The sequence below is a fragment of the Gemmatimonas sp. UBA7669 genome (assembly GCF_002483225.1).
In the GTDB taxonomy this organism is placed as follows: Bacteria; Gemmatimonadota; Gemmatimonadetes; order Gemmatimonadales; family Gemmatimonadaceae; genus Gemmatimonas.
Map to the genome: position 1 here is coordinate 43,216 of NZ_DLHL01000063.1, position 57,415 is coordinate 100,630.

A 57,415-nucleotide genomic window follows, 5' to 3' on the forward strand; every position below is an offset into this window, starting at 1 on the left:
CCCCCCCCCCGTAACATGTCGGCGTGTGTGTCATGAGAAAATTCAAAGCGATCGAGGCTGATTATGAACGTGTCGGAAAAAGTTGTGAATTTCGCGCTGTTGGCTTCCGCCGCTTGCGCACTGGTCGTGACCGGCTTGCTGGTGCAGCAACGGTTCGAGCAAAAGAGGCAGAACGAGGAACTCAGACCTCGCCACGTTTCTGGTTGGCCAGAATTGCAGGCGGGTCCGTTGGTTACCGGTGACCCCAACGGAACGGTAACGTTGGTGGAGTTCTCAGACTACCAGTGTCCGTTTTGCGCCCGCTTCGCTCTCGACGTGCTGCCTGAACTCAAGCAGAAGTTCGGAAGCCAGCTCAAGGTTGTGCATCGCCAGTGGCCATTGAGCAACCATCCTCACGCATACGCTGCGGCTCGCGCTGCGACTTGCGCGGCTTCGCAGCAACGATTCGAGCAGATTCATGCAGCGTTGTTCAAACGGCAAACTGAAATAGGGAAGGCGGCGTTCGTGGATTTTGCGAAGGAGGCCGGAGTGAAAGACCTCGAAGTGTTCGCAAAATGCGCCGCAGATACAGTGCCAGTCGCGAGTATCGACTATGACATTCGACTGGCGGAGCGTATCGGCGCACTTGGGACTCCGACGATCCTCGTCGATGGGTGGATGTTCTTCGGAGTGACTGCTCAGCAGCTTGACTCCGCAATCACTGCTGCCATTCAAAAGTAGAGGTGGCGTATGAATCGATCGACGAAGTCCGCTCCCCGAGGCAAGCACGAGGCTGCTGGAATGACTCTAGGAAGGATCCAACACGTCATCAGAGCTCGACGGATGCTCGCTGTCACTGGTTTCGTGGCCCTCACGGCGTGCTCAGAGTCGCGCGTTGGCGAAGCTAGCGGCGCTTCCGACAGTGCGAGATCGAGCACTTCTGGCTCAGATACACGGAGCTCTGCCATGGCAACGAACGACTCATCGAGCAGTCGCTTGTCATTGTCAATGGATACTCTGTGGTCGCGCGGATCGCTTTCGGGAGCTGACGATGCCTTTGGCTCGCTGGTCGATGCTGCACTTGGCGATCACGGTAGCGTTTTCCTACTCGATAAGGCTACGCTCAGCATCCACGTATTCGACTCAACTGGCCAGTTTGTCCAGGACATCGGCCGCTCAGGGCGAGGGCCCGGAGAGCTGTCGAAACCGCGCAGTCTCTTGTGGTTGCCCGGCGACACACTCATGGTTCTCGACGAAGTAAATGGAATCGTCTTGTTCGCACAAAGCCAGCTACAAGAAATACCACGCGCCAGAAACATTCCACTACCGCTTGAAGGTCAAGACGCCTGTCGGTTCAGATCCAACTATATCGTGACTGCTGTACATGACGGGAAGCTACTCCACGTGTTCTCAGATAGAGGCGAACTAATCAGATCTTTCGGTGAATTCCTCGGCCCCACTCAGTATCCTCATCATCGGCCGGCGTTCAACGACAGGGGAAAGGTTGCTTGCTTTCCAGAGTCCGATGTGGTCGTAACCTCATCCTTTTACTTCTCCGAGATCCGTGCCTATCGTGTGTCTGACGGTCGGCTGCTTTGGACCGATTCGATCCCAGGGTCCGTGCCCTACACCATACTCACCACGCAACAGATGTACAGTATCGGTCAGCCTCGTTCAGGTTCTGACCACCAGTACGTGCTTCGGCCGTATTCGGAGAATCAGGTGATCGCACAATCCCGCCGCACGAAGGATTCCGTTGAAGTGATCAAGACGTGCGTACTGCGCATTCACGCGCCTGGATGCATGTACGTGTCTCAATCGCTGCCGGCGATTCCTTCGAAGCAAAATCAATGGGCCCTCTTGCTACAGGAGCACGATTTTTGGCGCGCGAGTTTGGTTCACCTTCGTCAATCGACCACACTCGGTTCCGGGCGACCGTCCCAACAATGGGAAGCCGTCCAACCCACCGCTCTTAGAGAGACCAGAGAATACCGATGACAATCCGACAGCGTCTCATCGTAACTGCGCTTGCCGCCTTCACTTCGCTGGCAGGCTCCACCATGCTTGCAACTCGAAGCATTGCCCAAGATGAACTTCCGGGTGACGGGGGCGGCTGCAACTCGAAAAAGTGCGACGGCGACTCTTGTGAATCAGCCGCGCGCTTCAATTGCGTTGGAGGCAAAGCCTACTACTCCATCTCGACAGGCGAGTACCTAGGCTGTAGCTCCAGCGGCACCGGCACCCAGTGTTGTTCCGGCACGAGCTGCTAGCGTCCATCCTGGACGGGGGGCTGGGCTGGCCTTCCGTCCAGCCTCCTTAGCACCCAGTTTACTGCAGTCGGGGATAGTCCGTTGGCTCACGTTAACCGTGCCTGCGCATTGGCTGCGCGCATCTTGCGCATCAGCGGCATTCTTGGATTCCTAATCTCTTACGCGGGGTGCGAAGTCCAACAAAGTGCGGACGGATCGAATGGGCAAAACGAAACTGTAGCGCAAGCCATCGCCGCGATCCGAGCTGCTGATGTCACGTTGGTGTACGTAGGCGCGTCAGACTGCGCCTTCGCCCGATCGCCCTCGGCTCAGCAAGCCCTGCGCGTCGCACTCGCCCACTTTGATAGCCTCGCAGCGTTCACAGGCAAGCGCATCGTGAAGATTGGGATCTCACTCGATCAGATAGACTCGCTGGGCGTGCTGCACCTGCGTGGAGTCGGTCGATTCGACCATCTTTTCCCGAGTGGTACGCTTGACAACCCTGGTCAGCTCTATGTGGCTAACGCATACCTAGGGCTTCCGAGTGTTATGCCTCAACTCGCGTTGGTCGCGTTTGATTCTTCGGCAATCGAGCGCTCGAAGGTCGCCCCTCGGGTACTTTTTCGGGCGGAAGGTCTTCAGGAACTGCTTCGCTGGAAGGATCGCGGCTGGATGGTGCCGAGCGGCGCCTTGGTCCAATAGACCGGGTGCCTTCCAGGCGCCCAGTTTGCTATCTTTCAGGACTCGGTGGTACTGGTGTCGCGCGCGGGACCCTCGCGCGGCACCGGACCCAGGTCCTCATCCTTCATCCGTTGGCTACCCGCATGGCGCAGGCGCCCCGTACCGCAGGCTCTTCGGCCTCCCTGAGCGACGATCCGATCGAGTCGCTCACCACCTGGCTGCAGGTGAACAGCAAGCCGATCGCCATGGTGGTTGGCGGAGTGGCCGTGGCGGCAGCGGCCGTGTTCCTGTACCGGAGCACCACGGCCTCCACCCGCGAAAAGGCGTCGGCCGCGCTGTACACCGCGCAGCAGCCGTTCGTGGAGGGCAAGTACGCCGAGGCCGAGACGGCGCTGAAGAAAGTGGCCGACGGGTTCGGCAGCACGGCTTCGGGTCAGCAGGCCCTTCTCATGCTGGCGCAGGTGTACTACGAGCAGAAGAAGTACGACGAGGGCATCAAGGCCGTGGAGCAGGCGGTGGGCTCGGCCAGCGCCGAGTTCAAGCCCAGCCTCCAGGCCATGGCGGCTTCGGGGTACGAGCTCAAGGGTGATATGGCCAAGGCGGCCGAAGCCTATGGCAAGGCGGCGGCGGCTTCGCGGTTTGAGACCGAGAAGCAGACCTTCCAGGCAGCGCAGGCGCGCAGCCTGATGGCGGCCGGCAAGTTGGCGGACGCCAAGCCCATCTGGGAGTCGCTGGCGCAGCTCGATGGCACGCAGGTCCAGCAGGAAGCGCAGGTTCGACTGGGCGAAATTGCGGGCAAGCAGCCCTGACATTCCGTTGGTTCGTGCGTGTGAATTGCGGCCCGATCGACATGCGATCGGGCCGCTTTTTTGTGCCCGACATCGGGTCTGCAGGGGAGTGTTCAGTATGGCTACACCAAGGCGTCATTAATGGGACAATGGTAGTTGTCTTTCGAAGCAATAAATGCGTATAATACATGTTATGTAAACCAAACATGGTGGATAACTGTGGGAAAAGTCCACGTGGAAATCTCCGGGAAATCCCTCCTGATGGCGTATGTGTATGCCAATGAAAGACTTAGTGTCTCTCAACGGATGTCCGTGAGGAGCCGACGCTCACACAGTGTTCGGACTGTCCACCTGTCCACATTCCGAACGGCACATTTCGCCGGACCCTTTTTCGGTCCTTATTGCACAGGACCAAGCCTGTGAGCCACAACGGCATTTCGCCGCCATTTCGGCGCCCGTTTTCCCATCGGGCGCGACCTGCGATCTCAGGCCAGAACGGGCCCCAGTGAGCCGATCGTGCCGCGGAAAACCTCGCGACCTTCCCCGCTCAAGGTGGGGTGGTAACCGGCTCCCTCGCCGCCAGCCTCGGTCAGCGTCACCCGGACATCGAGCCCGCTGCGAGTCTCGAGCACCACGTCGGGGACCTGGGCCAGGCCCCAACGGGCCAGCAGTACCGCGGTGGCCACGGCGCCGGTACCACAGGCCAGTGTTTCCCCCTCCACCCCGCGCTCAAAGGTGCGGTAGCGCCAGCGGCCCCCCGGGAGCGGCGACACCCAATTCACGTTGGCGCCGGCGGGTCCGGTGCTGGGGTGCCAGCGGAGTCCCGGGCCGCGGGCCGGTAGGTCGATGAGATCGACGTTGCTGGTGAGCAGCACCAGGTGCGGGATGCCTGCCACCGCGAACCCCACACGCTGCTCGTTCGGGCCAAGGTCAATGGCCATGCTGCTGCGGATGTCCGTGACCGGCTGCAGGTCGATGGCTGGCCGGATGGGCCCCGCGCCCGAAGCCGAGAGGCGGCTGGTAATGGCACCGGCTCCGGTCTCGAGCGCCATGCCGGACGGGCTGGTCATGCCCCAGGTTGCCGACAGCGCCGTTGAGCAAAGCGTAGCGTTTCCGCAAAGATCGGCGGGCGACCCGTCGCTGTTGTAGTAGTGCACGCGGACGTCGGTGGTGCCGCCCGTGGGCTCAAGAACCACCACGCCGTCAGCCCCTATCCCGTTCTGGCGATGGCAGATACGGCGTATCGCCTCAGGTGCTGTGACAAGTGCCAGCGGCACCTCGCGGGCATCGAAGAACACGAAGTCGTTGCCGGACCCCGTCATCTTGACGAAGGGCAAACCCGAGAGCGGATCGGCGCTGGACATGCGAGACGGGATCAGACCTGACCGGTGAGTGCCCACCAGCGAAGCCGCCAGACCATCCACACGGCTTCGCGCACGATGCGCTTGGACATCTTGGACTCGCCCTCGGTTCGGTCGTGGAAGACAATGGGAATTTCCGCGATACGGAACCCTTTCTTCCAAGCCCGAAAGCTCATCTCGATCTGGAACGCATAACCATTGGAGCGCACCTGATCGAGCGGGATGGCCGCCAGGACTTCCCGGCGGAAGCACTTGAACCCGCCGGTGCCGTCGCCCAGCCGCAGACCCGTCACAGCGCGCGCATAGATGTTGGCGCCATAGGACAACATGAGCCGGGTCATGGGCCAGTTGACCACCGTCACCTTGCCGTCCCGGTAGCGTGAGCCCAGCACGAGGTCGGCATCGCGGACCGCCGCGAGGAACTCGGGCAGGTGCCGCGGGTCATGCGAGAAGTCGGCGTCCATTTCAAAGATGAACGCGTAGTCGCGCTCGAGCGCCCAGCGGAACCCGGCCAGATAGGCGCGGCCCAGCCCTTCCTTGCCCGGCCGGTGCAGCACGTGCACCCGCGGATTGTCCGCCGCCATTTCGTCGGCGAGCTGGCCGGTGCCATCGGGCGAGTTGTCGTCAACCACCAGCACTTCGAGCCGCGAATCCTGATCGAGGATCTGCGGCACGATGCGTGTGATGTTCTCGCTTTCGTTGTACGTGGGCACGATGACGATGCCCCGTTCACCCAACGCCAGCGCACCGCGCGCTGGGGTCTGCATTCGTGTCACGCGATAGTCTCTGAGGTCTCGGGCGCCGGACCGACCGACCGCCGCCGGTCCATCGCCGCTCCGAGAACCCACCAAAGCAGCGCGGCGCCAAGTGCCAGCAAGGTAACGAGTTTGCCCGTGTGATATGGAGCGCTGTCGAAGCGCAGCTGCACCTGTTTGGCACCCGTGGGCAGTTCGACGCCGATGAGCGTGAAGTCTGCCCGCGCCGTGGTGGCCGGCTGCCCGTCCACAGTAGCCGTCCAGCCCGGGTAGTAGTTCTCCGACACCACGAGGGCACTGCCCGTCGGCGCCGGGCCATCGAGTGTGATGTCGATGGCCCCCGGTTCGAAGCGGGTGACGTTGGCGCGGAACGGCACGGGTTCGGGCAGCGGCGAATTGACGGGCTGGGCCTCGATGGTCGCGCTGGTATCGAAGATGGCCACGCGCTTCACGTCAAAGAGCGGGTTGAGCACCGTGGCCTTGGCGGTGGGGTCGTCGAGCTTGACCCGCATGGGCGCGACCCAGGCGGCGGGGTGATCGCCCGGCAATTCGTACAAGAACGTCATGGTGCCGGCGGCATTGCGCACCGGGCCTGCCACCAGCTTGGCGCCCTGGAAGGGCAAGCCGGGGGCGTTGGTGAGGAAGTAGCGGGCATTGGTGAGCGACCAGAAGTTGGGATTGGCCAGCGAGGCGAAGCCTTCGTTCTTGCCGTAGAGCTCCTGGAAGCGCCCAAGCTCGTTTCCGTGGTAACCCAACACGCCACGCACGCCGTGCGCCATGAGCGCATCACCCAGAATGAAGGGGTCGTGCGACGCGAGGTTTTCACCCAGCGGGATGGCGATAACTCGGGACGGCTCCGGCGCATTCTTGAGGAAGCGCACGATGTCGTCTTCGGCGTACAGCACCGAGGCCGGCTCAGAAAAACTCCAGTAGTGCCGCTCAATGCTCCAGAGGTCGAGCGCCACCACGGCCGTGAGTGCCCAGCCAGCGAGGGTGGCCGTCAGCTTGCCGCGTGAGGCCAGCACCAGCACGACCAGGGCGGCCAATACCGCCAGCGCCGAACGCCAGGCGCCGAGCACTACGTTGGATGCGTTGGCCTGAATGGCGTCGCCCCGCACATCGCCCAACATGGAAAAGGCCAGGTTGGTGAAGGCGCCTGCCGAGGCCAGTCCGGCCACCAGCACGGCAAAGACCGACCAGCCAATGGCGTAGCGCAGGGTCCCCTTCCCTGCCAGCACCCGCTCGGCGCCAAAGGCAGCCAGAACGGCAATGGAGAAGGACACCACGTACAGAATGGTGCTGGGGGCCCGGAAGAACTTGGAGCCCGGCACGATGGCGTAGACCAGCTGATAGAACGGGGTGTTGCCGCCCCAGGCCCAGAACAGCGAGACGATCAGCGCGCCGAGCCAGAACCAGGCGTGGCGACGATGACGATTGAGCAGACCGCCACCCAAGGCGAATACGGCCAGTACCAGCACGCTGGCGCCCACGTATTCGCTATGGAAGTGAATGCCATTGCGGCCCCAGTAGCTGTCGAGGATACCGGAGAACTGGGGCAGGTAGAGGTTGATGGTCTCTTCGAGTGGGAACGAGAACGACGTGGCGTAGTCGTAGCCCTTTCCACCGGCACGCGGCGACCAGGGCACGTACTCGCGCACCGGCAGATACTGAATGGCACCCATGGCGCCGCCAAGCAGCACAGCGCCAAGGGCCAGTCCGAGGCGCGGCCACTGGCTCGCGGCGGCGGGCGTGGCGGCTGGGGCGGTCGCCGGCTTGGCACTCGCATCGCCATTGAGCGCAGTGGGCGAAAGGGCCAACCAGAGGGCAAAGGCTCCGGATGTCAGCAGCATGTACTGCAACAACTGCGGATGCGGCGACAGCACGGCCAGACCGACAATGACGGCCAACGCCCCCCACGCGGTCTGACGTCCGTCACGCATGCCGCGCACCAGCGCCCAGAGGGCGGCCGGCAGCAGCGCACTGACAAACAGCTTGCCGTCGTGGCCCGGTGAGGGGTACGAGGCGACGGCCCCACTCAGCAGGTACGCCACGCCACCAATGATGGCGGCCTGCGTCCGCACGCCGGCCGCACGCAGAAAGCCCGCCGTGAAGAACCCGGCCAGCACCGTGTGAATGATGAAGCCCCACGTCATGGCGACGTCGGTGGGCAGCATCATGCGCAGCAGGAAGGTGGGATAGAAGATGTCGCCGTGCATGGCGGCGACGTACGGCATGCCACCGAACTGGTAGGGGTTCCAGAGCGGAAAGCCGTTACCTGCGCGCAGCGACTGCGCGGCGAACTCGCGGAAGGAGTAGCCGGCGATGTACTGGTCGCTATTGGGATTGACCAGAAACGCGCCGCCGAGTGCGGGCCACGCCAGCAGCAGCGTGGCGAGGACGCATACGCCGGCCGCCAACCAGAGCGACTGGCGGGAGTCGGGCGAAGACGTTGGCGACGGGTTGGATCGAGCCATGAAGCGCAGTGTCAGAAGAAAGAAGCGGGAGTCACGAGTTCTGTCGCAGGGCGGCGCGCTGCCCCGGGCTCAGGGTGAGCAGGGCCAACAGCCCTGGCAACACTTCGAGCACGGTGAGCCAGATGCGCGAGGTCGCACTCAGAACCGCCGCGTCGCCCTGCCCCGCCATGCCCAGTCCCACCAGCAAGCTGCCCAGCGCGAGCTCCCTCACGCCGAGCCCGCCGGGCGCAAAGAGCGCCAGGAAGCCCGCCAGATACGAAGCCGAGTAAACTGCGATGAACACCAGCGGATCGCCACTGATACGTGGGGTTACCGCGCGCGAAAACATCCAGAACGCCACGCCGTAGGCCACCCAGGACAGCAGGTTGATCCCTGTGGCCATCCATAATTGGCCGGCACTGAGGTGCTGGCTGGTGAGCGGCAGCCCGCGTCGTGTTGCAAAGGCTGCCAGGACACGAGGCAAGAGTCGCGGGAGTGCTGCGACCCCCACCACAAACCCGATGGCCGCAGCAATCGACACAACGCGGAAGCCAGGAGCGACATACTCGAGGCCATCGGCGCCAAGAACGACCGCCATGGCCAGTCCGGCGCCAAGGTTGAGCAGCGTCCCCAAGACGGAGGAACCCGCGGCGGCGACGCCCGACACACCTTCCTTGGAGGCCATGTACCCCAGCGCGCCAATGGACCACACCTTGCCCGGCAGCCAGCGCCCGAGATTGGCGATGGCCCAGATGCGGGTGGCTGAGCCAAAGGCCAGATGACCGCCCCAGCCGCGCAGCAGGATGCGCCAGCTGTGAATGAGCATGGCGTAGGTACCCAGCACCACGGCGGTGGCCATGGCCACCCAACGCCACGCGATATCGAGCGACTGCCAGGAGGCCGCGACGTCTTCCCACTGCTTGGCCAGCGCCACCACGATGAACCCGATGGTGATGAGCAGCAGCACCGTGCGCACCGCCGGTTGACGCAGCATGCGCGTCATAGACTGCAGAAGCGAGGACATCAGGCGACGCCCTTTGCCAGATGGCCAGTCCTCGCCTGCTCGTAGAGTGCGAGGTAGCGTGTGGCCACTGCCGCGGGGGCGAAACGCTGCAACATGAGGTGCCGAGCCTGCGCGCCGTGGGTCTGTGCCAGAGCTTCGAGTTCGGCGTTGGCCCCGGCAAACTGCGACAGCGCAGCGGCCAATGCCGGGATGTCCCCCACCGGCACCAGCGTGCCACCATGCGCCGGGTCCACCACGTCCAGCAGACCGGCATCGGCGTACGCGACGACTGGCGTGCCGGCCAACTGCGCTTCCACGCCCACCAGACCAAGGCCTTCTCCGCGTGACGGCATGGCGACTACGCGCGCCCGTGCGTACCGAGGCAGCAGGTCCTGTTGCGCGAGTTGTCCGTGCCAAGTGACGCGTTCGGCCACACCCAGCGCACTCGCACGCTCGCGGAGCGCCGAGGCATCGGGGCCATCGCCCACGACATCCAGGGTCAGTGTGTGCGCCGGTGGCAGTGCCAGCGCCTCGAGCAGATCGGCCAGGCCCTTTTGTGCGTTCAGTCGACCGACGAAGAGTACGCCATTTCGCTCCGGATGCCCTTCGGCGTCTGAAGAGGCACTCGCGGACCTGGGGCCAAGAAGTGGGCTGACATCAACGGGCATCGGCGCGACTTCCACCGGCACCCCGGCAAGGCGGCTGGCCGTTTGTGCCAGCCAACTGGACACGGCGGTTCGCACCGCCGCACGCTGCAACACGGCACGCATGAGCGGATGGGCCGCCGGCTTCTTTGCCGCCAGACGCACATCGCTGCCGTGCATGGTGACAACGACCGGTGGCCACCACGGGCGTATCGCACCAAGCAGCGCCAGTCCCGACGGGAACCACCAGTGGACATGCAGCGCGTCGTACGGTGCACCTTCGCGGCGGGCGCATTGCACCGCCTCACGTACGGCGCCACGCATGGCCCAGAGCAACTGGAGCAGCGCGAATCGTCCACTCCACGAGCCGGCCACGGCTTCGGCCATGGTGCCGGTGTACGCCAAGGTCATGCGGGCGTCGCTGGCGTAGCGCACTCGCGTAATGGACACGCCTTCGATATGGCCGTGTGGCGCAAGCCCGCTCGCGCCTGGCGCAAGAACATCCACGCGCGCGCCGGCCGCCTGCAATGCCACCGCCAAGCGCAGAACAAACGATCCGGCGGCGTCCCCGGAAAAGCGGGGTACGTTGTGTGTGACAAAGAGCAGGCGCGGCGAACCGCTCACCTGCCGGCCGCGTCGCTGTTGTGGTGGCTGGCCATACCGGTGGCGCTCGACGCATCCGTCGACTGACTGGCGTCGATCGCTTCCTGTTGGGTAGTCGCGACGTCGTCGAGTTCACGGCGGAGCTCCCGCACTTCGGCGCGCTGCTGCGCGATTTGTTCGCCGAGCAGACCGGTGGCAAAAAACACCGAGCCGAGAATGAGTGTGGTCTGAATGACGGTCCACACCCAGCGCTGTCCCTGGCCACTGATCAGCAACCACACCAGTGCACCCACACCAGCCAGCACACCCACCGCAAAGAGCGCGGCGCCGAGCATGCCGAAGGCCAGCAGCGGCTTCTGGCCGAACCGCAGTTCGAACCACACAGCCAGCATGTCGAGCACGCCCACCGGTATGCGCGACAGGCCAAACTTGGAGCGACCGGAATGACGCGGATACAGCGGGATGGGCACTTCGGTGACGGTGAAGCCCTGCGCCGCCGCCATCACGATCATGTAGCGATGAAAATCCGGCCGCATGGGCAGCGAGGCCATGATCTCGCGCCGGTAGGCTTTCACGTTGTTGAGGTCGCGCACCGGGATGTGAAAGAGCGTGCGACTGAGCCCGTTGTAGATGCGCGACACAAACGCCTTCTCGTACTTGCCCTGCTTGAACCCGGTGACCATGTCGGAGTCGCCGGCCAGAATGGGCCCCACCAGCGACGGGATGTCTTCCGGCTTGAATTGCAGGTCGGCGGGATAGAACACCAGCACCTGACCCTGCGCGTGCAGATAGCCGGTGCGCAGGGCCTCGGCGATGCCGCGCTGTGCACGATGCCGCACGGGACGCAGAAACGGATAGCGCGTGGCGAGTTCCTGCAGCAACGCCCAGCTCCCGTCCGCCGAGCCATCGTCCACCACCAGGACCTCGTAGCGCGCAGACTGCGCGCGAATCATCGCATCGCAGAGCTCCACAAAGAGCGCGAGGTTGCCGGCTTCGTCCTTGGCGGGAACGAGCACACTCACGTCGACGGGCGCGGTGAGCGCGCGACGCGGTGTGGGACGGGCGGGTCGGGTACTGACAGCCATGAATGAGTTGATGCGGGGAGACGGCGACGAGCGTTGCGACGCCGGCGCTACACGCGCTTGCGCATGCGCGCGGGCAACACGCCGAGCTGGTCGCGATACTTGGCCACGGTGCGTCTGGCGATTTGCACACCGGTTTCCTGGAGAATCTCCACGATGGCCTGATCGGTGAGCGGGTTCCGGGGATCTTCACCGGACACGAGTTTCTCGATCTGGTCCTTGATGCCACGGGCCGATACGTCGTCACCGTCCGCGGTGGCAAGGCCAGACGAAAAGAAGAACTTGAGTGGCAGCACGCCGCGCGGCGTCTGCACGAACTTCTCGTTGGTCACGCGGCTGACCGTGGACTCGTGCATGCCCACGGCCTCGGCCACTTCGCGCAACGTGAGTGGCCGCAGGGCCTGCACGCCCTTCTCGAAGAAGTCGCGCTGACGGTCCACGATGTAGTGCATGACCTTGAGCATGGTCTGACGCCGCTGCTCAATGGCCTGGATCATCCAGTTGGCCGAATTGAGCTTGGAGGCGATGAAGTCCTTGCTCTCGGCATCGAAGCGCTTCTTGTCTCGCGCAAGATCCTGGTAGGTGCGCGAGAGCTTGAGTCGCGGCAGGTTGCCGTCGTTGAGGAAGATGTGGTAGTGGCCGTCGATCTTCTCGACGACGAGATCGGGAATGATGTAGTTGTCGCTTCCCGCGCTGTAGCGCAGGCCCGGCTTGGGATCGAGCTTGGCGATTTCGTCTGCCGCGCCCTGCACGTCCTGCGCACTGATGCCATAGCGCTTGGCCAGTTCGCTCCAGCGATGGCCGATGAGTTCCTCGAAGGCCTCCTCCACCAGGCGATGCGCGAGCGAAGCTTGCTGCCCCGCGGCGCGCAACTGCAGCAGCAGGCACTCCCGGAGATCCCGCGCGCCCACACCCGGTGGGTCGAGATCCTGCAGCACCCGCAGCATGGCCAGCACTTCGTCTTCGCCGAAGAGCGGAATGTCGCCCTGGATGTCGCGGGACTCGGCCTCGCTCAGCAAGCGTTCGTTGACCGCCGAGCGGATTTCTTCGAGTGGACAGGCGAGGTAGCCATCGTCGTTGATGTTGCCGACGAATTCCTCGGCGAGAAACTGCTGCCGTGGCGAGAGGTCAAGCAGCGCGAGTTGCTCGCCGAGATAGTCGGCGAGATCGGTGGTGGCGACGGTAACCGGCTCGATGTAGTCGCGCTGCTCAGTCTCTTCGCGCGCGCCACCGGTCTCGAAGCCGTCGAGCAGCACGGCCTCCCAATCCACGTCGTCGTCACCGGTCTTCTCCGGCTCGGCCTCGGCCGAGGCCTCCGGTTCGGTGAGATCCTGCGGTTCGGGCGAGTCTTCGTTGTCCGCCGAGTCGTCGTCCTCGTCCTCGGGTTCCACCAGCTCGAGGAAGGGATTGGTCAAGAGTTCCTGCTTGAGATGCTGCTGCAAATCCAGCAAGGGCATGTACAGCAGATCCATCGCCTGATACAGGCGTGGATTGACCTTGAGCTCCTGGCGGAGCCCGGTCGTCTGCTGCAGGCCGGTTCGCATCAGACGGCGACCTCGGCTTCGTCATCGGCGAAGCGCTCACGCAGTCGGGCCGTGAGCGTGGGGCCAAGGTAGATGCGCGCCACCTCGTCGTCGAACACGAGCTCGCGCACGGTGCCCGACACTTTCACCTGGCCGTCGAACATGATGTAGGCGCGGTCCACGATGTCGAGCGTCTGCTCGACGTTGTGGTCGGAGATGAGCACGCCGATGCCACGATGCCGCAGGTCGGCCACGATGGACTGGATGTCGTGCACCGCGATGGGGTCGACGCCCGCAAACGGTTCGTCGAGCATCATGAACTTGGGCTCGGTGACGAGCGCGCGCGTGATCTCGAGCCGGCGCCGTTCACCGCCCGACAGCTGGAAGGCCTTGCTGTTGCGCAGGTGCTTGATCTTCAGCTCGTCGAGCAACGACTCGAGACGTGTCCGACGGGCCGCTTCGTCGAGTGGCAGCGTCTCGAGGATGGCGAGAATGTTCTGCTCGACCGTGAGCTTGCGGAAGATCGACGGTTCCTGCGAGAGGTAGCCAATGCCCTGCCGTGCCCGCTGGTACATGGGCATGCTCGTGATGTCCTTGCCATCGAGCCGAATGGTGCCGGCCTGCGGGGCAATGAGTCCCACGAGCATGTAGAACGTGGTCGTCTTGCCCGCGCCATTGGGACCCAGCAAGCCAACGATCTCCCCCTGCTGCACACGAACGGCCACGTCGTTTACGACGCGTCGCCCACGATAGACTTTGACGAGGCCATCGGCGCTGAGGATGGAACCGTCCGGTACGATGGCGGACGGACGGCCGGTTTGCCCTTCGACACCGCGGCGCGGCTCTTGGGCGGACACGGGCTCCGTGTCCGGCTCAGGCGCGTCCATTGGTGGGGTGGAAGGATCGGGAGGGTTCGTCATATCCGGCGTCGGAGGGCGAATGTCGAATAGTATGCATCAAGCCACGCTGGCGCGCGGTGCGGAGCAAAAGGCCGCGGCCCCGGCTCGGGAGCCGATCCAGGGCGAGCGGCCAGTCTGTCCGCCCCTCGTAGCGCCATTTCGGCTCCCAACAAGGTATCCGGTCTCGGGCGGCGGGCGGTCGTATCCCGTCGTCCGAGGCTGTCGCGCGAGGTGCTGTCAGACAGACTATCGGGGGCGGGTTCGAGATACAGGCCGCTGGCCGCGGAGTCCACGCGCACGTCGCGGACCGACCCGGTATCGAAATTCACGTAGATGCGGACCCCCCGAACGTAGTTGATGCCCGGCGGAGCCGACGGCCCCTTGGAGTTGGCCATGTGAAAAAGCGAGCTGGCGTTGCCAAGGGCACGGATTTCCCGCAAGCGTGTCCGGGTTCCGGCCTTGGTGGGGCCGCCTGGCCGGGGCTTGGCGCTGTCCGCCGCGGCCGCTGTGGTATCGAAGAACGCCAGCACGCTGTCACCACGCAGCACATCCTTGCCCGTGGTCTTCATGCGCAGCGTATCAGGCGTGCCGATCGCGACGGCGCGTCCAATGGCCCGGACCTCCTGCACCTGGCGGTCCGCGAGCTTGATGCGCAGTGAATCGGCCTCGACATCCTGCTGGGGCGTGGTGGCCCGCGCCCGGCCTTCGCCAAAGGCGAAGGCCTCATCGAGTTCCTGATTCTTGAGACGCATGTCGATGCGCTCGGCGTTCAGCACCAGTTGTTCGTTGGTGGCCGTTGCCTTGTGCAGCGCAAAGACCCGATCGAGCTGCCGATCGGTGCTGTACAGGTTGATGGTGTCGCCCGTCAGCACGAAGCGCTGCGCCGTATCGGTGTTGGTGATGCGCGCGCCGCGGATGAGCCGGGCCATTTGCGTGATCTTGTCGAATGAGGCACTGTCGCTGCGGCCATCAATGCGCTCACGCTCGATGGTCACGTCACCCCAGGCCATGAGCACGGAGTCCCCGGCGTCTTCGAACCGATTGGCGCTCACCACGACCGGCGGCTGCAGACGTCCGGTGCTGTCCTTCTCGATCATGCGCGCGGTGGACCGCTGCGGCGCAATCATGCGGGCATACGGGCGCTCTTCATTGGCCCGGTAGTACTCCATGGCCGGTCCCGAGAAGGTGCTACCGGTAGCCAGTTGGGTAACCACCACATTGCCATCGGCGTAGAGTCGGCCTTCCCGCGTGAAATACGTGGCGCGGGCCGCGGTCAGCTGCATCTTGCCGATCTCTTCGTAGACCACGTTGCCGTACAGATTCACCACGCCGGCTTGCTGGAATTGCTCGGCACTGTCGGCGCGCAAGCGATTCTTTTCACCCTGACAGCGCCCGACAAATCCACCGCCGATGAAGGTGTTGGAGACCGAATCGGAGATGCGGCTATACAACATGCGCGTTTCCGGCGGCGACTCGGCAAAATCGAGCACGCACTCCCGGGTGGCTGTGCGCTTCTTGCGTCGCGCCTTCTCCACCGAGTCGCGCGAGACGGAATCGCGTCGCACGGAATCGCGGGCGAGTGAGTCACGCCGCGCGGTGACGCGCGCCACGGAGTCCTTGCGCAGTGAATCGCGGGTGAGCAGGGCCAGCCCGGCACCCGCCCGCACGGCGGAATCGCGCGCCAGACTGTCGCGGCGGATGGAATCCCGCGTGGCGCTGTCGAGGGGCGCGCCCGGTACCACGGTGGGTCGCTGACTGTCCGCTCCCGGCACGGCAGCGCTCGGGCCGACAGGTCGCGTGCGGCCGGCGCCGCGGCAACCCGCAATGACCACCAGCACGGCGATCACCGTGAGACGCCACCAGGCATGGCGCGTGGCAAGCCCGCGATCACTCACTGCGCCGGAACCTTCACCGGTGCGACACCCTTGCAGGCCCGCAGACAGCGGAAGTTGGTAAGCGCCGGGTCGGACTCGAAGCCGATACCGGAGATTTCGCGCTTGGGCTCGGTGAGCACGAACGCCGAATCGGTGAAGAACTGATTGCGGACCTGATCGTACACCAGCTGCTGTGTGGACAGACGCTTGCCGTCTTCACGCACCACGACCACATCGCCACGTGCCTCAATGCGCGAGAGGCGCGCGTTGTACGTGGCCTCGCGCGAGGTCATCACGCCGTCCTTCACCCCAAGCGACGTGAAGAACGTGAGGTTGACGCGCCGCAGTTCGAGTCGTGTCCCATCGTCGTAGGTGAACGTGGTGTCGGCCAGCAACTCGCCCTTGTTGACGCCCTTGTCGGTGAGAATGGTGCTCACGCCAAACCCCAGCTGTTCGGCTGAGTCGGGCAGCAGGGCCTTGGCCGCGCGGGGCGGCGTCTTCTTGGCTGGCTTGGACGGACAGGCCGCGGCGCCCAACGTGACCATGGTCACGAGGGTAAGGGCGACCAGTCGCGCGCCATGGTGCAGCACAGAGGCGGCCCTCATGCGGCGCCAGCGCGGAGGAGATCGTGCAAGTGCACCACGCCCACCAGCCGTTCGTGACTGTCCAGCACCGGCATCGCCATGATGCCGTGAGTTTCCATCCGATGCACCACCGCACTCCCCAATTCATGATCGTAGGCCACGCGGGGCGACGTGCTCATCACGTTGGCCACCGGTTCCGACAGCACGTCGGCCTCACGCTGCATGAGCCGCGTGAGGTCTCCTGCCGTGACCACCCCCAACACGCGCTCCTGTTCCGTGACGATGGCCAGGCCACGACGTTTTGCCAGCAGCACCACCGCGTCGCGCATGATGGCGTCGCGCTGCAGCACGGGCAGATCGTTGCGCTCCATGACGTCCTGCACCCGTGTGAGCAGCCGACGTCCGAGCGCACCGCCCGGATGGAGTCGCGCGAAGTCTTCGGGTCGGAACCCCTTCTCCAGCAGCACGGCCACGGCCAGCGCGTCACCCAGCGCCATGGTGACCGTGGTGCTGGTGGTGGGCGCGAGGTCATGCGGACAGGCTTCTTCGCGCACCAGCAAGTCCAGCGTCACGTCCGCATGCCGCGCGAGTCGCGAGCCCGCAACGGCCGTCATGGCGATCATGCGCACGCCCATGCGCGCCAGGGCCTCAATGAGGCCGAGCAGTTCGTCGCTCTCGCCACTCTTGGATATCAGAATGGCGACGTCATCAGGGCCCACGATGCCGAGGTCCCCGTGCACACTCTCGACGGGATGCAGGAAGAGCGCCGGCGTGCCGGTGCTGGTAAACGTCGCGGCCATCTTGCGGGCGACGTTGCCGGACTTGCCCACGCCGGCAATGATGACGCGGCCGCGGCAGTCAGTGAGCAGTGCCACGGCGCGGGCAAACGGCTCGCCCAGTTGGCGTTCCTGCTGCAGCAACGCCTGGGCTTCCTGCTCGAGCACCCGGCGTCCGCGTGCAATGATGTCACCGCTGCGGGACGCGAGGTCGGTGGCGGCGTTGGCGGCGCGATCACTCATTGGGCGTGCTCCATCTGTGTTTGGCCCTGCCGCTCGTTCACCACACTTCGGCTTTGCACGTAGCGCTCCACGGCGTCGTCCCAGGTTCCGCGGGCAGTAAGCAGCCACTCGGCAAACTCGCGCACGGCGCCGTGTCCGCCCCGAGCGTTGAGGTGCAGCGCGGCCACACGACGGATTTCCGGGACCGCGTTGCCCACCGCAACCGGCAGTCCCACTTCCCGCATGACGCCGAGATCCGGCAGGTCGTCTCCCACAAACGCCACGTCAGCGAGTGTGAGACCCAGCTCGGCGCAGAGACGCTGGAGCGCGGGCAGCTTGCGTGCTTCCGGGTCCTGAATGCAATGCGGGATGCGCAGTTCACGCGCACGCATGGCCACACTTTCCGACACCCGACCCGTGATGATGGCGAGGGTCAGTCCACTCTCGCGCAGCATGGCCATGCCCAGGCCATCCTGGATGTCGTAGCGCTTGAACTCAAACGGCCGCGTCGTTTCGCCGTCCGGCGAACGCGTGGCGCCGAGGTACACGCCACCGTCGGTGAGGACGCCGTCCACGTCAAAGCATACCAGGCGCACGCGCTCGGCCGCGCGACGCATGGCGTCACTCAATTGGGCGATGCGCGAGAGCGGCGGTAGTACGCCACCGCTGCCCGCGTCACCCGGGGCAAGATCAGCAGACGGCGAGGAGGTCATCGACGCGCGCGATCCCAGATGTCGACGGCGCGCATGACGAGGTCCGGCAGTTCATGCAGCGGAATCATGTTGGGACCGTCGCTCGGCGCGTTGTCCGGATCGGGGTGCGTCTCGAGGAAGAGTCCCTGCGCACCGGCGGCCACGGCCGCATAGGTGAGCGGCGCGATGAACTCGCGCGCCCCGCCACTCGTGCCGCCGGCGCCAAGGCCGGGCTTCTGCACCGAGTGCGTGCCGTCAAAGATGGCGGGTACCTGGCAGGCCTCGCGCATGCGGGCGAAGGCGCGCATGTCCACCACGAGATCACCATAGCCAAAGAACGTGCCGCGCTCGGTGACCGCCATCGGACCCACCGTGCGTCCGGCAAGAGTGGCGCCGGCCTCCACCTTGCGCACGGCCCCCTTCATGCCCTCCGGGTGCATCCACTGGCCCTTCTTCACGTTCACCGACTTGCCCGTGGCACCTGCGGCCAACAGCAGGTCGGTTTGGCGGCAGAGGAAGGCCGGGATCTGCAGCACGTCCACCACCTGGCCGGCCGCCGCACACTGTGCGGGCTCATGCACGTCGGTGAGGATGGGCAGCCCCGTGGCCGCACGCACACGATCGAGCGCCGCGAGACCGGCTTCGAGGCCGGGACCGCGCACGCCATCGACGTTGGAGCGATTGGCCTTATCGAAGCTGGCCTTGAACACGATGCCGCCGGGCACCTGTTCGGCGAGACGTGCCAGCGCCTCGCCGACGCGCAGGTTGAGCGCGTCGTCTTCGAGCTGACAGGGACCGGCGAGGAGAAAGAGCCGATCGGACGGAAAGTGGGCAGCGGACACCGACATCACTGATTGACGTGTTCAAGAGCCGGCGCCGGCGCGCTGCCCCCTTCGAGGTGCTTGCGGCGCGTAGCTGCCGCCACGAACCCGGCAAACAGCGGATGCGGACGCAGCGGTCGCGACTGCAGTTCCGGATGGAACTGGCACCCCACGAACCACGGATGGGCCGGCAGTTCGATCATCTCCACGAGCGTGTCGTCGGGCGACAGGCCGCTGAGACGCAGGCCGTGCTCAATGAACCGCTCGCGGTAGCGATTGGACACTTCGTAGCGATGACGATGCCGTTCGCTCACCTCGTCCTGCCCGTAGATCTCGGCGGCCTTCGAGCCGCGCTGCAGGCGGCAGGGATAGGCACCGAGGCGCATGGTCCCACCCTTGTCGGTGACTTCCCGCTGCGAGTCCATGAGCGAGACCACGGCGTCGCTGCATTCGGGCGCAAACTCGCTGGAGTGACTGTCACCGAGGCCAAGCACATGGCGCGAGAACTCGATGATGGCCACCTGCATGCCGAGGCAGATGCCGAAGAACGGCAACTGCATTTCGCGTGCGGCGCGAATGGCCTCGACCATGCCTTCCACCCCGCGCACACCAAAGCCGCCCGGCACCAGCAGGCCGTGGTGCTGCGAGAGAATTTCGCGGGCCTTTTCCGGCGACGTGAAGTGATCGCTCGATGTCCACGCCAGTTCCACACCCACTTCGTTGGCAATGCCGCCGTGGATGAGGGCTTCCTGCACGCTCTTGTAACTGTCCACGTAGTCGGTGTACTTGCCCACCACGCAGATGCGCACCTTCTCGCGCGGCTGCGTGATGCGCTGCACCATGGCGCGCCAGGCCGTGAGGTCGGGCGTGGGCGCCTGCAGACGCAAGCGCTCCATGACGCGTTCGGCAAAGCCCTGCTGCTCGAAGACCAGCGGGATCTGGTAGATGGTGGGCACGTCGGGGCTTTCAATGACCGCGCCGAAGTCCACGTTGCAGAAGAGCGCGATCTTGCGCTTTACATCGTCCTGCAGTGGCTTCTCGCTGCGGCAAATGAGGAAGTCGGGCTGGATACCGATTTCCATGAGCTCGCGCACCGAATGCTGCGTGGGCTTGGTCTTCACCTCGCCGGCGGCCGCGATGTACGGCACCAGGGTGAGGTGCACAAAAATCGCGTTCTCCTTGCCCACTTCGCGGCGGAACTGACGGATGGCTTCGAGGAACGGCAGCGACTCGATGTCACCCACCGTGCCGCCGATTTCCACCAGCACCACATCATTGCCCGGTGCGATGCGCTTGACGGCGTTCTTGATCTCGTCGGTGATGTGCGGGATGACCTGAACCGTCGAACCCAGATACTCGCCGCGGCGTTCCTTGGTGATGACGTTCGAGTAGATGCGGCCGGTGGTGATGTTGTTGGCCTGCGAGAGCGGCCGATCGAGGAAGCGCTCGTAGTGGCCGAGATCAAGGTCGGTTTCCGCGCCGTCGTCGGTGACGAACACCTCGCCGTGCTGGAATGGCGACATGGTGCCCGGATCCACGTTGAGGTAGGGATCGAGCTTCATCATGGTCACGCGCAGGCCGCGCTCAACCAGCAGGCGGCCGAGCGACGCTGCCGCAATGCCCTTCCCGAGGGAGGAGACGACGCCACCGGTCACGAAGATGTACTTCGGGGTGGTGGCTCCCTGATTGGTCAACATGGAGGACATGGGTGCGGGGCTCGGAGCGGACGAGGGGGTGGTGGAGGTCACGATGTATGGGCAGCCCAGCGCGCGTTGGCGCGCACCAGGTCGTCTTCAGTGTCGATGCCGCCTTCGGCCGAGGGCACATGCGCCACGCCAATGGCGAGACCGTGAGCCAGCGGCCGGAGTTGTTCGAGGCGCTCGACCAACTCCAGCGGATGAGGAGCCCAGGCCACCCATTGCTGCAGGGCGGACCGGGTATAGGCATAGACGCCGACGTGCTGGTGCACGAGTGGTGCCAGCATGGCGGCGTCCTGGGGTTCCCGCAAACAGGGGATGGCAGCCCGTGAAAAATAGAGGGCCCGGCCATCATCCGTGCAGACGACTTTGACCACGTCGCGGCGCTCGAGCGCGTCAACGGGTACCGGTACCGCCGCGGTGCCGATGGGGGCCCGACCCTGCTGCACGATGTCCACCGCGCCGCGCAGCGCGGCGTGAGACACAAAGGGCTCGTCCCCTTGTACATTGAGCAGGACATCGAACGCCCCAAATTCCGGACGATTGGCCACTTCGGCCACGCGGTCGGTGCCACTGGGGTGATCGCTGCGGGTGAGGACCACGGGGATGCCGCGCGCCTGACAGGCGTCTGCAACTTCGGCATGGTCGGTGGCCACCACACAGGCGTCAGCCACGGCGAGCGCCGCTACGCGCTCGTGGACCCGGACGACGAGGGGTTCGCCTCCGAGGAGGCGAAGTGGTTTGCGGGGAAGTCGGGTCGCGCCAAGGCGCGCCGGAATCACCGCGAGGACCGGCATTGTCCTGTCCGTCGGGTCGTAGTTGCAGCAAAATTCACGCCAGTTAAGATACCCGTTTCGGCGCGACAAGGCAAACGGGCCGACTTTCCCCTCTTAGCGGTTCGGGATGCCTCTTTCGTGGTGGATCGGTTTCAACGCGCTGGTGCTGTTTCTGCTGGCGCTTGACCTCGGGATATTCAATCGCAAGGCCCACACGGTTTCGGTGCGCGAAGCCCTGGGCTGGAGCGCCTTGTGGGTGTCGCTGGCCATCGCCTTTGGTATCTGGGTGGGCCAGGCACTGGGGCGTCAGGCCATGCTGGAGTTCTACGCCGGCTATCTGGTGGAACAGGCCCTGTCGGTCGACAACCTGTTCGTTTTCATCCTGATTTTCGGCTACTTCCGCATTCCGCCCGAACTGCAGCACCGGGTGCTGTTCTGGGGCATCCTGGGCGCGCTGCTCATGCGCGGCGCCATGATCGGGGCGGGCGCGGTGCTCATCGCCCGCTTCCACTGGATCATCTACGTGTTCGGCGTCTTCCTCGTCTACACGGGGTTCAAGATGGCCTTCAGCGGCGGTTCACACGTGGAGCCCGAGCAGAATCCCGTCATTCGGCTGGTGCGCCGCTTCGTCCCGCTCACCACCCGCTTCCACGGCGAGCATTTCTTCATCCGGGAGCCACTCTCGCCAGGTGGGGTGGCGCGGCTTGTGGCCACGCCGCTGTTCGTGGTGCTCGTCCTGGTGGAGACCACTGACGTGGTGTTTGCGGTCGATTCCATCCCCGCCATTTTCGGTGTGACGCGCAATCCCTTCCTCGTCTACACCTCAAACGTTTTCGCCATTCTGGGCCTGCGCTCACTCTACTTCGTGCTGGCCAACATCATCGGCAAGTTCCACCTGCTCAAGTACGGTCTGTCCGTCGTGCTGGCCTTCGTGGGTGTCAAGATGCTGCTCAGCGAGATCCGTCCCATTCCCATCGGGATCTCGCTTGGTGTCGTGGCCGCGGTGCTGATTGGCAGCGTGCTTCTGTCCCTCGTTATCCCGCCGAAGGAAGAGTCGACGCCCGCCTGAGGCGGGCCATGCCCAGGAAGTTCTGCAGCAGGGCACGGCCGTGCTCGGTGAGAATCGACTCCGGATGGAATTGCACGCCCCACACCGGGTGCACGCGGTGCTGCAGTGCGTGGATTTCCGTGGGGTCATCGACCGCCGTGGCCGTGACGACGAGGTCTGCGGGCAGCGTGTCGTGCTCCACCACCAGTGAGTGATAGCGCATGACGCCCAGCGGTGACGGCACGCCGGCAAACAGCCCCGTGCCGTCGTGTGTTATGTGCGACATCTTGCCGTGCATCACGCGCCCCGCGCGCGTGACCACGCCACCGTAGGCCTCACCGATGGCCTGGTGGCCGAGACAGACACCCAGCAGCGGAATCTCGGCGCCGTAGCGACGGATGACGTCCACCGAGATGCCCGCGTCTTTCGGCGCGCAGGGGCCCGGTGATACCACGATGGCCTCGGGCTGCATGGCGCCAACCTCGTCCACGCTCAGGGCATCGTTCCGGTGCACCTCCAGCGTTTCACCCAGCTCGCCGAAGTACTGCACCAGGTTGTAGGTGAACGAGTCGTAGTTGTCGATGACGAGCAGCATGGGACGGCGGATGCGGGACGTGTGCGATGCGTGGGACCGACGGGGTCAGCCGCGCGGATGGTATTGCTTGTGCACACTCCGAAGATACTCACGATCGACGTGCGTGTAGATCTGCGTGGTGGCAATATCGGCGTGGCCGAGCATCTCCTGGACCGCTCGCAGGTCGGCGCCCCCTTCGAGCAGATGCGTGGCAAAGGAGTGCCGCAGCGTATGGGGCGACACGTGTTTTTCGATGCCGGCCAGCGCCACGTACTTCTGCAGAATCTTCCAGGCGCCCATGCGCGTGAGCGGCTTGCCCTGTCCATTGAGAAAGAGCAGCCCCTTGCCCTGCCCACGCTCGAGTACCGGACGGAGTTCGCGCAGGTACACGGCCACGGCGCCGATGGCCGAGCGGCCAATGGGCACCAGTCGCTCCTTGCTGCCCTTGCCAAACACGCGCACCAGGCCGTCCTCAAGCAGCACGTCCTTCTGCTGCAGGCCGATCCACTCGGAAACGCGCAAGCCGGCACCATAGGCCAGCTCCAGCATCGCGCGGTCGCGGAACGCGAGGCGCTCATCGAGACTGGGGGCGGACAACAGGCGCGTGATGTCGTCCACCGTCAGCACGTCGGGCAGGCTGCGCCAGCGCTGTGGGGCATCGAGGCGTTCGGTGGGATCCACCGTGACCAACCCCTCGGCAACCAGTGTGCGGAACCAGGACCGCAACGCAGAGAGCCGGCGGCGCACCGTACTGTTCTCACGCGGTTCAATGCCACGTTCCGGATCGGCGTCCTTGAGCGAGTAGAGGTACTCACGCAGGTGCGCCGGGCGCACGTCCTCGATGCGCTCCACGCCCTGGGCGCGCAGAAAACGTGCGCAGTCGATGACGTCGCGGCGGTAGGCATCGATGGTGCGCGGCGACGCAACGCGTTCCGTGGCGTACACGTCCAGAAACGTCTGGACATGCAGCCCCGGATACTGCGCCGGGTCGCGTTCCGGATCTGCCGCTGCGCGCGGACGTCCCATGGCTCAGGGCTCCCCGTCGAGCGTGTCGGTGTTGGCACGGGCATTGGCATCGACCCTGGCATTGGCGGCGCGACGACGACGCCACCACCAGATGCCAGCGGCTACGGCTACGATGCCCAGCGCCACGAGGCCGATGCTGCGTTGCTGCGTGGCAATCTGCGCCAGCAACACGTCGGCGTTGCTTCCGGCCCGGAAGGCCAGCACACACACGATGCCATACCACAGCGCGGAGGCGGCCGACATGGCGAGCAGTGCCCGACCTGCCCCGATGCCCAGGGCGCCGGCAACGGGCGGGACCACCGCGCGCACGGCCGGAAGAAAGCGACTCACCAGCACAGCCAGCACACCCTGCGTGGCAAAACGCTCAGAGAATCGTTCGGCCGCGTCCGCCGGAAACGCACGTGGGAAACGCTGCTGCAGACGCGGAAGGCCGAAGCGATGGCCCACCCAATACATGAGCATCGCACCGCCGATATTTCCGACCATGGTGGCGGCCCACACCCCGAACTCCGTCCCGTTGCCACGCGCCGCGACAAAAGCCCCCAACGCGATAACCGTGTCGGCCGGCAGCGGCGGGAATACGTTCTCCGCAAACGCGGCCACCACGATGATGCCGTAGAGCACCGGCTCGGGCAATCCGACTAGCCACGCCAGAAGGTCGGCCATCATGGGCGGCGCGGCGTCAGGCGCAGCACGTCAACACGAAGCCGCGCGCCTATCAGGCCGCCGCTCAGCGCGGCAGCAGCGATGCTGTGCAGAGCACCGCCAGACCTTCTTCGCGCCCTATCCACCCCATGCCTTCGTTGGTCTTGCCCTTGATGAACACCATGTCGGTACCCACCTGCAGGGCGGTCGCCAGCGCTGCACGCATGGCCTCACGATTGGGGCCAATCTTTGGCGCCTGCGCCACGACGGTCACGTCCACGTTGTGCACGCGCCATCCCGCCTCGTGCACACGCGCGACGGCCGCTTCCAGCATCATGACCGAGTCTTTGCCCTTGTTGGCGGCGTCGGTATCGGGAAACATCTGACCGATGTCCCCAAGGGCCGCCGCACCGAGAATGGCATCGGTCACGGCATGACACACGGCATCGCCATCGGAATGACCCGCGCAATGCACCGCGGACGGGACATCCACGCCGCCGAGGCGCATGGGGCCACCCGGCGCAAAGCGGTGCGAGTCATACCCGATGCCCACACGCATGGCGGGCGCCGTACTGGATACCGTGCCGCCGGTGCTGCTCATGCCGCCACCGTGGCGGCCGCGGCCGGCAATGCCTCGCCGCTGATGATGGAGTAGTCCTGTCGGCGACGGGCGGGCGTGAAGCCCGCGTCGCGAATGAGACGATCGAGTTCGTCGGTGGTGGTGCGATACGTGGTGTTGGCAGCCGAGACCACGTTTTCCTCGATCATGAGCGAGCCGAAGTCGTTGCAGCCGTAGCGCAGCGCCAACTGCCCCACCTTCATGCCCATCGTCACCCAGCTCGACTGCAGATTGGGCACGTTGTCGAGCACGATGCGCGAAATGGCCACCGTACGCAGATAGGTCGTGGCGTCGGTCTTGGGCATATGCGAGAGTGTGGGCGTGTTCTCGGGCTGCAGCGGCCAGGTGATGAACGCCGTGAAGCCATTGGTGCGCGCCTGCAGCTCCCGCACGCGCTGCAGGTGCTCGATGCGCTCGGCCAGGGTCTCGCCGATGCCGTACATCATGGTCACCGAGGTCTTCATGCCCTCGTTGTGCGCCAGCTCCATGATTTCAAGCCAGCGATCGGCGCCCGCCTTCTTGGGCGCCACCAGATCCCGCACGCGCTGCACGAGAATCTCGCCGCCGCCGCCGGGGATGGAGTCGAGTCCGGCCGCCTTCAGTTCCCGCACGACGTCCCGCGCGTCCAGCCGGAAGCGCGTGGCGAAGAAGTCCACTTCACTGGGCGAAAAGCCGTGGATGTGGATGGGGTGGTTGCGCTTGATATAGCGCAGCAGATCGAGGTACCACTCGAACGGGATGTACGGATTGTGCCCGCCCTGGATCAGGATCTGCACGCCACCCAGCGCCTTGGTCTCCTCGATCTTCTCGCCGATCTGCTCGTACGACAGCGTGTAGCCTTCGCCGTGCTTGGGACGCCGATAGAAGGCGCAGAACCCGCAATCGGCCACACACACGTTGGTGTAGTTGATGTTGCGGTCGACGATATAGGTGACCACGCCGTGCGGGTGCTTCTGCTCGCGCACACGGTCAGCTTCATGACCGAGTTCGAGCAGCGGGGCGTTGGTGTAGAAATCGAGCAGGTCGCGCATGGTGGCGTTCCGTTCAGGGCACTCAGGCGGCTGGCAGAAAGGCCAGTGTGCCGTCGGGCACACGACCGGCCAGCACCAGACGCCGGAAGAATTCTGTCAGTCCCGCAAGGTGCGGGTAGGACAAACGGTAGTCGAGGCCCGCGAAGTATTCGCGGCAGGTACGCACCGGCACACCACTGGCTTCTGCAGCCTGTGCCGACAACACATCAAGATGGGCCAGTCCCCAGTCCCGCGACGCGATGAGCGATGCATGCGCCGACAGCGACTCGTGCACCGGCGTGCCGCGCTGTGCCACCCACACGGCAAAGACGAATGGCAGGCCGGTCCACGCTTTCCACGCCGCACCGAGATCTTCCTGCCACGGGTAGCGTTCGGCCCAGGCGCCACCGCCCTGCGACTCATGAAACAACTTGAGCGCGGCATCCCCGATGACCAGACGCGCATCATGGTCATCGTTGGCGAAGTGCGCGATGTCGGCCAGCTCGGCATCACCTGGCACGAACTCCGGTCGGCACTTCCACACGTGCTCAAAGAGCAATTCGAGCAGCGCCACCGACGTCATGCTGCTGCGACTCACCAGCACACGGCGACCGCCCAGGTCCTGCGGCGCGCGCGCGCTGAACAGCATGACGCTGCGCACCGGACCATCGCTGGTAATGCCAAGCTCGGGCAGCAGCAGGAAACGATGGGCGTCGCGTGCATACTCCACCGCCGACACCACGCTCACATCGAGCTGCCCGTCGGCCATGAGCTGATTGAGCTGCGTCGGCACGCCATCCACCAGTTCTCCGGCCAGCGGCACCAGGCCACGCTCGATGGCCCCGTACACCGGGTAGCAGTTGATGTAGCGGATACGGCCCACGCGCAGCATGCTCAGGCCACCGCCAGTGCGGTGTCGGCCTGCTGGCTTTCGCCTGTTTCGCCGGGGCCGAACTCGCGCAACACGCGATAGAAGGAGTCGCGCTCTGCCGGCTGCTTCCCTGCCCCGCGAATGAGCTGCAGCAACTGCGGCAGCGTCATGCCCTGCGGCGTGTGGGCGCCAACCGCGTGATAGATCTTCTCGCGCACCACGGTGCCCTCGATGTCGTTCACGCCGAAGTGCAGCGCGACTTGCGTGAGCGAGGGGGTCACCATGATCCAATGCGACTTGATGTGCTCGAAGTTGTCGAGGAACAGGCGACCCACGGCCAGATTGCGCAGGTCGTCGAAGCCGGTGGTGCTGGTACCGGTGCGGCCCAGCGTGGCGCCGAGTTCGTTGTCGTCGGGATGGTAGGCCAACGGGATGTACGCGAGAAAACCACCCGTTTCGTCCTGCAGATCGCGCAACATGGCCAGGTGCTGCATGCGATCGTCAATGGTCTCGACGTGGCCATAAAGCATGGTGCAGTTGGAGCGAATCCCCAACTGATGCGCCGTGCGGTGCACGTCGATGTAATCGGTGCCGCCAAGCTTCTTGTCGGCGATCTGCTCACGCACGGCCGCGCTGAAGGTCTCCGCCCCTCCACCAGGCAAGGTGTCCAGCCCGGCCTCACGCAGGGCCGTGAGCACGTCGGCACGCGACATTTTTTCGATGCGCGCGATGTGCGCGATCTCGACGGCCGTGAGTGCCTTGATGTGCACCTGCGGATGCCGCGCCTTGAGTGCGCGGAACATCTCGGTGTAGTACGCGAGGCCCGCCTGCATATCGAGCCCACCGACAATGTGGAACTCGCGCGTGATCGTGCCGTCGGCGCGATCGGACTCGGCCAGCACCTGATCGAGCGAGTAGCGGTAGGCGCCCTCTTCCTTGGGCAGCCGCGCATAGCCGCAAAAGACGCAGGTCTTCCGCAACACGCAGATGTTGGTGGGGTTGATGTGCTGGTTGGACGCGAACGTGACGCGGTCCCCATGCCGTGCGCGATTCGCGGCATCGGCCATGGCCCCAACCCCGTTGAGATCCGGGGTGGTAAACAACGTGACGCCATCGCTCAGCGACAAGCGCTCACCAGCGTTCAGCTTCTCGCCGATTGGGCGAAGAGCCGGGTCGCGCAGACGATCAAGGTCGAACGGTACAGCTCGCGGCATCAGGACGCACCCCAGAAGCGGCGCGACGGCCCGGGAAGCGGAGCCGTCGCGCTGTCATTCGATGTACGCCCCGCCGGGCCTATTCGTGCCAGCGTCGGAGCGCGATCGAAACGTTGTGACCACCGAAGCCCGAACTGTTCGACAGCGCCACCTCCACCTGCCGTGCCTTGGGCACGTTGGGGGTGATGTCGAGATCGCACTCCGGGTCCGGCGTGGAATAGTTGATCGTGGGCGGAATCAGTCCGTCGCGCATGGCCAGCGCGCAGGCAATGAACTCCACACCACCGGCTGCGCCGAGCATGTGCCCGGTGGCCGACTTGGTGGAACTCACCGACAACGTCCGCGCGTGGTCACCAAAGACGGTCTTGATGGCCTTGATCTCGTTGGGATCATTGAGCGGCGTGGACGTGCCGTGTGCGTTGATATAGTCCACGGCTGTCGGTTCGAGTTCCGCATCGCGCAGGGCGCGGCGCATGGCGCGCTGCAGACCCTCATGGGCCTCGGGCTGGCCCGTGAGGTGGTACGCGTCTCCGGTGGCGCCGTAGCCCACCACCTCGCCGTAGATGCGCGCGCCGCGGCGCACCGCATGCCCCAGCTCTTCGAGCACGACCACACCGGCGCCTTCACCCAGCACGAAGCCATCACGGGTGGCGTCGAACGGACGCGAGGCGGTGGCCGGCGAATCGTTGCGCTCGGACAGCGCCGTCATGTTGCCAAAACCACCGATGGCCATGGGCAACACCGCGGCTTCGGACCCGCCCGCAATCATCACATCGGCATCGCCGTACATGATGGTGCGGAAGGCCTCACCGATGGCATGCGCGCTCGTGGAGCACGCCGAGATGGTGGCGAAGTTGGGCCCCTTGGCGCCGAAGCGCATGGACACCACCCCCGCCGCGATGTCGGCGATGTACATGGGCACGAAGAACGGAGAGATGCGCCGGTTGCCCGACGTCATGTACACCGAGTGCTGCTCTTCCATGGTGGCCAGGCCACCGATGCCGCTGCCGATGATGACACCGCACTCCTCGGGCACGAATCCGCCCGAGGCGAGACCGGCATCCGTCATGGCCTGCACCGCTGCCCCCATGGCGTATTGCGTGTACAGGTCGGCGCGCTTGGCTTCCTTGCGGTCCATGTACAGACCGACGTCGAAGCCCTTCACCTCACACGCGAACTTCACCTTGAAGTCCGAGGCATCGAACTTGGTGATGAGCGCACCGCCCGACTTGCCATCCAGCAGGCCCTGCCAGGTCGTCGCCAGGTCGTTGCCGACCGGCGTGATCGCCCCAAGTCCCGTGACGACGACCCGCCGGCGCATCAGCCCGCGACCTTCGCCTCGAGGTACGCGATGGCGTCACCCACGGTGCGCAGCTTCTCGGCGTCCTCGTCGGGGATGTCGATGTTGAACTCCTTCTCGAACTCCATCACCAGCTCGACGATGTCCAGCGAGTCGGCGCCGAGATCCTCGATGAAGCTCGCCTCTGGGGTCAGCTTCTCGCGCTCCACGCCGAGCTCCTTCTCGATGATGTCCTTGATCTTCGACGCGTTATCCGACATGGGAACGGTTCCTCTGGGGTTGTTGGAGTTGAGAGACGGAAAGGTAGCCAGCTGAGGGCGTCACAGGGAGGGTCTGGCGCGGGTTTGCGCTGACCGTCCCCCGGACGATCACATGACGAGGCCGCCGTCCACTACGAAGACCTGACCCGTCACATAGGCCGTCAGGTCGGAAGCGAGCACGACGACCATGCCCGCCACATCCTCGGGCGTGCCCAGACGCTCGAGGGGAATGCCAGCCGACAGCGAGGCGCGCGCCTCGGGGGTCATGGCCGCGGTCATGTCCGTGTCGATGAAGCCCGGCGCCACCACGTTGGCCAGGATGTTGCGCGAAGCCAGCTCCTTGGCGATCGACTTGGTCATGCCAATGAGACCGGCCTTGCTGGCGGCGTAGTTGGCCTGACCCTTGTTGCCGATGAGACCCACGACACTCGCCACGTTCACAATGCGACCGTAGCGTCGCTTCATCATGCCACGGCTCGCGGCCCGACAGGTCGCAAAGGCACCACGCAGGTTGGCGTTGATGACCGCGTCCCAGTCGTCGTCCTTGAGACGCATGAGCAGATTGTCGCGCGTGAGGCCGGCGTTGTTGACGAGAATGTCGAGCTGGCCAAAGGCCTGCTCCACGGCATCAACGAGTGCCGCGGCCTGACTGGGCTCCGAGAGATCCGCCGCGAAGCCGCGCACGTCCGCGCCCGTCTCTGCAGCCAGCTCCGCCGCCACCGCCTCGGCCTTGCTCTGCTCACGGCCGGTGACCGCCACGCGCGCGCCGGCGCGGGCCAGCGCGGCGGCAATGGCGCGACCGATACCGCGTGTCGAGCCGGTAACGAGCGCCACGCGCCCGCCCAGATCGATCGTCAACCCACGTGCTGCCGGTGATTCGGACATGACGAAGTGCTCGACTCGTTTCAGGTGGGAGACGACAGGCTCGAGAGCAGCTTCTCGACTTCCGCCACGGTGCCGCAGTTGGCGGTGGCGACCGCGGGCGCAATGCGTCGCACGAGGCCAGTGAGCACGGCACCCGTGCCGATCTCGAGGAAGGTGGCTTGCGGGAAGCGATCGGCCAGCGTGCGCACCACCTGCGTCCACTGCACGGGCGCGGTGAGCTGCTGCTCCAGCAACGCGCGCGCGGTGTCCGCGTCCTGCACGGCCTCCGCGTTCACATTGGCGACCACCGGCACACGCGGGGTGTGCCAGGTCTCGGCGCGCATCGCTTCGGCCAATCCGTGGACAGCCGGTGCCATGAGCGGCGAATGAAAGGCGCCGCTGACCGGCAAGGGGAGGCAGCGCTTGGCGCCCGCTTCCTTTGCCAACTCCATGGCGCGTTCCACACCCGCGACTTCACCGGAAATGACCACCTGCTCTTCGCTGTTGTAGTTGGCCGGCACGACGAGTCCACGCTCACTGCTGGCCTGCACACAAATGGCGTCGATGGGCGTGCTCAGCACGCCGAGAATGGCGGCCATGGCGCCCGGACGTGCCACGCCCTGTTCGAACATGAGCGTGCCACGTCGGCGCACGATGCGCGCAGCGGACGCCAGTTCGAGCGCGCCGGCCACGTGATAAGCCGAGAACTCCCCGAGGGAGTGGCCTGCGGTTGCGCGCACGTGCGGGGCCAGCGCGTCTTTCAACACGGCCCAGACGGCGGCGCTGTGCGCCAGCAGCGCGGGCTGCGCGTTCAGCGTGCGCGTGAGGTCATCGGCCGGTCCTTCGAAGGCCAGCGTGGAGAGTGATGCGCCAACGGCGTCGTCCACGGCATGAAACGCCTCACGGGCGGCCGGAAAGGCCTCGAAAAGGTCCTTGCCCATGCCCACCTTCTGCGAACCCTGGCCGGGCAGCAGCACCACGAAATCCATCGCCATCGGAATTGCGTTGCCTGAGTAGGGAGAGACGTGCGCTCAGTAGCGCACGACGAGCGAGCCCCAGGTGAAGCCCGCGCCGAAGGCCGCGAACAGCACCGTCATGCCTTCCTTGAGCACACCCTGCTCCACCGCATCGTTGAGCGCGATGGGAATGGACGCGGCCGACGTGTTGCCGAAGCGATCCACGTTGACGAACACCTTGTCCATGCTGATGCCGGCGTGCTTGGCCGTCGCCTCGATGATGCGCACGTTGGCCTGATGCGGAATGAGCAGGTCCACGTCGGCGGCGGTGATGCGCGCCATGTCGAGTGCCCGATCGGTGGCCTCGGCCATCGAGCGCACGGCGTGCTTGAACACCTCACGCCCGGCCATGTGGATGAACTGCCGCTTGGTGCCGTGCGTGTCGGGCGTGAACGGTTCGGCCGCACCACCGGCCGGACGCCACAGCAACTCGGCCAACGCGCCATCGGAACGCATGAACGTGGACATGATGCCCTTCTGTCCACCACGTGCACGGCGCAGCACTGTCGCACCCGCGCCGTCGGCGAACAGAATGCAGGTGTTGCGATCGGTCCAGTCGACAATGGCGCTGAGCTTTTCGGCGCCAATGACCAGCACCGTGTCGGCCGCACCACTGGCGATCATGGAGTCGCCCACGATGGCGCCATAGAGCCAGCCGGAGCAGGCCGAGGCCACGTCGAATGCAGCGGCGCGGGAGCAGCCCAGCATCGTCTGCACTTCCACCGCCTGCGAAGGCAGCAGGTGATCGGGCGACGCGGTGCCGACAATGATGGTGTCGATTTCGCCGGGCTGCACGCCCGCCCTGGCCATGGCCTGCATCGAGGCCTTGGCGCAGAGCGACGCGAGTGATTCGCCGGGCTCCGCAATGTGGCGCTGGCGAATGCCGGTGCGCTCCTGAATCCAGGCGTCGTTGGTTTCGACGCCCATGGCGGCAATGTCGTCGTTGGTGACGACCTTGGCCGGCACGGCGTGGCCGGTGCCGGCGATGTACGAATACGGTCGCTTCATGCGGTGCGTTCGCTGTCCGGCGTGGGACTCGGCACACTGGCAGCGAGCTGTCGCCCGATTTCGTCCGTCATGCCCGACTCCACCGCGCGCAGCGCCTGATGGATGGCGTTCATGATGGCCTTGGGCGAGCTCTTGCCGTGTGAGATGATGGAGACGCCGCGCACACCCAGCAGGGGCGCGCCGCCGTATTCGTCGACATCGAGCTCGGTGAGCGAGGCCGCCACCTTGCGCGGGTCGAGGTTGGCCACCTTCGATACCTTGCCGATGAGCATGGGGCCGATGCTCTCGTAGAACTTGAGCAGCACGTTGCCCGTGAAGCCGTCGCATACCACCACGTCGATGGCGCCGCGGTCGCAGTGGCCACGCGGCAGGTCGCGTCCCTCGACGTTGCCGAGGAAGTTGAGACCGGCGCCCAGGAGCCGCTGGTGGGCTTCCTTCACCACCAGGTTGCCCTTCTCGGCTTCCTCGCCAATGGACAGGAGCCCGACGGCGGGATTGTCGCGACCGAGCAACGCCTTGGCGTACACGGTGCCGATGCGGGCGAACTGCACCAGCTCATCGGCGGCGCAGTCGACGTTGGCGCCCACGTCGAGCACGAGGATGGGCTGGGCGGCTGTCGGAAACAGCGTCCCGATGGCGGGACGCTTGAGACCCTCATGCAGCTTGAGCAGCATGAGGGAGGCGGCCATTTGCGCGCCGGTGTTGCCGGCGGACACAAAGCCATGCGCGAGCCCTTCGGCCACACGACGGATGCCCACCACCATGGAGCTGTTGGGCTTGGCCCGCATGGCCACGCGCGGGCTGTCCGTCATCTCGATGACGTCGGGCGCCTCGACGATGGACAGCCGCGACCGGACGTGCGCCAGCGCCGCAAGCTCGTCGCGCAGCAGCGCGTCCAGCTCGCGTTCAATGACGGCCGTTTGGCCTACCAGCTCGATGTGGTGATCCGGGGGCAGCGCTCCGAGCGCATGGAGGGCGCCCGCGATGGGGGCCCGGGGGGCGTAGTCGCCCCCCATGGCATCCACGGCGATGCGCGCCAAGCTTACGCTTCCTGCGCCGCTACCCGCTGCTCACCCGCGTAGTAGCCGCACTCGCCGCACACGCGGTGCGGACGCTTGGCGGAGCCACACTGCGGGCACGACTGAATGACGATGGCGGGCGCGGTCTTGTGCGTGTTGCGGGCGCGCTTCCGCCGCTTCGAGGTGCGGCGCTTCGGTACGGCCATGGATACAGCCCTGAGCGTTCGAGACGAAAATGACCGTCAGTCGGTGCTGCGCAGATCGCGCAACGCCGCCCAACGGGGATCGAGAGTTGGAGAGCACTGACAGCTCCCCGTGTTGCGATCGACGCCGCAGGAGGGACACAGGCCCTGGCACTCCGTCCGACACAGCGCAAACGCCGGAACGGCCAACAGCCACTCCTCACGCACCGCCGGACGCAGATCCAGGACGCGGGCTCCCGCGGGGATCAGCACGACATCATCCTCTTCCGCTTCGTCGGTACCCGACTCGGCAAAAATCAGATGCACTTCTTCCGCAACGTGGACCGTGGCTTCGCCCAGACAGCGACGGCACTCGGTTACGGCCTTGCCTTCGATGCTGCCGCTGAAGTAAAAACGGCCCGCGCCCGCACTGGAAAGACGGCCCACCACCTGCACGCCCGGTTCCACCGGCCCTGCATCACCGTCCAGCCACGTCGGATCCGCGGTCGCCAGCAGTCCTTCTACTTGCGCGGCCCGCGCCTCCAAACTGCGGATGTCAAAGTCCAGCATAGCCGTGTAACGTAGAACGGCAGCCCCCGTTTCACAAGGGCTGCCGCTCACGGTTTTCCGCCAATTCGGGCTGCCCAAGTGGCCATCGGGCCACAAGTTAGGCCACCCGCACCCAATCAGTCGATGACGTCGGCTTCGGCGAAGAAGAACCGCGCCTCGCGGGCCGCGTTTTCGTCGGAGTCCGAGGCGTGGATGGCGTTCTTGCCCTTCGACTCGGCGTACAGCTTGCGCACCGTGCCCTCGGCCGCTTCGGCCGGGTCCGTCGCGCCGATGGCCGTACGGAGCGCCGCCACGGCGTCGTCCTTTTCGAGGATCATCGGCATGCACGGGCCGCTGGTCATGAACTCCACCAGCTCCCCGTAGAACGGACGCTCCTTGTGGACCTCGTAAAAGGCGCCGGCCTGGGCCGTGGTCAGGTGCATGACCCGGGCCGCCTTCACGGCGAAGCCCTGGCGCTCGAGCAGCGCGATGATGTTTCCGGCGTTGCCGGCGCCAAAGGCGTCGGGCTTCACGATCGTAAGGGTGCGACGGCCAGCCATGGTCGTGTGGTGTCGAAGGGTGAATGCACGGCGCCAGAACGCAGGCGCGGCGGGACCCCGGAGGATCCCGCCGCGCGCAAGATAACTGCTCCGGCCTGACGCGGCAGGCCGGTCCCGCGTGTTACAGGCGGGCCTTGATGAGCTCGACGAAGTCGATCGGACGCTGGGCCACGCCCATGCCCGCCGCCTTGAACGAGTCGATCTTCTCGGCAGCCGTACCAGCCGAACCCGAGATGATGGCGCCCGCGTGACCCATGCGGCGTCCCGGCGGGGCCGTCTGACCGGCAATGAAGCCCACGACCGGCTTGGTCATGTGGTTCTTCACGAAGTCGGCCGCTTCCTGCTCGTCCGTGCCACCGATTTCCCCCATCATGGCCACGGCCTTGGTGTTCGGATCCTTCTCGAAGGCCGCGAGGCAATCGATGAAGTTGGTGCCGTTGATGGGGTCACCACCGATGCCGACGCAGGTGCTCTGGCCGATGCCGGCCTTGGTCAGCGCGTTCACCACTTCGTAGGTGAGCGTGCCCGAGCGGCTGACGACACCCACCGGACCCGGCGTGCAGATGCGACCCGGAATGATACCGACCTTGCTCTCGCCCGGCGTGATGAGGCCCGGGCAGTTGGGGCCGAGCAGTCGGGCGCCGTGCTCCTTCACGAACGGGTACACCTTGGTCATGTCGAGGACCGGCACGCCTTCGGTGATGCAGACGATGAACTTCACGCCAGCGGCCGCCGCTTCCATGATGGCATCGGCCGCGTACATGGGCGGCACGTAGATCACCGACGTGTTGGCGCCGGTGGCCTGCACCGCGTCGTGCACCGTGTCGAAAATCGGCGCCGTGCCTTCGAAGGTCTGGCCACCCTTGCCGGGCGTGACACCGGCCACGACCTGCGTGCCGTACTCGATCATCTGCTTGGCATGGAACGAGCCATCGCGGCCCGTGATGCCCTGCACCACCAGCTTGGTGCTCTTGTCGATGAAGATGCTCACGCGGCACCTCCCTTGGTCGCGAGTTCCACCGCGCGCTGCACAGCCGAATCCATGTCGCTCGACGCGGAGAAGCCGTTGTCCTTCAGGATCTGCAACGCGATTTCCTCGTTCGTGCCGGTGAGGCGGATGACGATGGGCACCTTGAGCGGATTCGCCTTCGTGGCCGTGACGATGCCATTGGCCACGTCATCGGTGCGCGTGATGCCGCCGAAGATGTTGAACAGGATGCACTTCACGTTCGGATCGGCGGTGATGATGCGCAGCGCATTCACCACCTTCTCCGGATTCGACGAGCCGCCGATGTCGAGGAAGTTGGCCGGATCGCCGCCGTAGTACTTCACGAGGTCCATCGTGGCCATGGCGAGGCCGGCACCGTTCACCACGCAGCCCACATTGCCGTCGAGCTTGATGAACGTGAGGTTGGCATTGCGCGCGTCCACTTCGCTCGGCGCTTCCGACGATTCGTCGCGCAGCGCGGCGATCTGCGGCAGACGATCGAGTTCGTTGTCGTCGATGACCATCTTGCCGTCGACGGCAATGAGCTCACCCTGCGGCGTGAGCACGAGCGGATTGATTTCCGCGAGCGAGCATCCGGCGCTCATGAACGCCGTGTAGAGCTGCTGCATGATCTTGGCGGCCTGACGCGCGAGCTTGACGTCCTTGTACAGGAAGAAGCCCATGCGCATGGCTTCGAACGGCAGCAGGCCGTAGCGCGTGTCCACCGGATGGTAGAGAATCTTCTCCGGTGTGGTGGCGGCCACTTCTTCGATGTCGATGCCGCCGGCGGCGGACACCATGAACACCGGCTTCTTGGTCGCACGATCCACAATGATGCCGACATAGGCTTCCGAGCCGATGTCCGCCGCCACCGTCACGAGCACCTTCTCGACGGTGAGGTCCTTGATCGTCATGCCCAGGATGGCCTGTGCCTTTTCCTTCGCCGCTTCCGGCGTGGGGCAGAACTTCACACCACCGGCCTTGCCGCGGCCGCCGGCATGGACCTGGGCCTTGACCATGACGGCCACGCCATAACGCTTCGCGATGGCTTCCGCCTGGTCGGGCGTCGTGGCGACTTCGCCGGGCGGGATCGGCACACCGGCCGCCCGCAGCAGCTCCTTCGCCTGATACTCGTGTAGGTTCACGCGTTCTCCGAACTGGGGAATGTCAGCGGTTCACTGCCAGAGGGTCGGACCCGGTGCACACCAGTGTGCCACGGACCCCTCCCGACGGAGCCATCGCCGTGAACCGGCGACGACGACTCCGGCCGCAATCACTGCGGCGGTCGTCCCAATACGCGCCCAAGGCTATCAAACGCTGCCCCGAACGCACTCCAGTCTCCGCGGCGCATGGCCTGACGCATCGCGTCATACCAGCGCGCCGCACTTGCTTCGCCGGCCACCGGCACCAGATCCATGGCGGCCGCGCCTGCGGTTGGACTCGAGCTCACCGTCACGCCGAGCCGCGACAGCGCCTCGGCGGTGGTGCTCCCAACCCCGACTCGTGCGCCATCCGTGATGGCGACGCGCGCCACCACCGTGCTGCCATCACCACGCGCCCACTGCACGCCCTGCAGGTACAACAGGCCCGCTGCGGTGGGCACGGCGACGATGCGCCCGCGCCGCAGGCGCATGTCCCGACGCGCACCATCCGGCAGGGCGGCGCGCGCGCTATCGAGCCCGATCTGCAGCGCGGTGTTGAGTCCGCGCCACTGCAATTTGGTACCGGAGACCGGCCACCAGTAGGTCGCGCGTTCACTTCCACCCATCACCACCGCCATGCCGTCCACCTGTTCGCCGCTGTCGAGCAACGGCACGGCCCAGCCTGGGGTGGGACGCGGGCCGCTGCCAAGTGCCATGGGCGCAGGCGTCCCGCCAAAGAGGGCGCTGTCCGGCACGGTGCGCGGCGCGGCGCCGTCGAGCCGGGAGCCGTAGCGGGCGAGCGTGCGAATCTGCAGCAGCCCGCGCTCGCTGGCGGGTGGCAGGTGATCGGCCAGCCCGTCCGGCAGCAGGCTGTCGGCCGTGAAGAGTGTGGGAAACCGGGTCTGCCAGGTCCGCGTGACCGGATCCGGCGTCCGCACGGGAACCAGGCGGGTTTGCCCCGTCGCCGCATCGACAAGCGCAGTCGCCGCCAACTTGAAGTACGAATACACCCCGGCCCCGACCTGCCAGCGCTGGCTGAGGGGGTAACGATCAGAGGCACTGTAGAGGTGAAGCGCCCAATAGAGGCGGTTGCCGTGCAGGAGCGGTTGCAGCTCCTGTCCTTGCACAAAAATCGGCGCCAGTCGCTGTACGCGTTCCCGTACGTCACGGTGCGTCACGAGCAGCGGCGCGCGATACCGCAGGCTGTCAGGCTGCAGCAGGGACGCGTCGCGCAGGGCCCAGGCATGGGCGATACGCGCGCGCCAACTGTCGAGTGGCACCCCCACCACCGGGTGCGCGGCGTTGACTGCGCTGGTATCGGAGAGACCTGACGACGCCGGCGACGGGGCGACGTCGAGCAACTGCGGCTCACTCAAGCCTGGTCCGAACAGCGGCCAGCCGCCGCGCGAGGTCTCGTGCGGCAGCTCGTCGGGTGCGGCGTCCTGCACGTCGTCTGCCCGCGCGGGCCACTCCAGGACTTGGTCGCGCAGCACGGGTTGCGTCACGTCCACCAGACTCACCGGCCAGCGCTCGCTTGCGCCAACGGGGCGACGCACGCGCAGCGCGTGCAAGCGGCCATCGCTCATGCGCCAACTGATGGTGGCCGCGTCGATGTAGCGGGCCGAGAGCACGTCGGCGGTCGAGCCGGTTGGCAATGGCGCCGGCGCGGCCAAACCCGCCGCGGGCAACGGCAGGTTCCCTCCCGCTGGCGTGCCCGTTGCCCCGCCACGGTCGGACGCGGCGCGCGCTCCCGCACTCTCTGCGCGCGTGGCCACGCTGGATGACGCGGTCGAGGGTTCCTCGCCCAATCCGGCCGCCAGGCTGGCACGATCCCACAGGCTGACGCGATCGGCCAGCGTCGCGGTCGGGAGCACCAGCCGTGCAAACACCGCCGCGCTGCTGTCGTTGGCGACGGGTTGCATGGCGTCCACGTCGAACGCGCGGCGGCTGTAGAGCGCGCGTGAGGCCACGTAGTCGGCATCACGACGTCGCGCATCGGCATCCGGCTGCGCCCGCGCCGCGACGGCGGGCGCCACATGACGCAGACCAAGCGCGGAAACCAGGACCACGGTCAGCGTGATGAAGGCGGTGCGCAGCTGCCCCACCCAGCCCGCACGAAACACCACCAGCGCCGCCAGTACGGCGCCATAGGACAGGATGGTGTCCATGCGCAGCGTGATGCGATGGTCCACGCGCAGGAACATGCCATCCGGGCCGCTGCCGTGGGTCAGCAGATCAAACGCATCGAGTCGATAGCTCCACGCCAGCAGCAGCAACACCAGGCTGCCCAACACGCTCAAATGGCGCCGCACATGGGTGCTCGCGGCGAATCGCCGGCCTTCAAGCCGCAGGGAGCGCGTGAGCGCATACAGCACCAGCACCATGGCCGTGAGCGCCACCACCGATACCAGCGCCCACAGATACAGCGTTTCTTCGAGCGGCAGCCAGTAGAGGTAGTGGCCAAGGTCCCGATCGAAAATGCCTTCGATTTCCCCGAAGCGCTGTCCGTGTCGGGCCATCAGCAGCGCTTCCCAGTTGTCGAGCGGCCAGGCCAGCACGGCACCCACCACCAGCGACAGGATCACGGTGAGTGAGAACAATCGTCGCCCCGGCACCATGGCCGTGAGCTCGATGTTGGCCACCCGCGACGGCACCGCAACCGCCAGAATGGTGCGACGGACCGCGTGCAGGTTGGCAAACGCGAACAGGGAACCCACCAGCCAGGCACCGCCCTGCAGCCACAGCGTGTTGGTGAGCTGCTCCCAGAAGAGACCAGGCACGCCCATGGCGCGGTACCACGCATGGTCGACCACGAGGGCCGTCACGGTGCGGCCCGCGAGCAACAGCGCGGCCGCTGCCGCCAGCAGACCGACCAACCATGCGCGGCCTCGCATCTCAGCCTCGGGTGCGCGGCGTCAGACGCTCACGCCCTGCGCACGCAGCCACCCTTCCATCACGCCGCGAATCTCGGCCAGACGTTCCGGGCTGCGGGCCTCGTAGCGCGCCACGATGACCGGCTGCGTATTGGACGCGCGCAGCAAACCCCAGCCATCACCGAAGAGCACACGCACGCCGTCCACATCGATGACATCATGCGAGGCCGTGAAGTGCGGCACCGCGCGGGACATGATGGCGAATTTGGTGGCCTCGTCGGTATCGATGCGGATTTCCGGCGTGGACACGAACGGCGGCACGTCCGCCAGCAACTCGTCGATGCGCTTGCCGCTGTCGGCGAGAATGCGCAGCAGACGGGCCGCGGCGTACAGCGCGTCATCGTGTCCGTGGAAGCCCTCGGTGAAGAACATGTGACCCGACATTTCACCGGCGATCGGGGCCTGCATGCTCTTCATCTTGTCCTTGATGAGCGAGTGCCCGGTCTTCCACATCACCGCCTGCCCGCCGGCCTTCTCGATGGCGTCGGTGAGCGCCTGCGAACACTTCACGTCGAAGATGATGGGCTGCCCGACGCCGGTGCGCGCCAGGACGTCGCGCGCGTACAGAATGAGGATGTGGTCGCCCCAGATGATGCGACCCTGCGCGTCCACCACACCGATGCGGTCCGCGTCGCCGTCGAATGCCACACCCAGTTCGGCGCCGTGCGCGCGCACGGCGGCAATGCAGTCCTCGAGATTCTCGGGGACAGTGGGGTCCGGGTGGTGGTTGGGGAAGGTGCCATCGCTCTCGGTGAACAGACCGATGCCCTGCACACCAAGCGCCTGCATGAGCTGCGGGGCGACGAGGGCGCCCGCGCCGTTGCCACAATCGTACACCACCTTGAGCGGGGTGCCATCAGGATGCGCGAGCGGTCCGATGCGCGCCGCGATGTCCGCAACGTAGCGATCGATGACCTCTACATGCCGCACCTGGCCCTGCCCCGCCGGATGCGCGCCGGCCACGATGTAGCCGTAGAGCGTCTGGATGTCGGCACCGTGGAGTGATCCCGTGCCCAGGCACATCTTGAATCCGTTGTACTCCGGCGGATTGTGTGACCCGGTAATCTGGATGCCACCAACCACCGGCTCATGATGCAGCGACCAGTAGAGCAACGGCGTGGGCACCACACCGATGTCCACCACGTCCACGCCGCATTCGGTCAAACCGCGAACCAGCGCATCGCGCAGCGCCGTGCCGCTGGGCCGATTGTCACGTCCCACCGCCACCGCACCCGCGATCCCGCGCGCGGCGAGCAGCGTGGCGTAGCCACGACCGATGCCGTATGCGACCTCCTCCGTCAGGTCCTCTCCCACGATGCCGCGTACGTCGTACTGCCGGAAGATGGTCTGGCTGATGCTCACGATTGGCTCAGTTGGATTTGCGGAACCGGACAGGCCGGAGCACCTGCGCTCCGGCCTCCAGAGACAAACTACTCAGCGCGGCTCAGCGCGCGACGCTCGCCGCCTGAACCCGTGCCGGCGCCCCGCGCTCCGGGACCGGTGCGGCGGGCGTGTTGCCGCTGGTGATGGCCAACTGCGCCAGACGCGTCACCGGCGTGGGATACATGCCGAAGAACAGCAGCAGGGCGGCGGTGGCCGCGATGAGCGAATGCGACAGCACCGACATGGAGGCAAGTGGCTGGTCCGCCGGGCGCGGCCTCATGAACATGGCAGCCACCACGCCCAGATAATACGCGGCCGATACCGCGCTCGTGACCACCAGGACCACCGCCAGGATGGTCTGCGGCGCCGGCGCCTGCAGCGCGGCCTGCAGCACATACCACTTGGCGAAGAACCCCATACCGCCCACCAGCGGCATGCCCATGAAGGCGAGCAGGAACACGGCCATGGCGCTGGCCAGCCATGGCCGCTCGAGCCAGAGGCCGGACACGTCGTCCAGCGTCAGGCTGCGATCACGACCATTGTTGACGACAATGAGCACGCCAAAGGCGCCCATCGTGGCCAGCGTGTACGACACCATGTAGAAGACGAGCGCCGAGGTCGACGCGGGGGTGGCCACCACCAGTGCGACCAGCAGGTAGCCGGCATGCGCAATGCTCGAATACGCCATCATGCGCACGAGGTTCTTCTGCGACAGGGCGAACACGTTGCCCACCACCATCGTGGCAACCGCCAGCCACCAGAGGCTGCTGTGCCAGCGCGGCGCCGCAGCGGCCAGCGACTCCACCAGCACACGCGCAAACACCGCAAACGCCGCCGTCTTCACCGTGGCCGACATGTAGGCCGCGATGGGCAATGGCGCGCCGTCGTAGACATCCGGTGTCCAGAAGTGGAACGGCGCGGCGGCCACCTTGAAGCCAAAGCCGACGAACAGCAGCGCGATGCCCACCACAAAGACCGGAGAGAACGTGGCCTGCGCGGCGGCCCACTGCCCAATGTCCTCGAGGCGCGTGCTGCCAGTGGCGCCGTACAGCAGCGCGACGCCGTACAACAGGAACCCACTCGAGACCGCACCCAGCAGGAAGTACTTGATGGCGGACTCGGCGCCGCGCGCGCTGCGCCGGTTGAGGCCGGCCAACACGTATACCGCCAGTGACATGAGTTCGATGCCGAGGAACACGAACATCAGATCGCGCGCGGCCGCCAGCACCATCATGCCGACGGTGGCGAGGATGATGAGCACCGGCACCTCGGGGCTGTAGGCCCCGCTGCGCTGGTGATCGATCTCCACCAAACCAAGCGTGAGGATGGTGCCGAGCAAGAGCACGAAGTCCACGGCCCAGCGGAACCCGTCTCCGGCAATCCGCCCGTCGGGGGTGCCTCCGACGCCGTCACCCCAGGCGATGGCCACCACGAGGGCGGCCATGAGGCAGAGGGCCGTACCGAAGCGCGTGATCGCGATGGTACGCTCGGCCCCTTCAGCCGAAGTGGCAGCGACCTGCTGCGGCTTCCAGACGGCGGCCAGCAGCATGGCCATGGCCCCGGCCGACAACAGCAACTCGGGGGCAAGGGCCTGCAGAATGGCGCCGGCGTTCATGACATCCGTCATCCGTCAACGTCCCAGCGAAACAGGGGGAGTGGGCGCCGGGGCGTTGGGCCCGAAGCGCACCGCTTCAATGAGACTTTGGGTGGGGCGATCGAGGCGCTTGAGCACGGGAGCCGGCGCCACACCCACCGCCACGATGCCTGCGGCCAACACAACCAGTGCGGCGCGCTCGTGGAATCCGAGATCGCGGAGCGTGGCGTGGCGTTCGGCGTCGAACGGACCGAACAACACACCTTGCAGCGCCTTGAGCCCATAGGCCGCAGCGAACACCACACCCGTGGTGGCAACGACGGCCAGCACCGGGAACTCCGCGTAGGTGCCGATGAGCACAAGGAACTCACCCACGAACCCGGCGGTGCCAGGCAGCGCCACCGTGGACAGCATCGCCACAACCAGCATGGTAGCCAGCATCGGTGTGCGTCGCGCCATGCCACCGAAGGCGTCGAGCGACGTGCTGCCCGTGCGATCCTCCAGCATGCCGGCCACCAGGAACAGCGCCGAGGTGGCAAGGCCGCTGTTCACGATGCTCATCACCGCCCCTTCAACGCTCTGCTGGGTGAGCGTGAAGCAGCCCAGCATGATGAAGCCGAGGTGACTGATGGAGCTGTAGGAGATGAGTCGCTTGAGATCCTTCTGTGCCATCGCCACGAGGGCGCCGTACACGATGGACACCACGCTGAGCACGAGGATGACCATGCGCACCGTGTCGTGCGTGGCCGCCGCCGGAAACAGCGGGATGGCGAAGCGCAGTATCGCATACGCGCCGACCTTGAGGCCGAGCGTCACCGAGGCAAAGGTTGGCGCCACCTGCTGCGCATCGGGCAACCAGGTGTGGAACGGGAACAGCGCCGACTTGACGCCGAAGGCCGCGAAGAACGCGCCGAACATGAGCAGCTGCGCCGTCGGCGACAGCGTGAGCGTGCTCAGCGCATCCAGGTGCATCGAACTGCCGTCGCCCACCGACCACAGGGCGATGATGGCCACCAGCATGAGCAGCGAACCCACCAACGTGAACAACACGTAGCGCAGACTCGCGCGCGTGTTGCCTGCCGTGCTCCAGACACCCACCAGGAGGTACGTGGGAATGAGCATCAACTCCCACGCGAGGTAGAACACCAGCAGGTCGAGCGCCACGAACACGCCCATCAGACCGCTGGTAAGCAGCAGCGCCAGCGCGCCGAAGGCCGGCGTCCGGACACGCACGTTGTCCCACGACGCAATGAATGCCACCGGCAGCACCACACCGGTCATGAGCACCAGGGGCAGCGACAAACCGTCCACACCGAGGCTGACTGTGGAGCCGAAGTCGGGCAACCACGGCAAATCCCACCGGGCCTGCCAGCCATCACGTGCGGGATCGAACACGCCCCACAGGGCAAGTGTCAGAAGCCCTTCCACCACCAGCGCAGCGGCCGTCAGCGTGCGGGCGTCCGGCCCACCACTCGGCGCTTCCGTGCCGAGCCGTTCGCGCGAGGTGTCGCAACCAAGCAGACGCACGAGGACGGCGGCGACCACCGGCCAGCCGATGAGCACCGGCAACACCCAGCGATCCACACCCAACGAAACCAGGAAGTCATGCATGATGTGCGCGCCTCAGCTCAGCGAAAGGGCGGAGATGAGCACGATGGCTCCGGCAGCAAGCAGCCAGGCATACTTGCCGGCATCGCCGTCCTGCAGCTTGGTGCCAACCAGCGAGGCCGTGCGCGTGAGCAGCGACCCACCGGCCGAGAGCCCGCCGTCGACGCCACGCTCCACTCCACGCGTCAGCACCGCGTCGGCCAGGCCACGCACGGGGCGCACAATGACCGCGTTGACGATGTCGTCCACACCATAGGCACGCGCCAGCAGCGAACGATCCTCCGGGGAATTGGCCTTGTCGGCCTGCGGTCGACGAAACACGACGAGTGCCACGGCAATGCCCACCAGGGCAATGGCAATGGCAATGGCCACGAGCACCAGCTCCGTCGCATGATCCACATGCGCGTTGGGGCCAGCCAGTTGTGCGGCGCTCGCACCGGTAACGGGTGCCAGCCACTTGTCGAGCAGTCCCACCGGACCCATGGGCAGCAGCGACGGCAGATTGAGCCATCCACCACCCACCGTGAGCACCGCGAGCACCAGCACCGGCGCGGTCATGATGAGCGGGGCCTCGTGCAGCGCCGCGCGCTCCCCTTCCCCGGTGCGATTCTCGCCGAAGAAGGTCAGGACCAGCATGCGCGTCATGTAGATGGCCGTCAGCAGCGCGGTGACGAGGCCGATGCCATACACCACGTACAGCAGCGTGGTGCCGGGAATGCCGAGCAGCGTGGCCGAGGCCAGCGGCGAACCGTGCGCCCGGGCGAAGACCGAGGCCAGGATTTCGTCCTTCGAGAAGAAACCGGCGAGCGGCGGCACGCCGGCAATGGCGGCCGTGGCCAGCGCCATCGCGCCGGCAGTGGCCGGCATGTAGCGCGCGAGGCCGCCCATGTTGCGCAGATCCTGCGGATCCTCGTCACGGTGCGTGTGGTGATACGCGTGATGCATGGCGTGAATCACCGAACCGGCGCCCAGAAAGAGCAGCGCCTTGAAGAACGCATGCGTGACCAGATGAAAGACGCCGGCGGTGTACGCCCCCACCCCGACCGCCATGAACATGTAACCGAGCTGCGAGACGGTGGAGTAGGCCAGCACCTTCTTGATGTCCCACTGGCGCAGGGCAATCGTGGCGGCAAACAGCGCCGTCAGCGCGCCCACGGTGGCCACCACCAGCGAAGCCTCCGGTGCACCGGCAAAAATCGGCGCCGCGCGGGCGACGAGGTAGACGCCGGCCGTCACCATGGTGGCGGCATGAATCAGTGCCGACACGGGCGTTGGGCCTGCCATGGCGTCAGGCAACCAGATGTACAGCGGCAGCTGCGCACTCTTGCCCGCGCAGCCGACAAACAGCATGAGCGCGATGGCCAACACGACGGGCGTTCCCGCCATCGGCGTGAGCGCTGCGTGCGCCCCGGCGAAGTCGAGATGCTGCGTGGTGCTCCAGATCAGGAACATGGCCACGAGGAAACCGAAGTCACCCACGCGATTGACCACGAAGGCCTTGTTGCCGGCTTCCACATTGGCGCGCTCGCCGAACCAGAAGCCGATGAGCAGGTAGGACGCGAGCCCCACGCCTTCCCAGCCCACAAACATCACGGCGTAGCTGCCGCCGAGGACCAGCACCAGCATGAAGACCACAAAGAGGTTGAGATACGCGAAGTAGCGCGCGTAGCCCGGGTCCTCCTTCATGTACCCGATCGAAAACAGATGAATGAGCGAGCCCACGCCGGTAATGACCAGCACCATCAGCATGGAGAGCTGATCGAGCTGGAAACTCCAGTCGATCACCAGATTGCCCACGGGCATCCACTGGCCGAGCGACACAATGGCTGGACCACTCATGCCCACGCGCATGCGCATGAACAGCGCAATGGCGAGAGCGAAGGCGGCGATGATGACACCGGGGCCAATGAGCGTGACGAGCGGATGGCGCGCGGTACTGGGCGCGTCGGCCCCCGGCTCCGCGCGGCGCGTGACGGCGATCAGGCCGTTCGCCACGAAGCCCAGGAGGGGCAGCAGAATGAGCAGGGGCAGCAGGGCAGCAATCATCCGCGGAGCGCCCGGAGCGAGGACAGGTCCACCGTGCCGTAATGCCGGAAGATGGAGATGATGATGGCGAGCCCGATGGCCGCTTCAGCCGCCGCCACGGTCATGACCATGATCACGAACACCTGACCGGTCACGTTGTGCAGCTTGGCGAACGCCACAAAGCTGAGGTTCACGGCGTTGAGCATGAGCTCTGCGCACATGAACAGGATGATGGCGTTGCGACGGGTCAGCACGCCGACCACGCCAATCGCGAAGAGAATCGCGGAGACGATAAGGGCTTCGGTGATCATGACTGTACCCGCTTCTTGGCCAGCAGCACGGCGCCCACGACGGCCACGAGCAGCACCACGCTCGTCAGCTCGAAGGCCACCAGATAGTCGGTGAAGAGCGACGCGGCCACCGGCGTGACCACGTTGTCCGAGGCCTGTGCCGACTCGAGCCGCGGAAAGCGCTGGCGCTGCACGACGAGCAGGTTGGCCAACAGCGCGAGTCCCACGAACCCGGCCCCGAGTCGCGCACCCAATGAACGCAGGTCGCTGATCTCACTGCGGCCCAGATTGAGCAGCATGACGACGAAGACGAACACCACCATGATCGCGCCGGCGTACACCAGCACCTGAATGGCGCCGACGAAGGGCGCGTCGAGCATGACATACAGGCCGGACAGCGCAAACATCACGTTCACCAGCCACAGCGCCGCCGGCACCGGGTTCTTGCGCGTCACGAACAGCAGCGCCGACGCGATGGCCAGCAGCGCGAACAGGTAGAACTGGAAGGCGAAAAAGCCGCTCATTCGCCCTTCGGGTCTGCAGGGTCCCACAACTCGCTCACCGGATGCGTCTGCGCCGTGAGCCGCTCGAGGTCGTACACGAACGACGCGCGGTCATACTCCGCGTTCTCGTAGTGCCGCCCAACGTGAATGGCCTCTTCCGGGCACACTTCCTGGCAGTAGCCGCAGAAAATGCAGCGGAACTCGTCGATCTCGAAAACGAGCGGATAGCGATTGCCCTGTTCGTCCTCGCCCGGCGTGAGCTTGATGCAGTTGGCGGGGCACACCGTCGGACAGAGGCCGCAGGCCACGCACTTGGCCTTGCCGTCCTCGGTGGTGAGCATGCGATGCGTGCCGCGCCAGCGCGGCGAGAGATCCCATTTGGTCTCCGGATACTGCATGGTGACCTTGTGCGGATCGACCAGATGCTTGAGCGTGGTGGCCATGCCCTTGAGCGTGGCCCGCACATAACTCACCTGATCGAGCGGCCGATTGAGCACCTTGACGCCGATGGCCATCAGTCGCGTCCCTCAGTGAGAGCCGGGGCCGGCGTCTGGACCGCCGGCCGGGGCGCCGTCAGTTGGCGCCGGGTTAGGTCGAGTCCCCGCGCCCGGAGTCGCTCCAGGTCCATGGGCGCCACGCGGGCGCTGGCGGGGCTGATGAGTTTGCCGCGGTCGAGCCAGGCCAACAGCACGGCTATGATGACGACGTTGAGACCCAGCAGTGCGAGGGAGAACATCGGGCCGCGCGCCACGCCGAGCATGTCGAGTGCCAGGGTCGCGCTGGCAATGACCACGATGTAGCCGAGGGCCAACGGCAGCATGATGCTCCAGCCCAGGGACATCAGCTGGTCGTAGCGGAAGCGCGGCAGCGTCCAGCGGATCCACATGAAGAGGAAGATGAAGAAACCGATCTTCCCCACCATCATGGCCAGCGTCGCCAGTGTCTTGGCCACCGTATACGGCGCGACGTTGTCCCACTGCGTGAAGGGCACGTCCCATCCACCGAAGAACAGCGCCGCCGTCAGGCCGCTGACCGTGAGCATGTTGGCGTATTCGGCGATGAAGAACATCGAGAACTTCATGCCGCTGTACTCCGTGTGGTAACCCGCCACGAGTTCCGATTCCGCTTCCGGCAAGTCAAACGGCAGGCGGTTCGTTTCGGCGAACGCCGCCACAAGGAACGTGAACCACGCGACGGTGAGCGACAGCACGTTCCAACCCATCGTGGCCTGCTGCTGCACGATGGCGGTCAGTGAGACGTTGCCGGCAAGCAACAGGACCGGGATGGTGGACATACCCATCGCGATTTCGTACGACACCATCTGCGCGCTGGAACGCAAACCACCCAGCAGAGCGTACTTGTTGTTGGAGGCCCAGCCCGCGAGCACGAGTCCGTACACACCAAGCGACGAAATCGCGAGCGTGAACAGGAATCCCACCGGCAGCGGCGCGATGGCCATGTCCACAAGGCCCCACGGTGTCGGGAGTGGCGCGGCAAACGGAATGACGGCCCAGGTGAGCAGGGCCGGAATGAAGGCCAGTGCCGGAGCGATGATGAAGAGCCACTTGTCCGCGAACGGCGGATTGGTCTCTTCTTTCATGAAGTTCTTGAGGCCGTCGGCCACGGGCTGCAGCAGGCCCCCCGGCCCCACGCGATTGGGGCCGCGGCGATCCTGGAACCAGGCAGCCAGCTTGCGTTCGAGCAGCGTGAGCATGGCCACGGTGCCGAGGTACACCGCAAAGAACACGAGAATCTTGATGATGCTCGCGGCCACAAAGGTGCCGATGGCGTCCGGCGCAGCTTGCGGATTGGCGCGAGGAAACCATGACGCCACATCGAGAGCGGCGAGAAACGGCATGCCACTCACGGTGCCACCCCTGACGTTCCGGCTGCCATGGCGCCCGTTGCTGCGCCAGCCACGCCGGGCATGGGCAGTCCGCGCAGGCCCAGCGCCTCGTAGTTCAGACCGGCGAACGCGGCGTGCACCTGCGTCATGGCACCAAATACTTCGGACGGCAGGTAGAACCGGCCTTCCCCACCCGCGGCCGCCAGCAAGTCGGCCAACACATACCACGTGGGACGCGCCACACCCGGCGCCGTGCGCGCCTGCAGGTAACGCTGCACACGGCCACGCAGATTGGTCAGCGTGCCTTCTTCTTCCATCGTGTTGGCGACCGGCAACACCACGGCAGCACGTGCCTCGGCGATGGCCGGCAGCGTGGTGCCCACATACACGAAGGTTGCGGCGCGAGCGAGCACGTCCGTCGGTATGGCCTCAAGACTGTCGCCCACCACGAGCAGCGCGTCACCATCGTTGAGGACTGCGGCGAGCTCAGTCACTTCGGTGAAACCCAGCGCACGGGCGCCCGTGGCGTTGGCGGCGCGTTCCGCACGAAGCGCGAGGTCCGGCGCACCGGGCAGTACGGACTCCTCACCACGCGTGACCGTAAAGCTTCCAACGCCGCCCAGCTGCGTGCGCAAACGCTCGAGCAGGAACAGGGCCTCGTTGGACAGGTTCGGGGACACGTGGACCACCAGACGACGACCGCTGAGGGCCTCGGCCGCCAGCGCGATGGCCTGATCCCATTCCGCGATGGCCAGCCCCTGGCCGGATCGCACCAGCGGCTGATCGGCGCGGTCACGGCGGTTGAACTCGCGATAGCCCGAGCGGCCCACGTCGCAGAGGAAGTACTGGTTCACGGCCTCATTGGGACGTGGCTTGAAACGCACGATCACGTTGTCGCGTGACTCTGCCACCGCGTTGCAGCCCTGGCTGCAGCCCGTGCACACCGTGGGCGCACGATCCAGCTCCCACGCACGCGCCTTGTTGAGGAAATCCTTGCTGAGCAGCGCACCAACCGGGCACAGATCGATGACGTTTGCCGCCCACGGGTTGGTGAGGTCATGTCCTTCGGCCTTGCCGATGAAAGCGCGGTCGCCGCGCTCGGACACGTTCAGCACCGGCTCCTGCGCCACGTCACTCATGAAGCGCACGCAGCGTGTGCAGAGAATGCACCGGTTCTGCACGTACAGGACATCGCCGCCAAAATCCTCCACCGGATTGAAGCGCTTGGGTTCCCGGTAGCGGGACTCTGCGCGCCCTTCGGCGAAGGTGTAGTCCTGCAACTCGCACTCACCCGCCTGATCGCAGATGGGGCAGTCGAGTGGATGGTTGATGAGCAGGAACTCCAGCACACCCTTGCGCGCTTCGAGTGCCTTGGGCGAGTGCACGTGCACAACCTGACCTTCCATCACCGACGTGGCACAGGCCGGCGCCAGCTTGGGCATCTTCTCGACTTCGACGAGGCACATGCGGCACACGCCCGCCACCGGAAGACCCGGGTGGTAGCAATAGTGCGGGATGAGCACACCGGCCGTCTTGGCGGCCTCGAGGATCGACAGACCGTCCGGCACCTGCACCGGCCGGCCTTCAATCGTGAGGTTCACCATCTTCAACTCTGCCATGCGTCCCTCAGGCCGCCGAGGCGCGCAGCGCCGCGGGAACGGTGACCTTCGACGGGTTCGCGGCAATCTTCGCCTCGAACTCGTGGCGGAACTTCTTGAGTCCCGAAATGACCGGCGTCGCGCAGGAATCGCTCAACACGCAGATCGTCTTGCCGCTCATGTTGTCGGCAATGGACAGCAGCGTGTCGAGGTCCTCCATCGTGCCTTCGCCGTCGCGGATACGTTCCATGATGCGCGTGATCCACGCCGTGCCCTCGCGGCACTGTGAGCATTGCGCGCAGCTCTCGTGCGCATAGAAGCGCGTCAGGCGCGCAATCTGTCGCACCATGCACTGCCGATCGTCGAATACGATGGCACCGCCGGAGCCCAACATCGTGCCAGCCGCCACCATGCCTTCGTAGTCCATGATGGCCGCCTCGGCTTCCTCACGCGTGAGGATGGGCACCGACGAACCACCGGGGATGACCGCCTTGATTTCGCGGCCGGGCAGCGGCCCGCCACAGAGATCGTACAGGAACTCCTTGAACGGGAACCCCAGCGCGACTTCGTAGTTGCCCGGGCGCGTGATGTTGCCGCAGACCGAGAACAACTTGGTGCCGATGCTCTTGGGGTTGTCCGGACGACCGAACTGCTTGTACCACTCTGCCCCGTTCTTGATGATATACGGGACCGTGGTGAGCGTTTCCACGTTGTTGATGGTGGTGGGCTTGCCGAACAGGCCCGCCACCGCCGGGAAGGGCGGCTTGATGCGTGGATTGCCGCGACGCCCCTCCAGCGAGTTCATGAGCGCCGTTTCCTCGCCGCAGATATAAGCCCCGGCCCCGCGATGCACGTGCACATCCACACGCTTGCCGCTGCCCATGGCGTTGGCACCGAGAATGCCGGCGGCATACGCCTCCTCCACCGCTGCACACACGCGCGCATAGGGCTCGGTGAACTCGCCGCGGATGTAGATGTACGCCGTCTCGGCATAAATGGCGTGCGCGCCGAGCGCGACACCCTCCACCAGGCCGTGCGGCGTCCAGCGCATGATCTCGCGATCCTTGAACGTGCCGGGCTCCGACTCATCGGCATTGCAGCACAGGTAGTGCGTCTTGCCGTCGGGTTTCATGAATGACCACTTCATGCCCGTTGGGAATCCGGCGCCGCCGCGACCGCGCAGCCCCGAATCCTTGACCACGTTCTGGATGTCCTGCGGGTCCATGGCCAGCGCCTTCTGCAGCGCTTCATACCCACCACGTGCCCGCCAGCCGGCCAGCGTGCGCGCCTCGGCATCGCCGAAGTAGCGCGACAGCACCGGTGTTTCGCGGGGATGCGAAGGATGCGGATAACCCATTACTTCAGCTCCGACAGAATGCGCGGCACCGACTCGGGCGTCACCGACTCGATGAAGTCGTTGTTGATCATGACGGGCGTGGCAAAGCCACAGGCGCCAAGACACTCCACCTCGATGACCGTGTACCGGCCGTCGGCGCTGGTCAGTCCGAGATCGCCGCAGCCGGTGTGTTCGAGGAAGCTCTTCACCACATCTTCCGCGCCGCACACGTTGCACGGCGTGGTGGTGCACACCTGGATGAAGTGCTTCCCCACCGGATGCTGGTGGTACATGGTGTAGAAGCTCACCACGCCCTTGATGTAGGCCGGCGTGAGCTCGAGCACACGGGCCACTTCCTCGATGCCCTGCTCGCTCACCCAACCGCGGGCATCCTGCAGCATCCACAGCGCGGGCAGCAGCGCCGCCTGTTTGGTGGGATAGCGCGAGAGAATCTTGTCGAGCTCTGCACGCGCGGCACCGACAAAGACCGGCTCGTGCGGTTCGTCGTGATGATGGCCATGCGGTGGAGCCGACACGATGGCGCCGCCACTTGCCGATGGACCGTGACTCATCGGTCGATCTCTCCCATGACGATATCGATGCTCGCGTTGATCGCGATCACGTCAGACAGCAGGTGTCCCTCGACCATCTGCGGGATGGCCGAGAGATTCACGAACGACGGCGGGCGGATGCGCCAGCGTACCGGCTTGCTCGTTCCATCGCTCACGAAGTAGTAGCCCTTCTCGCCCTTGGGGCTTTCGACCGCCACATAGCACTCGCCGACGGGTGGACGCGGGCCTTCCATCACCAGCTTGAAGTGATGGATCATCGATTCCATCTCGCTCGTCGCCTTGTGCTTGGGCGGCAGGATGAGACGCGGGTCGTCGATGTTGATGGGGCCACCTGGCAGACGCTGCAGGGCCTGCTCCAGAATGCGCACACTCTGCCGCATCTCTTCCACGCGCACGAGGAAGCGATCGTAGACGTCGCCCTGCGTGCCGACGGGTACGTCGAAGTCGTAGGTCTCGTAGTCGAGATACGGGAAGTCCTTGCGCACATCGTAGGCCACACCCGACGCGCGCAGCATGGGGCCGGAGAGCCCCGCGTTCACCGCCTCCTGCGCACTCATGGCGCCAAGGCCCACGGTCCGACCGGCCCAGATGGCGTTCGTCTCGAGCATGCCCACCGACTCCTCGAGGGTCTTGGGGAACCCCTTGAGGAAAGCGCGCAGGCCGTCGAGCCAGCCATCAGGCAGGTCGGCGGCCATGCCACCCACGCGCGTGGCGGTGGTGGTCAGACGCGCGCCCACCCAGCCCTCGAGCAGGTTGTAAATGTTCTCGCGTTCCTGGTACAGCCACAGGAACGGCGTGAACGCGCCGATGTCCACCGAGGTCGTACCCAGCCACACCAGGTGCGACATGATGCGGGAGAGCTCCATGAGGATGACACGCAGCACTTTCGTACGCTCTGTCATGCCCACGCCGAAGAGCCGCTCCGCACCCAGCACGAACGCCACGTTGTTGCCCGGCGAGTTGAGATAATCCTCGCGGTCGGTCCACGGGATGATCTGGTTGTACTGGCGATACTCGCCGATCTTCTCGAAGCCGCAGTGCAGATAGCCGATGTGCGGAATGCACCGCACGACGGTTTCGCCATCGAGCTCGAGCACCAGACGCAACACGCCGTGCGTCGCCGGGTGCTGCGGCCCGATGTTGATGAGCATGTGATCGGCGTCGAACTCGGGCTCTCCGCCAAGGGGAGCGAGCGCGGTGCCGGCGCCTTCACGCGCCACGGCTGCCCCGCCCTGGGCCACCAGTGGCGCGCGCAGCGGCACACCCTGCGCGTCGAGTCCACTTGTGCCAAGCGCCACTTCGATGGTGCGACGCGCGCTCATTCGCCCTCCACCAGCGGCTGGGTGGCCGACTGCTCGCGAAGGCGACGCTTCATGTCTTCAGGCAGCGAGTCGAAGGCCTCGGCGATGCTCAGTTCTTCCATGGAGTAGCGCGCTTCCGGTTCGGCGGCCAGCGCCTGCTTGAGCTGTTCAGAGCGAGAGAAGCGTCCGCGCAGCGGGAAATCCTTGCGCAGCGGATGGCCTTCCCGGTACTGCTCCCACATGAGAATGCGCCGCATGTCCGGATGGCCCTCGAAGCGGATGCCGAACATGTCAAAGCACTCGCGCTCCAGCCAGTTGGCGCCGGTATAGATGTCCATGACGCTCGGCACCTCGAGCGGCGTGCCGGGCTCGAGTTCCACCTTGAGGCGCAGAAAGCGCCGATGGCCCAGCGCGCGCAGGTGCCACACGACTTCGAGGGGACGCCCGCCGCCGCGGTACTCCACGGCGGTGACGTCGACCAGATAGTCGTAGCGTTCGCTGGGCTCGTCGTGCAGCCAGCGCACGACCCCGTGCAGGGCCTCGCGCGTCACGTACACAATGGTCTCGCCCCAGATCACCTCAACGCGCGTGATCGCCGGCCCGAAGCGCGCCACCAGGGCCGCGGCGGTCGGGTTGGCCGGCGCGCCGGTGCGTGGAATGTTGACCGGCGTGATGGGCGAGCCGTTGGCGTCGGCCGCAACGGCTGCCATGACCGGCGACGTGCTGCTCACGTCGTTTCCAGAAACCGGAGTGGTCATGGCGCAGAGCGAGTCTGATGCACCGAGTTGCCGAACGGCTCCGACAACTCGTCGATGCGCGAGGGCGGAATGTAGAGCTGGCTGGACGGATCCGGCTCGATTTCCACGTGACGTGTGCTGTCCTTGAGACGCTCCGTCATCACCTTCTTCTGCAGCATGATGATGGCGTGCATGAGCGCTTCCGGCCGCGGCGGGCAACCCGGTACGTAGACGTCCACCGGAATGATGGTGTCGATGCCCTGCACCACGGCGTAGTTGTCGAACATGCCGCCCGTCGAGGCGCAGGCGCCCATGGAGATGACCCACTTGGGCTGCGGCATCTGCTGATAGATGCGGCGCAGCACAGGGGCCAGTTTGAGTGGCACGCGACCGGCGCACAGCAGGACGTCTGCCTGGCGCGGGGAGTAGCTCAAACGCTCCATACCGAAGCGCGACAGGTCGAACCGGCTGGCCGCCGTGGCCATGAACTCGATGGCGCAGCACGCGGTGCCGAAGGGCATGGGCCAGAGCGAACCGGCGCGTGCCCAATTGACGAGGAAGTCGAGTCGCGTCGTGACCCAGCCGTCCTGCGAGCCGGGGTCCATCTGCACGAGGCGACGATCCGTGGCCGAGGTCAGTCCCACGTCAACGCTCCCTTCTTCCACACATAGATGAAGCCCACCACCAGGATGAGCGCGAACACCAGCATTTCGCCGAGCCCGAAGAACGACAACTGTCCGGTCGGGCACACCCCGTTGAGGAGCGGCACCTGACAGGAGAGCTGACGGTAGTGCACGCCCCACGGAATCATGAACACCGTCTCGATGTCGAACACGATGAAGAGCATCGCGACGAGATAGAACTTCACCGAGAAGCGATCCCGGGCATCACCAAGCGGGCTGATACCGGACTCGTAGGGCTGGGATTTGACAGGTGTGGGTTGCGCCTTGGTCGTCAGGTGGCTGATGCCGAGGATCAGCACCGCGTTCAGGATGACGAAGCCAAGCAGCAGCAGGACCGGCAGATAGGATCGGAGCATCAGGCAGCAGCGGAGATGCGTCGCACGTTCACGATCTCCGGATCGTCCCGGAGTTCGTGAAAGAATTCACAAAGGATCCTGAAGAAGCTATGCGCCGGACCGGCCGCACTCAACAGCACACAAAGATGTTTTTGTGCGAAGTAACCTGCAAACTCATATTCGCACGGCTAAGCTCGCTCTCGCGGGAGATCGCGAGCTGCAAACTCTGGGCTTTGGCGCCAAGGCCGACATGTCCCTAACTTACCGCGCCGAGCGCCTGTCCCGGTTCGCGGGGCACGGAGCATGGACCACTCGGTCCTAACGGTTTCCACCTTCAGCACACTTCGCCACATGGGGCTCTGCTCAGACCGCTGGATTACGCGCATGGCGCGCGACCATGGCATGATCGAACCGTTTGAAGACCGCCAGGTGCGCCAGGGCGTCATCTCGTACGGTGTCAGCTCCTATGGCTACGATATGCGGGTGGCCTCCGAATACCGGATCTTCACCAACGCGCTCAGCTCCATCGTCGACCCCAAGCATTTCGATCCGAAGAGCTTCGTGGAGTTCGAGGGAGACGTGTGCATCGTGCCGCCCAATTCCTTCGCGCTGGCCCGCAGCGTTGAGTACTTCCGCATTCCACGCAACGTGCTCACGCTCACTGTGGGCAAGAGCACCTACGCGCGTTGCGGTATCATCACCAACGTCACGCCGTTCGAGCCCGAGTGGGAAGGCTACGTGACGCTCGAGATCTCCAACACCACGCCGCTGCCGGCCAAGATCTATTCCAACGAAGGCATCGCGCAGGTGGTGTTCTTCACCGGTGATGAAGATCCGGAAGTCAGCTACGGCGACAAGAAGGGCAAGTATCAGGGCCAGCACGGAGTGACCCTGCCCCGGATCTGAGTGGTGAAGGGGCTGCGAGTGCTCCGCCTGTTCGACTTGCGACGCGATCAGCGCGAGCCGGACGCCATCCACGAGGCCATCGAGGCGGGCGTGCAGGCCGCAGGCACCAACCTCTGGGTGCTCATCTTCGCCATCTTCGTGGCGTCGGTGGGACTGAATGTGAACTCCACGGCGGTCATCATCGGCGCGATGCTCATCTCGCCGCTGATGGGCCCCATCGTTGCCATTGGCTACGGCGCCGGGGTGAACGACTTCGGGCTCATCAAGCGCGCGCTGCGCACGCTGGGGCTGTTCGTGTTCATCAGCCTGACAACGGCCACGGTGTATTTCGCCATCAGTCCGCTGTCGCAGGCCCAGTCGGAACTGCTGGCCCGCACCAGTCCCACGTTGTGGGATGTGCTCATTGCC

54 protein-coding genes and 1 pseudogene (1 of these 55 cut by a window edge) are annotated in these 57,415 nt (G+C 65.5%); 6 read left to right on the forward strand and 49 right to left on the reverse strand.

Features of this window, described 5'->3' with window-relative positions:
* The first annotated feature begins 63 nt into the window (after positions 1–63).
* From B2747_RS19045 to B2747_RS19055, 3 genes are all read left to right on the forward strand, one after another.
* Positions 64–720 carry a DsbA family protein gene (locus B2747_RS19045; protein ID WP_291164805.1) on the forward strand — a complete coding sequence of 219 codons (657 nt, stop codon included), beginning with the start codon at positions 64–66 and terminating at the stop codon, positions 718–720.
* Positions 721–945: 225 nt separating this feature from the next.
* Positions 946–1,977, forward strand: a complete 1,032-nt coding sequence (locus B2747_RS19050) for a 6-bladed beta-propeller (RefSeq protein WP_291164807.1) — start codon at positions 946–948, stop codon at positions 1,975–1,977.
* A gap of 1,075 nt (positions 1,978–3,052) precedes the next feature.
* Entirely contained in the window at positions 3,053–3,718 is a 666-nt protein-coding gene (locus tag B2747_RS19055; protein ID WP_291164809.1) for a tetratricopeptide repeat protein, read from the forward strand.
* Positions 3,719–4,182: 464 nt separating this feature from the next.
* Here the strand turns inward: B2747_RS19055 and dapF are convergent, their stop codons facing one another.
* From dapF to kdsB, 15 genes are read right to left on the reverse strand one after another with little or no spacing between them, the layout of a single operon-like run.
* Positions 4,183–5,061 (reverse strand): diaminopimelate epimerase, encoded by an 879-nt coding sequence (dapF, locus tag B2747_RS19060; protein WP_291164812.1) that lies wholly within the window; start codon positions 5,059–5,061, stop codon positions 4,183–4,185.
* Positions 5,062–5,072: 11 nt separating this feature from the next.
* Complete coding sequence (locus tag B2747_RS19065; RefSeq protein WP_291165365.1) at positions 5,073–5,825, reverse strand: polyprenol monophosphomannose synthase; 753 nt, start codon at positions 5,823–5,825, stop codon at positions 5,073–5,075.
* A gap of 5 nt (positions 5,826–5,830) precedes the next feature.
* A complete protein-coding gene (locus tag B2747_RS19070) occupies positions 5,831–8,287 on the reverse strand; it encodes a YfhO family protein (RefSeq protein ID WP_291164814.1) in 2,457 nt (818 codons plus the stop codon).
* 31 nt (positions 8,288–8,318) lie between these two features.
* Positions 8,319–9,290, reverse strand: a complete 972-nt coding sequence (locus B2747_RS19075; protein ID WP_291164818.1) for a lysylphosphatidylglycerol synthase transmembrane domain-containing protein — start codon at positions 9,288–9,290, stop codon at positions 8,319–8,321.
* Positions 9,290–10,537 (reverse strand): glycosyltransferase, encoded by a 1,248-nt coding sequence (locus B2747_RS19080; RefSeq protein WP_291164820.1) that lies wholly within the window; start codon positions 10,535–10,537, stop codon positions 9,290–9,292. The genes B2747_RS19075 and B2747_RS19080 overlap by 1 nt, the downstream gene beginning before the upstream one ends.
* Positions 10,534–11,601, reverse strand: coding sequence for a glycosyltransferase family 2 protein (locus B2747_RS19085; protein ID WP_291164823.1), 1,068 nt, complete (start codon positions 11,599–11,601; stop codon positions 10,534–10,536). The genes B2747_RS19080 and B2747_RS19085 overlap by 4 nt, the downstream gene beginning before the upstream one ends.
* A gap of 47 nt (positions 11,602–11,648) precedes the next feature.
* Positions 11,649–13,142, reverse strand: a complete 1,494-nt coding sequence (gene rpoN / locus B2747_RS19090; RefSeq protein ID WP_291164826.1) for an RNA polymerase factor sigma-54 — start codon at positions 13,140–13,142, stop codon at positions 11,649–11,651.
* Positions 13,142–14,041, reverse strand: a complete 900-nt coding sequence (gene lptB / locus B2747_RS19095) for an LPS export ABC transporter ATP-binding protein (RefSeq protein WP_291164830.1) — start codon at positions 14,039–14,041, stop codon at positions 13,142–13,144. The genes rpoN and lptB overlap by 1 nt, the downstream gene beginning before the upstream one ends.
* Complete coding sequence (locus B2747_RS19100; RefSeq protein WP_291164833.1) at positions 14,038–15,915, reverse strand: hypothetical protein; 1,878 nt, start codon at positions 15,913–15,915, stop codon at positions 14,038–14,040. The genes lptB and B2747_RS19100 overlap by 4 nt, the downstream gene beginning before the upstream one ends.
* Entirely contained in the window at positions 15,912–16,499 is a 588-nt protein-coding gene (gene lptC / locus B2747_RS19105; protein WP_291164836.1) for an LPS export ABC transporter periplasmic protein LptC, read from the reverse strand. The genes B2747_RS19100 and lptC overlap by 4 nt, the downstream gene beginning before the upstream one ends.
* Positions 16,496–17,497 (reverse strand): KpsF/GutQ family sugar-phosphate isomerase, encoded by a 1,002-nt coding sequence (locus tag B2747_RS19110; RefSeq protein WP_291164839.1) that lies wholly within the window; start codon positions 17,495–17,497, stop codon positions 16,496–16,498. Before B2747_RS19110 ends, lptC begins: the two co-directional genes overlap by 4 nt.
* The gene (locus B2747_RS19115; RefSeq protein ID WP_291164842.1) at positions 17,494–18,189 is read right to left on the reverse strand and encodes a KdsC family phosphatase; all 696 of its coding nucleotides are present in this window, start codon (positions 18,187–18,189) and stop codon (positions 17,494–17,496) included. Before B2747_RS19115 ends, B2747_RS19110 begins: the two co-directional genes overlap by 4 nt.
* On the reverse strand, positions 18,186–19,016 hold the full coding sequence (kdsA, locus tag B2747_RS19120; RefSeq protein ID WP_343125932.1) for a 3-deoxy-8-phosphooctulonate synthase: 831 nt from the start codon (positions 19,014–19,016) through the stop codon (positions 18,186–18,188). Before kdsA ends, B2747_RS19115 begins: the two co-directional genes overlap by 4 nt.
* On the reverse strand, positions 19,016–20,695 hold the full coding sequence (locus B2747_RS19125) for a CTP synthase (protein ID WP_291164847.1): 1,680 nt from the start codon (positions 20,693–20,695) through the stop codon (positions 19,016–19,018). The genes kdsA and B2747_RS19125 overlap by 1 nt, the downstream gene beginning before the upstream one ends.
* Before the next feature lie 38 nt (positions 20,696–20,733).
* Complete coding sequence (gene kdsB / locus B2747_RS19130) at positions 20,734–21,483, reverse strand: 3-deoxy-manno-octulosonate cytidylyltransferase (protein WP_291164849.1); 750 nt, start codon at positions 21,481–21,483, stop codon at positions 20,734–20,736.
* 106 nt (positions 21,484–21,589) lie between these two features.
* Between kdsB and B2747_RS19135 the strand changes: the two genes are divergently transcribed.
* Positions 21,590–22,531: a TerC family protein gene (locus B2747_RS19135; protein ID WP_291164852.1), complete on the forward strand. Its 942-nt coding sequence runs from the start codon at positions 21,590–21,592 to the stop codon at positions 22,529–22,531.
* Here the strand turns inward: B2747_RS19135 and B2747_RS19140 are convergent.
* The 34 genes and pseudogenes from B2747_RS19140 to B2747_RS19305 form a co-directional block, all read right to left on the reverse strand.
* Positions 22,497–23,105, reverse strand: a complete 609-nt coding sequence (locus B2747_RS19140) for an anthranilate synthase component II (protein ID WP_291164855.1) — start codon at positions 23,103–23,105, stop codon at positions 22,497–22,499. The genes B2747_RS19135 and B2747_RS19140 overlap by 35 nt on opposite strands.
* 45 nt (positions 23,106–23,150) lie before the next feature.
* Complete coding sequence (gene xerD / locus B2747_RS19145) at positions 23,151–24,110, reverse strand: site-specific tyrosine recombinase XerD (protein ID WP_291164858.1); 960 nt, start codon at positions 24,108–24,110, stop codon at positions 23,151–23,153.
* Positions 24,111–24,113: 3 nt separating this feature from the next.
* The gene (locus tag B2747_RS19150) at positions 24,114–24,779 is read right to left on the reverse strand and encodes a DedA family protein (protein WP_291164860.1); all 666 of its coding nucleotides are present in this window, start codon (positions 24,777–24,779) and stop codon (positions 24,114–24,116) included.
* A 61-nt stretch (positions 24,780–24,840) separates the two neighbouring features.
* Positions 24,841–25,314 (reverse strand): 2-C-methyl-D-erythritol 2,4-cyclodiphosphate synthase, encoded by a 474-nt coding sequence (gene ispF / locus B2747_RS19155; protein ID WP_343125935.1) that lies wholly within the window; start codon positions 25,312–25,314, stop codon positions 24,841–24,843.
* A 38-nt stretch (positions 25,315–25,352) separates the two neighbouring features.
* A complete protein-coding gene (mqnC, locus tag B2747_RS19160) occupies positions 25,353–26,405 on the reverse strand; it encodes a cyclic dehypoxanthinyl futalosine synthase (protein WP_291164864.1) in 1,053 nt (350 codons plus the stop codon).
* A gap of 22 nt (positions 26,406–26,427) precedes the next feature.
* Positions 26,428–27,276: a menaquinone biosynthesis protein gene (locus tag B2747_RS19165; RefSeq protein ID WP_291164866.1), complete on the reverse strand. Its 849-nt coding sequence runs from the start codon at positions 27,274–27,276 to the stop codon at positions 26,428–26,430.
* 2 nt (positions 27,277–27,278) lie between these two features.
* Positions 27,279–28,469 (reverse strand): CofH family radical SAM protein, encoded by a 1,191-nt coding sequence (locus tag B2747_RS19170; RefSeq protein ID WP_291164868.1) that lies wholly within the window; start codon positions 28,467–28,469, stop codon positions 27,279–27,281.
* A gap of 79 nt (positions 28,470–28,548) precedes the next feature.
* Positions 28,549–29,790 carry a beta-ketoacyl-ACP synthase II gene (fabF, locus tag B2747_RS19175; RefSeq protein ID WP_291164870.1) on the reverse strand — a complete coding sequence of 414 codons (1,242 nt, stop codon included), beginning with the start codon at positions 29,788–29,790 and terminating at the stop codon, positions 28,549–28,551.
* Positions 29,790–30,029: an acyl carrier protein gene (locus tag B2747_RS19180; RefSeq protein WP_291164872.1), complete on the reverse strand. Its 240-nt coding sequence runs from the start codon at positions 30,027–30,029 to the stop codon at positions 29,790–29,792. Before B2747_RS19180 ends, fabF begins: the two co-directional genes overlap by 1 nt.
* A gap of 108 nt (positions 30,030–30,137) precedes the next feature.
* Positions 30,138–30,914 (reverse strand): 3-oxoacyl-[acyl-carrier-protein] reductase, encoded by a 777-nt coding sequence (gene fabG / locus B2747_RS19185; RefSeq protein ID WP_291164874.1) that lies wholly within the window; start codon positions 30,912–30,914, stop codon positions 30,138–30,140.
* A 20-nt stretch (positions 30,915–30,934) separates the two neighbouring features.
* Positions 30,935–31,888, reverse strand: a complete 954-nt coding sequence (gene fabD / locus B2747_RS19190; protein WP_291164876.1) for an ACP S-malonyltransferase — start codon at positions 31,886–31,888, stop codon at positions 30,935–30,937.
* Positions 31,889–31,924: 36 nt separating this feature from the next.
* On the reverse strand, positions 31,925–32,917 hold the full coding sequence (locus tag B2747_RS19195) for a beta-ketoacyl-ACP synthase III (RefSeq protein WP_291164878.1): 993 nt from the start codon (positions 32,915–32,917) through the stop codon (positions 31,925–31,927).
* Entirely contained in the window at positions 32,914–33,957 is a 1,044-nt protein-coding gene (gene plsX, locus B2747_RS19200) for a phosphate acyltransferase PlsX (protein ID WP_291164880.1), read from the reverse strand. Before plsX ends, B2747_RS19195 begins: the two co-directional genes overlap by 4 nt.
* 2 nt (positions 33,958–33,959) lie before the next feature.
* Positions 33,960–34,142: a 50S ribosomal protein L32 gene (gene rpmF, locus B2747_RS19205; protein ID WP_291164882.1), complete on the reverse strand. Its 183-nt coding sequence runs from the start codon at positions 34,140–34,142 to the stop codon at positions 33,960–33,962.
* Between the two features lie 36 nt (positions 34,143–34,178).
* Entirely contained in the window at positions 34,179–34,688 is a 510-nt protein-coding gene (locus tag B2747_RS19210) for a DUF177 domain-containing protein (protein ID WP_291164884.1), read from the reverse strand.
* A 116-nt stretch (positions 34,689–34,804) separates the two neighbouring features.
* Entirely contained in the window at positions 34,805–35,227 is a 423-nt protein-coding gene (gene ndk, locus B2747_RS19215; protein ID WP_291164886.1) for a nucleoside-diphosphate kinase, read from the reverse strand.
* 121 nt (positions 35,228–35,348) lie between these two features.
* Positions 35,349–36,218: a succinate--CoA ligase subunit alpha gene (sucD, locus tag B2747_RS19220; protein ID WP_291164888.1), complete on the reverse strand. Its 870-nt coding sequence runs from the start codon at positions 36,216–36,218 to the stop codon at positions 35,349–35,351.
* Positions 36,215–37,360 (reverse strand): ADP-forming succinate--CoA ligase subunit beta, encoded by a 1,146-nt coding sequence (gene sucC / locus B2747_RS19225; protein WP_291164890.1) that lies wholly within the window; start codon positions 37,358–37,360, stop codon positions 36,215–36,217. Before sucC ends, sucD begins: the two co-directional genes overlap by 4 nt.
* Positions 37,361–37,488: 128 nt before the next feature.
* Positions 37,489–40,251, reverse strand: coding sequence for a UPF0182 family protein (locus B2747_RS19230; RefSeq protein WP_291164892.1), 2,763 nt, complete (start codon positions 40,249–40,251; stop codon positions 37,489–37,491).
* A 21-nt stretch (positions 40,252–40,272) separates the two neighbouring features.
* Entirely contained in the window at positions 40,273–41,646 is a 1,374-nt protein-coding gene (locus B2747_RS19235) for a phosphomannomutase/phosphoglucomutase (protein ID WP_343125936.1), read from the reverse strand.
* A gap of 88 nt (positions 41,647–41,734) precedes the next feature.
* Entirely contained in the window at positions 41,735–43,300 is a 1,566-nt protein-coding gene (locus B2747_RS19240; RefSeq protein ID WP_291164896.1) for an NADH-quinone oxidoreductase subunit N, read from the reverse strand.
* A 3-nt stretch (positions 43,301–43,303) separates the two neighbouring features.
* On the reverse strand, positions 43,304–44,878 hold the full coding sequence (locus B2747_RS19245; protein ID WP_291164898.1) for a complex I subunit 4 family protein: 1,575 nt from the start codon (positions 44,876–44,878) through the stop codon (positions 43,304–43,306).
* A gap of 12 nt (positions 44,879–44,890) precedes the next feature.
* Positions 44,891–46,921, reverse strand: coding sequence for an NADH-quinone oxidoreductase subunit L (nuoL, locus tag B2747_RS19250; RefSeq protein WP_291164900.1), 2,031 nt, complete (start codon positions 46,919–46,921; stop codon positions 44,891–44,893).
* Positions 46,918–47,211: an NADH-quinone oxidoreductase subunit NuoK gene (gene nuoK / locus B2747_RS19255; protein ID WP_291164901.1), complete on the reverse strand. Its 294-nt coding sequence runs from the start codon at positions 47,209–47,211 to the stop codon at positions 46,918–46,920. The genes nuoL and nuoK overlap by 4 nt, the downstream gene beginning before the upstream one ends.
* Positions 47,208–47,714, reverse strand: a complete 507-nt coding sequence (locus tag B2747_RS19260) for an NADH-quinone oxidoreductase subunit J (protein WP_291164903.1) — start codon at positions 47,712–47,714, stop codon at positions 47,208–47,210. Before B2747_RS19260 ends, nuoK begins: the two co-directional genes overlap by 4 nt.
* Positions 47,711–48,208, reverse strand: a complete 498-nt coding sequence (locus tag B2747_RS19265) for a NuoI/complex I 23 kDa subunit family protein (RefSeq protein ID WP_291164905.1) — start codon at positions 48,206–48,208, stop codon at positions 47,711–47,713. The genes B2747_RS19260 and B2747_RS19265 overlap by 4 nt, the downstream gene beginning before the upstream one ends.
* 263 nt (positions 48,209–48,471) lie before the next feature.
* Positions 48,472–49,479: pseudogene (nuoH, locus tag B2747_RS19270) on the reverse strand (NADH-quinone oxidoreductase subunit NuoH); the annotation flags it as partial.
* Positions 49,480–49,556: 77 nt separating this feature from the next.
* Complete coding sequence (locus B2747_RS19275; RefSeq protein WP_291164909.1) at positions 49,557–51,158, reverse strand: 2Fe-2S iron-sulfur cluster-binding protein; 1,602 nt, start codon at positions 51,156–51,158, stop codon at positions 49,557–49,559.
* Between the two features lie 7 nt (positions 51,159–51,165).
* Complete coding sequence (nuoF, locus tag B2747_RS19280; RefSeq protein ID WP_291164911.1) at positions 51,166–52,494, reverse strand: NADH-quinone oxidoreductase subunit NuoF; 1,329 nt, start codon at positions 52,492–52,494, stop codon at positions 51,166–51,168.
* Positions 52,494–53,045, reverse strand: coding sequence for an NAD(P)H-dependent oxidoreductase subunit E (locus tag B2747_RS19285; RefSeq protein ID WP_291164912.1), 552 nt, complete (start codon positions 53,043–53,045; stop codon positions 52,494–52,496). The genes nuoF and B2747_RS19285 overlap by 1 nt, the downstream gene beginning before the upstream one ends.
* Complete coding sequence (nuoD, locus tag B2747_RS19290) at positions 53,042–54,196, reverse strand: NADH dehydrogenase (quinone) subunit D (RefSeq protein ID WP_343125937.1); 1,155 nt, start codon at positions 54,194–54,196, stop codon at positions 53,042–53,044. Before nuoD ends, B2747_RS19285 begins: the two co-directional genes overlap by 4 nt.
* A 167-nt stretch (positions 54,197–54,363) precedes the next feature.
* A complete protein-coding gene (locus tag B2747_RS19295) occupies positions 54,364–55,104 on the reverse strand; it encodes an NADH-quinone oxidoreductase subunit C (protein ID WP_291164916.1) in 741 nt (246 codons plus the stop codon).
* Positions 55,101–55,688, reverse strand: a complete 588-nt coding sequence (locus B2747_RS19300; RefSeq protein WP_291165368.1) for an NADH-quinone oxidoreductase subunit B family protein — start codon at positions 55,686–55,688, stop codon at positions 55,101–55,103. The genes B2747_RS19295 and B2747_RS19300 overlap by 4 nt, the downstream gene beginning before the upstream one ends.
* Before the next feature lie 29 nt (positions 55,689–55,717).
* Positions 55,718–56,122: an NADH-quinone oxidoreductase subunit A gene (locus tag B2747_RS19305; RefSeq protein ID WP_291164918.1), complete on the reverse strand. Its 405-nt coding sequence runs from the start codon at positions 56,120–56,122 to the stop codon at positions 55,718–55,720.
* Between the two features lie 330 nt (positions 56,123–56,452).
* On the opposite strand from B2747_RS19305, the gene dcd reads away from it, so the two are divergent.
* On the forward strand, positions 56,453–57,007 hold the full coding sequence (gene dcd, locus B2747_RS19310) for a dCTP deaminase (RefSeq protein ID WP_291164920.1): 555 nt from the start codon (positions 56,453–56,455) through the stop codon (positions 57,005–57,007).
* 3 nt (positions 57,008–57,010) lie between these two features.
* A protein-coding gene (locus B2747_RS19315) for a DUF389 domain-containing protein (RefSeq protein ID WP_291164922.1) crosses the window boundary here: on the forward strand, positions 57,011–57,415 show its 5' portion. The gene runs 933 nt beyond the window's last position; 405 of the gene's 1,338 nt are visible here — the first part of the coding sequence; its start codon is at positions 57,011–57,013; its stop codon lies beyond the right edge, outside the window.

Bases quoted from the DNA above. Each gene is read 5' to 3' on its own strand.
- B2747_RS19300 (WP_291165368.1), bottom strand. From the start codon at position 55,688: ATGGACCCCGGCTCGCAGGACGGCTGGGTCACGACGCGACTCGACTTC.
- nuoL (WP_291164900.1), bottom strand. From the start codon at position 46,921: ATGATTGCTGCCCTGCTGCCCCTGCTCATTCTGCTGCCCCTCCTGGGC.
- B2747_RS19135 (WP_291164852.1), top strand. From the start codon at position 21,590: ATGCCTCTTTCGTGGTGGATCGGTTTCAACGCGCTGGTGCTGTTTCTG.
- B2747_RS19305 (WP_291164918.1), bottom strand. From the start codon at position 56,122: ATGCTCCGATCCTATCTGCCGGTCCTGCTGCTGCTTGGCTTCGTCATC.
- ispF (WP_343125935.1), bottom strand. From the start codon at position 25,314: ATGCGTGTGGGCATCGGGTATGACTCGCACCGCTTTGCGCCGGGTGGC.
- kdsB (WP_291164849.1), bottom strand. From the start codon at position 21,483: ATGCCGGTCCTCGCGGTGATTCCGGCGCGCCTTGGCGCGACCCGACTT.
- nuoD (WP_343125937.1), bottom strand. From the start codon at position 54,196: ATGCTCATCAACATCGGGCCGCAGCACCCGGCGACGCACGGCGTGTTG.
- nuoF (WP_291164911.1), bottom strand. From the start codon at position 52,494: ATGGGTTATCCGCATCCTTCGCATCCCCGCGAAACACCGGTGCTGTCG.
- B2747_RS19260 (WP_291164903.1), bottom strand. From the start codon at position 47,714: ATGAGCGGCTTTTTCGCCTTCCAGTTCTACCTGTTCGCGCTGCTGGCC.
- B2747_RS19070 (WP_291164814.1), bottom strand. From the start codon at position 8,287: ATGGCTCGATCCAACCCGTCGCCAACGTCTTCGCCCGACTCCCGCCAG.
- mqnC (WP_291164864.1), bottom strand. From the start codon at position 26,405: ATGCGCGACCTGCTCGATTTCTACACCAACGCCCCGCTGCTCGAACTC.
- B2747_RS19140 (WP_291164855.1), bottom strand. From the start codon at position 23,105: ATGCTGCTCGTCATCGACAACTACGACTCGTTCACCTACAACCTGGTG.
- B2747_RS19195 (WP_291164878.1), bottom strand. From the start codon at position 32,917: ATGAAGCGACCGTATTCGTACATCGCCGGCACCGGCCACGCCGTGCCG.
- nuoK (WP_291164901.1), bottom strand. From the start codon at position 47,211: ATGATCACCGAAGCCCTTATCGTCTCCGCGATTCTCTTCGCGATTGGC.
- B2747_RS19075 (WP_291164818.1), bottom strand. From the start codon at position 9,290: ATGTCCTCGCTTCTGCAGTCTATGACGCGCATGCTGCGTCAACCGGCG.
- rpmF (WP_291164882.1), bottom strand. From the start codon at position 34,142: ATGGCCGTACCGAAGCGCCGCACCTCGAAGCGGCGGAAGCGCGCCCGC.
- B2747_RS19115 (WP_291164842.1), bottom strand. From the start codon at position 18,189: ATGACCTCCTCGCCGTCTGCTGATCTTGCCCCGGGTGACGCGGGCAGC.
- B2747_RS19125 (WP_291164847.1), bottom strand. From the start codon at position 20,695: ATGTCCTCCATGTTGACCAATCAGGGAGCCACCACCCCGAAGTACATC.
- xerD (WP_291164858.1), bottom strand. From the start codon at position 24,110: ATGGGACGTCCGCGCGCAGCGGCAGATCCGGAACGCGACCCGGCGCAG.
- B2747_RS19165 (WP_291164866.1), bottom strand. From the start codon at position 27,276: ATGCTGCGCGTGGGCCGTATCCGCTACATCAACTGCTACCCGGTGTAC.
- B2747_RS19065 (WP_291165365.1), bottom strand. From the start codon at position 5,825: ATGCAGACCCCAGCGCGCGGTGCGCTGGCGTTGGGTGAACGGGGCATC.
- B2747_RS19150 (WP_291164860.1), bottom strand. From the start codon at position 24,779: ATGATGGCCGACCTTCTGGCGTGGCTAGTCGGATTGCCCGAGCCGGTG.
- B2747_RS19170 (WP_291164868.1), bottom strand. From the start codon at position 28,469: ATGCCGCGAGCTGTACCGTTCGACCTTGATCGTCTGCGCGACCCGGCT.
- B2747_RS19210 (WP_291164884.1), bottom strand. From the start codon at position 34,688: ATGCTGGACTTTGACATCCGCAGTTTGGAGGCGCGGGCCGCGCAAGTA.
- dcd (WP_291164920.1), top strand. From the start codon at position 56,453: ATGGGGCTCTGCTCAGACCGCTGGATTACGCGCATGGCGCGCGACCAT.
- B2747_RS19245 (WP_291164898.1), bottom strand. From the start codon at position 44,878: ATGCATGACTTCCTGGTTTCGTTGGGTGTGGATCGCTGGGTGTTGCCG.
- B2747_RS19230 (WP_291164892.1), bottom strand. From the start codon at position 40,251: ATGCGAGGCCGCGCATGGTTGGTCGGTCTGCTGGCGGCAGCGGCCGCG.
- dapF (WP_291164812.1), bottom strand. From the start codon at position 5,061: ATGTCCAGCGCCGATCCGCTCTCGGGTTTGCCCTTCGTCAAGATGACG.
- fabG (WP_291164874.1), bottom strand. From the start codon at position 30,914: ATGTCCGAATCACCGGCAGCACGTGGGTTGACGATCGATCTGGGCGGG.
- B2747_RS19045 (WP_291164805.1), top strand. From the start codon at position 64: ATGAACGTGTCGGAAAAAGTTGTGAATTTCGCGCTGTTGGCTTCCGCC.
- B2747_RS19240 (WP_291164896.1), bottom strand. From the start codon at position 43,300: ATGACGGATGTCATGAACGCCGGCGCCATTCTGCAGGCCCTTGCCCCC.
- ndk (WP_291164886.1), bottom strand. From the start codon at position 35,227: ATGGCTGGCCGTCGCACCCTTACGATCGTGAAGCCCGACGCCTTTGGC.
- B2747_RS19050 (WP_291164807.1), top strand. From the start codon at position 946: ATGGCAACGAACGACTCATCGAGCAGTCGCTTGTCATTGTCAATGGAT.
- B2747_RS19180 (WP_291164872.1), bottom strand. From the start codon at position 30,029: ATGTCGGATAACGCGTCGAAGATCAAGGACATCATCGAGAAGGAGCTC.
- rpoN (WP_291164826.1), bottom strand. From the start codon at position 13,142: ATGCGAACCGGCCTGCAGCAGACGACCGGGCTCCGCCAGGAGCTCAAG.
- B2747_RS19275 (WP_291164909.1), bottom strand. From the start codon at position 51,158: ATGGCAGAGTTGAAGATGGTGAACCTCACGATTGAAGGCCGGCCGGTG.
- B2747_RS19295 (WP_291164916.1), bottom strand. From the start codon at position 55,104: ATGACCACTCCGGTTTCTGGAAACGACGTGAGCAGCACGTCGCCGGTC.
- B2747_RS19265 (WP_291164905.1), bottom strand. From the start codon at position 48,208: ATGGCCATCGGCGTCAAGGTGCTCAATCGGCCGCTCGATCAGGTGAGT.
- B2747_RS19110 (WP_291164839.1), bottom strand. From the start codon at position 17,497: ATGAGTGATCGCGCCGCCAACGCCGCCACCGACCTCGCGTCCCGCAGC.
- B2747_RS19085 (WP_291164823.1), bottom strand. From the start codon at position 11,601: ATGGCTGTCAGTACCCGACCCGCCCGTCCCACACCGCGTCGCGCGCTC.
- kdsA (WP_343125932.1), bottom strand. From the start codon at position 19,016: ATGTCGGTGTCCGCTGCCCACTTTCCGTCCGATCGGCTCTTTCTCCTC.
- fabF (WP_291164870.1), bottom strand. From the start codon at position 29,790: ATGCGCCGGCGGGTCGTCGTCACGGGACTTGGGGCGATCACGCCGGTC.
- lptB (WP_291164830.1), bottom strand. From the start codon at position 14,041: ATGACGAACCCTCCCGATCCTTCCACCCCACCAATGGACGCGCCTGAG.
- fabD (WP_291164876.1), bottom strand. From the start codon at position 31,888: ATGGCGATGGATTTCGTGGTGCTGCTGCCCGGCCAGGGTTCGCAGAAG.
- lptC (WP_291164836.1), bottom strand. From the start codon at position 16,499: ATGAGGGCCGCCTCTGTGCTGCACCATGGCGCGCGACTGGTCGCCCTT.
- B2747_RS19285 (WP_291164912.1), bottom strand. From the start codon at position 53,045: ATGAGTCACGGTCCATCGGCAAGTGGCGGCGCCATCGTGTCGGCTCCA.
- B2747_RS19055 (WP_291164809.1), top strand. From the start codon at position 3,053: ATGGCGCAGGCGCCCCGTACCGCAGGCTCTTCGGCCTCCCTGAGCGAC.